Raw genomic sequence first — 57,671 nt, 5'->3', positions numbered from 1 at the left:
AGATAACGTTCGTAAAGGCGCAGCAACTAACGCGGTTCAAATCGCAGAAGTTCTGATCCGCGACTACTACTAAGTCGACCTCGCTAAGAACCTTTAAGCCTCGCACTATGCGAGGCTTTTTTGTTCGAACGGCGTAAAATTGTGTGAGATTAGTACGAATATGGTGAGAGCCACACATTTTTTACCCTCAATGCTATAGTTTTGCGTGCTTTATCCGATATATTTAACCGATCACCATTTCAAATTGTTACTAGCACCTAACTGAGCCTTCTATGCGTCAAAATTATAAGCGTTTGTTAGCAGCCCTTGTGCTGATGAGCGCGACTCAGACATCATCAGTGGTTCAAGCCGAAGGTATTCGTCTTGTAGGCCCCTCTGGTGAAGTGCAAGCATCTCCGAGCTACGCTGAGGAGATTGAACGAGCGTTACCTGCTCCACCTGAAAATGACCAACCGTCGCGTTTCTTCGGTCCGACTGGTCAAAACGAGACTCTCTGGTCGATTGCTTCTGAATTACGACCTTCTCGAAATGTTTCCGTACAACAAACGCTACTCGCCATTTATCGCATAAACCCTCAAGCGTTTGATAAGCAAAATATCCACGAGCTTATTCCAGGAAGTCGCCTACGTGTGCCTTCTCTAGAGCAAGTGCAAAGTGCGACAACGGCACAAGCGATTGCGATCATGAAAGCGCATGAAGCTCGTCTTACTCAGCCAAAACCAACGCCTGCTCAGCCAGCAAAACCGAAAGTTGAGCCGCCGAAGCCTGTGGTTGAAGCGCCAAAGCCAGAGCCTAAAGCTGAGTCAGTTAAGCCTGAAACGCCGAAACCCGAGCCAATTAAAGCGGTAGAACCAACCACTCCAGTACCCGCAGTGAGCACATCACCTGAGGGTGAAAAGCAAGTCAGTGCATTAAAAGACAAGCTGCAAGGTTCGCAAAGTGAGTTGGAATCTTTAGAAGAGAAGAACCATCGCCTGCGTTTGATGCTTTCTGAAGTACAGAGTGAAGTCGAAACGCTAAAAACCTCGCTCAACGATGAAGAACGCATTCGCTCAGAAGTAGAGAAACTGCTGGCAGAGGAACGCCAACGTGTCGCTGAACAACAACGCATGCAACCAAGCACCATGGACAAAATTTTGTCGAATGGTTGGCTTGTTGGTCTTGCGGCATTAATTCCGGGTGCTTTGATTGCGTTGCTAGTCGTTATGCTACTTGGTCGACGCTCTAAAGCGAAAGAGGAAGAAGCGGCTGCACAAGAACAGCAAAACCTTGATCCTCTTGCGGCGCCAATCGGTTTAGCGGCTGCTGACGAATTAGATGAAGAGCTAAGCCTAGATGATGACCTGTTCGGTGATGACGACGAAACAGAAAACCTATTCGAGCAAGAAGAACAACAGCCTGAAGAAGAGGATGTTTTCGGTAACCTCGATGACGATGACCTCGACTTCAATCTAGAAGGCGACGATGGCGAAGACCCATTCGCGGGTATTGGCGATGATGGCGAGCTGGATGTCGGCTTTGATGAGTTTGATTCTTCTAGCAATGGCATCAAAGTTAATGGCGAAGAAAAAGCGCTAGGTCTTGAAGAGATGGAGCGCGCGCTCGATGAAGTGACGCCAGAGCTTGAAGTGCTCGATGACGATGATGATGCAGGCTTCGATCTTTCTGACGAAGACAGCTCTGATGCAATGTCTGATGACGCCTTTGCTGAATTACTCGCGGCTGATGACCCCGCGGAAGAGTTACAAAGTAATGCGCTTGATCAAGCAATGCTCGATGATCTGTTTGCTGACCTTGATGGTGACGATCTCAACTTAGACGTTGAAGATGATAATCCAACGGTATCAGAAACAGCATTCTCTGCGGGTGAAGCGACAGATGACGACATCGACAAGTTGCTTGCACAGTATGAACAGCCAACGCCAAAAGACACTGATGATGATTTGTTTGATGAGCTAGAAACGTTATCTGGTTTATCTGAAAGCGATTCAAGTGAAGAAGAAGCATCTGCGTTACTTGATGAGTTGATCGGTGAAGACGATGGCGAACCGCTTAACGAACTTGATCCGCTTGAAGAGTTGGAAGACATCGCAGGTTTAAGTGAAGAGCCTACCATCGATGAAGACAGCACAGATTTACTTGATGAGCTCATTGGTTTTGATGATGAAGACTCCTCCGATGATGACTTTGACCCGCTTGATGAGCTAGAAAAGCTGTCGGGCTTCGATGGTGACGATTCTCTAGAAGACATTGATGAAAACAGTGTTGACCTGCTGGACGAACTGCTTAGCGACGAGAGCGTAGAAGAAGAGCAGGACGAAACAAGCAGTGAAATCGATCCATTTGATGAACTGATTCGTGAAGATGACGAGTTAGAGCAAGCAGAAAACAAGCTGAGTGACGACGATCTCCTTGCTTCGTTAGGCTTTGATGATCTAGAGCCAGAAGCTGAAGAGAGTGCTCAACAACCTCAGCCAATGACAGATGTTGAGCCTGCTGCCGATCTGGAAGAGGAAAAAGCAGCGCTTGGTCTCGATTCTGGTTTGGATATTGATGCTCTGCTGAGTGAGAACCAACCTGAAGTTGATAACCAAACTCAGGCAGAACTTCCAAGTGAGCCGATTGAACAAGAGCAACCAGAATCAATTGATGATTTTGATAGCCAAGATTTCTTAGGCGACCTTGAGGAGGTTTCCCCAGAGCATGATCCGTTAATGACGGAGCTTGATGAGCTATTCGAAAGTAACAACGAAGCGTTGCTACCAAGTGAGCAAGAGCCTTCAGACTTTGCAGCAGAACTTGATGCTTTAATTGGTGAAGAGCCAGTAGCAAGTGAGAATACGGAGCAGCAATCAGAAGCTCCGGCTGAACCATTGGTTGAAGATAACGAACTAGCAGAAAATACAGTTGAAGAGCATTCAGCTGAACTTCCTGAAGCGTTAGATCCTCAAGCAGAAAGCCTAACGGAAGCGTCTCAGCCACAAGAAGAAACGATGGCAGAACCGGAAACTGAACCGGCTCCAGCGTTCACGCCAACACCAAATACGGTTGAAAACGAATTTGGAATTCCTCAAGAGGAAGATTGGCTGGTTGATGAGATAGCACCTGAAAACAAAATTGAACAAGAACCCGTAGCAGCAAGCTCGATTGAATCGGCTATTGATGAAGAAGAGTTCAACTTCGATGAGTTAGAGCTTCCAGAGTTCAACGAAGAAGATGCATTGGCTTCAATGGCTGAAGAGCCTGCGCTAGCGGAATCTGAAATCGCTGAACCTCAAGCATCAGTTGCAGAAGCAGAAGAAGAGTTCAACTTCGATGAGTTAGAGCTTCCAGAGTTTAACGAAGAAGATGCATTAGCTTCGATGGCCGAAGAGCCTGCGTTAGCGGAATCTGAAATCGCTGAGTCTGAAACGCCAGTCGCGGAAGCAGAAGAAGAGTTCAACTTCGATGAGTTAGAACTTCCGGAGTTCAACGAAGAAGACGCATTGGCTTCAATGGCCGAAGAGCCTGCGCTAGCGGAATCTGAAATCGCTGAGTCTGAAGCACCAGTTGCGGAAGCGGAAGAAGAGTTCAACTTTGACGAGTTGGAGCTTCCGGAGTTCAACGAAGAAGACGCAATAGCTTCGATGGCCGAAGAGTCTGCGCTAGCGGAATCTGAAATCGCTGAGCCTGAAGCACCAGTTGCGGAAGCAGAAGAAGAGTTTAACTTCGATGAGTTAGAGCTTCCGGAGTTCAACGAAGAAGACGCATTAGCTTCAATGGCCGATGAGCCTGCGCTAGCGGAATCTGAAATCGCTGAGTCTGAAGCACCAGTTGCGCAAGCAGAAGAAGAGTTCAACTTCGATGAGTTAGAGCTTCCAGAGTTCAACGAAGAAGACGCATTGGCTTCGATGGCCGATGAGCCTGCGCTAGCGGAATCTGAAATCGCTGAGCCTGAAGCGCCAGTTGCGAAAGCAGAAGAAGAGTTCAACTTCGATGACTTTGAATTACCAGAGTTCAATGAAGAAGATGCTTTGGCATCAGTGACAGAAGAGGCAGCAAGTTCTGACTCTGACACTGTTGAACCTGAGGTTGTTAAAGAGCACTCAGAAGTCTCTCAAGCTGTACAACAAGCAGAGAATGACCATGACGCTCTGTTTGAAGTCTTCGCGCAACCAGACGCTTTCAGTGCCGATTTAGAGCCTGAGCCGAGCAATGACCTAGAGTCGGAATTAAATGACTTTGAAGAGTCTGCGATGGCGAACTTGTTGTCTGAAAATGCTGAATCTGAAGTATTTGATGGCAAGTTAGACAGCGACACCATTGCAAGTGCAGGTATGGACTTTGAAACCATGCTGGATGTTGGTGACGATTGGGATGGCTTTAAGCTGTCGCCAGAAAACACCTCATCAACGGCAGAGGTTCCAGAAGACCAGCGTGAAGTGTGGAGTTCATCAGAAGCACTTGCACAGCCTGAGATCGCACAAGAGAACTGGGGTGAGCAAGACGACCTAACCGATTTTGATCCGAAGAAAAATCAATTCATGACCATTGATGAGTTGATGGCTCAGGTAGACAAAGACGGTGGTGAGTTTGAAGAGCAAGAGCTCAAACTCGATGTGGGTTTGAATGAGTTCCCAGATGTGATTGGCGATATTGGTGATGTTGACGTAGATACCAATGCTGAAGCAGCTGGCAAGCTAGACCTAGCAAAGATCTACCTTGAAATGAACGACCCTCAAGGCGCGATTAAACTGTTAGAGGAAGCGATTGTCTACGGTGAGGACGATATTCGCCGAGAGGCTAAAACTCTCATCGACACGATTAACGGTCGATAAGTAAAAAGGGGTAGCAAACGCTGCCCTTTTTTGTATCTGGAAGGACTTACGTATATACTTCCCGCCCCATTTTAGAGTTCGAAGGTTAAAATGAGAATCGCATTAGGTATCGAATACAACGGTACAAACTACTTTGGTTGGCAACGCCAAAGAGACGTGAAAAGTGTCCAAGAAGAGCTAGAGAAAGCATTATCTGTGGTCGCGAACCATCCTGTCGAAGTACAGTGTGCAGGTCGTACCGATGCTGGCGTACATGGCACTGGTCAGGTCGTTCACTTTGACACCAACGTGAGTCGTAAAATGGTGGCTTGGACCATGGGCGCAAACGCGAACATGCCAAGTGATATCGCTGTCCGCTGGGCAGTGGAAGTGAACGATGATTTCCATGCTCGATTCTCAGCAACCGCACGTCGTTACCGCTACATCATCTTCAACCACGCATTGCGTCCTGGTATTTTAAATTCTGGCGTTAGCCACTATCACGGTGAGCTAGACGAGAAGAAAATGCATGAAGCAGGTCAGTACCTGTTAGGTGAGAACGACTTTAGTTCATTCCGCGCTGCGCATTGCCAGTCGTTGAGCCCATTCCGCAACTTGATGCACCTTAATGTGACCCGCCATGGTGATTACATCGTGATTGACATTAAAGCGAATGCTTTTGTCCACCATATGGTGCGTAACATTACTGGCAGTCTGATCAAGGTAGGTCGTGGCGAAGAAAAACCAGAATGGATCAAGTGGCTACTTGAAGCAAAAGACCGCAAATTAGCAGGTGCAACGGCGAAAGCTGAAGGTCTGTATTTAGTGGATGTGGACTACCCAGAAGAGTTTGGATTGCCACAAGTTCCGATCGGTCCGCTGTTTTTGCCAGATAATTTGAACTAAATTTGCGATTTTGTTTCAAAATATCGGTACTTTAGACTGGATACGTGCAGAAACTGTGCGTTATTAATGATATCAAAAATAGGTACAACCAGTTTTTTATCTACAGTCGCGGCAAGATATGTTTTAATCCATCCGCAATATTCCCGAATTTATATCTTTCGCAATGAAGCGGAAGAGTTGAGAGAAAAGGTCTTCCATGAGTTGGCTTGAAAAGATTTTAGAGAAAAGCAACCTAGTAAGTTCACGTAAAGCCTCTATTCCTGAAGGCGTGTGGACCAAATGTACTTCTTGTGAGCAGGTTCTGTACCATGCTGAGCTTGAGCGCAACCTAGAAGTTTGTCCTAAGTGTAATCACCACATGCGCATGAAAGCGCGTCGTCGTCTAGAAACTTTCCTAGATGAAGGTGAACGCGTAGAGCTTGGCACTGAGCTTGAGCCACAAGATAAACTGAAGTTTAAAGATTCTAAACGCTACAAAGAGCGTATCTCTGCAGCGCAAAAGAGCAGCGGCGAGAAAGATGCACTGATCGTAATGCAAGGTGAATTGCTGGGCATGCCACTAGTGGCGTGTGCGTTCGAATTCTCTTTCATGGGCGGTTCAATGGGTTCTGTTGTTGGTGCACGCTTTGTTAAAGCGGTAGAAGCAGCAATTGAAAACAACTGTGCGCTTGTTTGTTTCTCTGCAAGTGGCGGTGCGCGTATGCAAGAGGCACTGATGTCTCTAATGCAAATGGCGAAAACCAGTGCAGCACTTGAACGTCTTTCTGACAAAGGCCTACCATTCATCTCTGTACTGACTGACCCAACAATGGGTGGTGTATCAGCGAGTTTGGCAATGCTAGGTGACATTAACATTGGTGAACCTAAAGCACTTATCGGCTTTGCAGGTCGCCGTGTAATCGAACAGACAGTACGTGAAGATCTTCCTGAAGGCTTCCAACGTAGTGAGTTCCTTCTTGAGCACGGCGCGATTGACATGATCGTTGACCGTCGTGAAATGCGTCAGCGCGTGGGTGGTCTAGTGGCTAAGCTAACTAACCACAAGTCTCCTATGGTGGTTTCGGTTAACGAATCTCCAAATGAAGAACCATATTCTGTACCAGAAGCGGACGAAAAAGGGTAAAGTATCAGCTAACATAAAAACCAAAGAAATTAATGGTTAAAGTTAGATGACCCAAAACTCTATTCCTCAAGCCACATCCTCTCTAACGATGTGGCTTGATTATTTAACAAATCTCCACACTTCAGCTATCGACCTTGGCTTAGACCGTGTTCAAGCGGTAGCGCAAAAAGCCAACCTCACCAAACCTGCTCCTACTGTGATTACTGTTGCCGGCACCAATGGCAAGGGATCGACGTGTGCATTGATGGAAGCGATTCTGTTAGATGCAGGCTACTCAGTGGGTGTATACAGCTCTCCACACCTAATTCGTTACAACGAACGTGTGCGCATCAATGGCGTGGATGCAGAGGACAGCAAACACTGTGAAGCGTTTGATTACGTTGAGCAGCAACGCGGCGATATTAGTCTAAGCTTGTTTGAATTCGGTACGTTAGCCGCACTTCGTATTTTCCAAGTTGAGAAAGTCGATGTGGTTCTGCTAGAAGTTGGCCTCGGCGGGCGTTTAGATGCAACAAATGTTGTAGATCATGATGTCTCTGTTATTACCAGCTTGGCTATCGATCATGTGGATTGGCTTGGTGATGACATCAATGTAATTGGCTTTGAGAAAGCGGGCATCTACCGTGCTGGCAAACCTGCGATTTGTGGCCAACCAACGCCGCCAGCAACCGTTGCTGCGCACGCTGATGACATTCAAGCTGAGTTCTTCCAAGTTGGCATCCAGTTCGATTACCAATTGACTGAGAAAGGTTGGAAGTGGACCAGTGGCGCATTTGCATTAGAAGACCTACCAGTTCCATCGCTACCGCTACCTAATGCGGCAACAGCTTTAATGGCACTTGGCGCTTCAGAATTGCAAATCACTGACATTAATATCGTTAATGGCTTGAATAATGCTCGTCTAGCTGGCCGAATGCAGGTTCTGCAAACGGGTCCAGAAATCGTTCTTGATGTCGCGCACAACCCTCACTCAGCTGAATACTTAGTTGAGAAGGTGAAACGCCAATACGCGGATAAGAATATCCACGTAGTGGTCGCTATGCTGCACGATAAAGACATCAAGGCAACAATCGAAGCATTAACTCCAATTGCAACACAATGGTACCCAGCATCGCTAACTGGCCCACGCGCGGCGACAGCAGATGAACTGTGCCAATACTTACCTCAAGGTCAAGTTCAGTTCCAAACCCCAGTCGAAGCGTTTGAGAGTGCGCAGAAACACGCCGTTCAAGCCGATGTTATTTTGGTGGTTGGTTCCTTCCATACAGTGGGCGAAGTGTTGGAGCATTGGCAATCAAATAATGAGTAATCAAAGGTAATTTGATGGCAAGTAAATTCCAAAGTCGTTTAGTCGGCACCATCATTCTAGTCGCGGTGGGGGTCATCGTACTTCCAGACGTGCTAGATGGTAAGAAACTGCACTACAAAGAGGAGTTTGCCAGTATTCCTATCAAACCTGAACTTGATAGCGATGTGGAGAACTTCGAAATACTAGAGCCTGTAGAAGATGATGTCTCTTTGCCTGAATCTCCGGTTACGGCAACGGTAGATGAATCTGAAGAGCCTCAAGTTGCCGTTTCGGAGCCAGAACCAGAGCCAGTTACCCAACCAGAAGAAACGAAACAACCTGAACAGGTGGAAGTTGCGGTTCGTCCAGTTGAAGAAAAAAATCAATATGAAGATTCTGCTTGGATCATTCAGTTGATGGCACTGAAAAACCATGAGAATGCTGTTGCATTAGTAGAGGATTTACAGAAGCGTGGTTACCAAGCTCATGTAAAAAAAGAGACTGCTTTTACTCGAGTGATTGTTGGTCCTGATGTATCAAAAAGTAAACTTGAACGACAGGTCAAGGAATTACAAAAAATTACAGGCTCAAAAGGTCAATTGCTTAAATTTAAGCCATTAAATCCATAAGAAAACGTTTGCGTCAGCATTTTTTCTGTTAAAATGCGCGCCAACTTAAGATGAAGAAAACATGAATTGGTTAGATTTTGTCATTTTAGGTGTGATCGGATTTTCAGCTCTGATCAGTTTAGTTCGCGGTTTTGCTAAAGAAGCTTTGTCTTTGGTGATTTGGTTTGGAGCATTTTTTATCTCCAGCAACTACTACGCCAAATTGGCGGTGTACTTCACCAACATCGAAGATGAAATGTTTCGAAACGGAGCCGCAATTGCGGCGTTATTCGTCGCAACCTTAGTGGTTGGTGCAGTGGTGAATTACGTCATTGGTCAACTGGTACAAAAAACAGGGCTATCAGGTACCGATCGAATTCTCGGTATGGTATTTGGTGGCTTACGTGGAGTGCTGATTGTTTCTGCGGTGCTGTTTTTTATGGATGCGTTTACTGCATTCCCAAGCTCGGATTGGTGGAAAGAGTCACAGTTGGTCCCTGAGTTCAAACTTGTGATTGAGCCATTCTTCGAGCACTTACAAGCAACATCAAGTTTTCTGTCTGGCACTATCTAGTAGTGCCAGCTACTGTCGCAAATCGAGGATTAGGACATGTGTGGTATTGTTGGAATCGTGGGCACAACGCCTGTAAACCAGTCTATTTATGACGCGTTAACGGTGTTACAGCATCGTGGCCAAGATGCCGCTGGTATTTGTACCATAGAAAGCAATCGTTTCCGTCTACGTAAGGCGAACGGTTTAGTGAAGGATGTGTTCGAAGCAAGACACATGCAACGCTTACAAGGTGAGGTTGGTATCGGTCATGTTCGTTACCCAACCGCTGGCAGTTCAAGTGCCTCTGAAGCTCAACCTTTCTACGTAAACTCTCCTTTCGGTATTACACTTGCCCACAATGGTAACCTGACTAACGCTCATGAAGTTCGTCAGAAGCTGTTTGAAAAAGATCGCCGCCATATCAACACCACTTCAGACTCAGAAGTACTTCTAAACGTACTTGCACATGAGATCGATACGGTAAAAGGTAACGTAACGGCAGATGACGTTTTCCGCGCTGTAACAAATGTACACCGTACCATCCGTGGCGCTTATGCTGTCGCAGCGATGATCATCGGTCATGGCATGATTGCTTTCCGTGACCCACACGGTATTCGCCCTTTATGTTTAGGTAAGCGTGAAGTCGAAGGCAGAACAGAGTACATGGTGGCTTCAGAATCTGTAGCACTGGATGCGGTTGGTTTTGACTTTGTTCGTGATGTCGCACCAGGTGAAGCGATTTACGCAACGTTTGAAGGCGAGTTGTTTACCAAGCAATGTGGTGACAATCCAAAGCTGAACCCATGTATCTTTGAATTCGTCTACTTCGCTCGTCCTGACTCATTCATTGATAAGATCTCGGTTTACAGCGCTCGTGTTGAAATGGGTAAAAAGCTGGGTGACCGTATCCGCGAAGATTACGCAGATCTTGATATCGACGTGGTTATCCCAATTCCTGAAACATCGTGTGATATTGCGCTTCAAATTGCACAAGCGATTGATAAACCATACCGCCAAGGTTTCGTGAAAAACCGTTACGTCGGCCGTACCTTCATCATGCCGGGTCAACAGCAACGTAAGAAATCAGTTCGTCGTAAGCTAAATGCTATTCGTTCTGAGTTCAAAGATAAGAACGTATTGCTTGTCGATGATTCTATTGTTCGTGGTACCACTTCAGAGCAGATCATTGAGATGGCTCGTGATTCCGGTGCGAACAAAGTGTTTATGGTTTCAGCGGCTCCTGAAGTGCGCTTCCCGAACGTTTACGGTATCGATATGCCAAGCGCAACAGAGCTGATTGCACATGGCCGTGATAACGAAACCATCTGTAAGCAAATTGGTGCAGATGCACTGATTTATCAGCGTTTGGATGACTTAGTTGAAGCGGTTGGTCTTGGCAATCAAGACATCACGCAATTCGATACCTCTGTATTTAACGGTGAATACGTGACAGGTGATATCGATCAGCAATATCTAGATTTCCTTGATGGCTTGCGCAACGACGATGCGAAAACGCAACGCGAGATTCAGCAAGATTTAGCAAACCTAGAACTGCACAACGAAGGTGCTTAAATCGCGCTACTAAAGACATAAAAAAACCAGAGCTTCGGCTCTGGTTTTTTGTATCTGTGGCCAACATTAATGAATGTTGTAGGCGATCACGAAGTCGATGAATAGACGAACTTTCTCTGGTAAGTGATCTTTGTGGTTGTAAAGCATGTAGATGTCACGCGGGTTTGCGCTCCAATCTGGCAATATGCGCACGAGATCGCCACTTTCGATGTACTCTTTGATCATCACATCAGGCATCAATGTAATGCCAAGACCTTCCGAACAAGAGCTACGAACCACGTTCAGTGCGTTTGCTTGAAAACGACCACGCTCTACGTTCACCACAGACTCGCCCTTGCTGTTAATCAGCGTCCACTTGATAAGTGGTGAACCTTTTAGCAAAGAGTGGTTAGAAAGCTCTTCAGCGTGATTTGGCGCAGGGTTTGCACTCAAGTAATCAGGACTCGCGACCAGAATGTCTTTCACTTCACCGATTTTACGAGCAATCAGGCTGGAATCACGTTGTGGGCCAACACGGAAGATCACGTCCCACTCTGTAGGATCAAGTTGGTCGGCGTTGCTTTCCGTTGTCAGTTCGATGTTGATATCTGGGTACTGTTTCATGAACGAATTGAACATCGGCATCATCATGCGCTTCGTCAAGTTGTACGGCGCAGAGATCTTGATCTTGCCCGATGCACCACGGCAATCATCCGTAATTTCCTCTGCTGTCGAGGTTAGACGTTGCAGCAAAGGTGAGCATTCATGGTAAAAACGTTCTCCGGCTTCAGTCAGAGAAAGCTTACGCGCATGACGGTTCAGCAATCGAAGATTGACAGAGTCTTCAAGCGCTTGAATGCGTCGGGTGATGGTTGCCACCGGAATCATGGTTTTTCGCGAAGTTGCGGTATAGCTCCCATTTTCGACAACCAATCGAAATAGGTTTAGATCATCTAATTTCATATTTCCAGACACATTAAACTACCGTTTATGGCTAATTTATAATTAACTTTGTGATCAAAGTTTGCTTTAAGTCAACATGTTGCGTCATTTGAACACAGCAGGAGGCTCTTAGTAAATACTGATAAACAATGGAATATTTGTATAAACGTCAATTTCAGGCTACGGTTTATAACAAGGTGAAAGGGCCTGACGTCTTGCTGCACAACGTTTCGTAAGATGTGAATACAACAACAATAATAACTTAGAATTTGTTTTTTGACTGAGCTTTGTGAGGTGTAAAGGTATGTTTAAGACTCACAGTCAAACGGCAATGGTCTCGGCGCAGGAAGTGGTCAATCGCAAGCTCATCATGTTGGTGGACGATGACCCTATATTTCGTAGAGTAACTAGTGCCTATTTGGAAAGTCAGGGTTTCAAGGTAGTAGAAGCTGAAAATGGCCTAGAGGCGCTTCAACAACTGAGGGAGTGCCAGCCTGATCTTGTCTTATGTGACTTATCAATGCCCGTCTTAGACGGAATCGAATTTGTAGAAGAGGTAAGCCTAGAGTATCCATCTATGCCACTGATCGTGGTATCGGGCACCGACGAAATGTCTGATGTAGCGAAAGCGCTGCGTTTTGGCATTAAAGACTTCTTACCAAAACCAATTGGAAACTATGAACATTTGTCTCAAGCGATTGATAACACGCTTGAAGAAGCCGACTGCCATTATTCTGACCATAGGGATTTCTCCAGCCAGTGGTTTAGAGTTGATGACGGCGGAGAAATGCCTGATGAGCAAGAGCTCCATTGGCACTTAGAGTATTTACAGCAAAATCCGAATGCCGCACGTGATTTGCTCCATGCACTGCTCCCAGAGAAAGATGCATCGCAAGGCGACTGGAAATGCTCTTACCGATTATTGCAATCTACGGATGTTATGCCGTTGGTGTTTGATTATCGGTGGTTGATGAACGGCCAGTTTGCGTTTTACCTCGTCGATTCAGCATCACTGGAAGAGAGTGGGGTAGCGACAACCTTACTCGTGCGCGCTCTGTTTGATGACTACTTACGCAACCTGAAAAGCTTTAGTGCCGACCTGAAAGACATGGTGGAGATTATTGAGAAGGGCATTCAATGCTCGGATTGCGCTGGAGCAGTAAATGCCGTGTTTGGTGTTGCGGATTTAGCGTCATCGACGGTTTCAATTTTACCAGCGGGTCTTGATAGCCAATGGTCTGATGGTCATACGAATCAACATATAGCGGCGGGGAACCGCCTTGGTGATGGTAGTATGAAGAACTTCATCACTCGTGAGCTCCCGATTACGACGAGTGGTCAACTATCTATTGGCTGTTTAGGAACATCAAGCTTTAGCTTAAACATCGTTCGTTTGAACCGCTTAATGTAAACATAAATCAACTAAATGAAAGCAGCATATCGATGCTGCTTTTTTTGTTTTTTCATTCCGTTTCTCCCTTGTTGCTTCCCTTTATAACCTTACTTTTTGTTGGTGTTTAGCGTTTGATGTTTAAGGTATAGTCAGCGCTTAAAACAATAATGACCCATTTATGCAACGATATTTTAACGATGCATGGTTGGGAGAAGCAAAGTCAACAAGTGAGAAGAAGCATCATGGCAGACAAAGATTTTAAAGAGCCTTATAATATTTTTTACTTTCTAGGTTTCATTGCAGTCCTTTTGATCCCAACTCTACCTGCAACGCTAACCTGGCTTCGCGTAATGAACGGTTACGCAGGTTTTTAATCGAGCGATTGTTTACTGGAGTCCACCATTCGTATTAAGCGTTACTTTTTCAATATTGTTGGTGGACTCTGCATGATACTTGGCATCGCCGGTATCGTTCTTCCTTTATTACCCACCACTCCCTTTATCCTATTGGCAAGCGCATGTTTTATGCGTGGAAGCCCTGCGTTTCATCGTTGGTTACACGAACACAAAACGTTTGGTCCAATGCTGGATAATTGGCATAAGCACAGAGCCGTTACCCGTAAAGTAAAACAACGTGGTGCGATATTTATTGTGCTGAGCTTTACCGTATCCATTCTTGTCGCCCCGCTCATTTGGGTAAAAATTGCGCTTTTAGTGATGCTAATCGTTTTACTGAGTTGGTTTATGCGTCTACCTGTGACTGAGTTGGTTGCTGACCGAGAAGAAAATCACTAAGATTGTAGAGAATAGTGTGCCCGCTCTTCGAGTGGGCGTTTGTATTTTCAGCGCCTGTGACTTTTTAAGAAAATGAGCTCATAGGGATGAAAACCTATTGTTTGTTGCCCTCATATATACTGCGATAAGAACAGAGGGCGATGAGCCAATCTAAGTAAATCGGTATTATGACTACAGAAACAATTTCACTGATCAAATCTAGCATCAAAAGCATCCAAGACTACCCAAAGCCAGGCATTCTTTTCCGCGACGTGACTAGCCTTCTTGAAGACGCAAAAGCGTACCAAGCAACGATTAACCTTTTGGTTGAGCGTTACAAAGATATGGGCTTCACGAAAGTTGTCGGTACAGAAGCGCGTGGTTTCCTTTTTGGCGCACCTCTAGCACTAGAACTGGGTGTAGGTTTTGTTCCTGTGCGTAAGCCAGGCAAACTTCCTCGTCCAACAGTCGCTCAATCTTACGAGCTTGAGTACGGCGTTGATACGCTAGAAATTCATACTGATGCAATCGTAGAAGGCGATAAAGTATTGGTTGTTGATGATCTACTAGCAACTGGCGGCACAATTGAAGCAACAACAAAACTGATCCGCCAACTAGGTGGTGAATTAGAGCACGCTGCATTCGTTATCAACCTACCAGAAATCGGTGGTGATAAGCGCCTAGAAGGTCTAGGTCTGAACGTATACAGCATTTGCGAGTTTGAAGGACACTAATACATTCAATGAGTTATTTAGCTTTAGCGCGAAAATGGCGTCCTAATAAGTTTGATCAAGTAGTCGGGCAGACCCATGTCTTAACTGCTTTGGAGAACGCGTTAGCGCAAAATCGCTTACACCATGCGTACCTATTTAGCGGCACGCGAGGCGTTGGTAAAACGTCGATTGGCCGACTGTTTGCTAAGGGCCTGAACTGTGAAACAGGTATTACTGCTAACCCGTGTGGTGAGTGTGATACTTGTCGTGAGATTGATGAAGGTCGCTTCGTTGACCTACTGGAGATCGACGCAGCTTCTCGTACTAAAGTTGAAGACACTCGTGAACTGTTAGACAACGTTCAATACAAACCCGCTCGCGGACGTTTTAAAGTGTACCTCATCGATGAGGTACACATGCTTTCGCGTCACTCTTTCAATGCGCTGTTAAAAACGCTGGAAGAGCCGCCTGAGTATGTGAAGTTCTTGTTGGCTACGACGGATCCGCAAAAACTGCCGGTGACGATTCTGTCACGCTGTTTGCAGTTCCATCTTAAGCCAATCAGTGTTGATGATATTCATCAGCAACTTGACCATATTCTGGAAAAAGAACAAGTCTCTGCAGAAGCAAGAGCACTTGGCATGATCTCGCACGCTGCAGATGGCAGTATGCGTGATGCACTGAGCTTAACTGACCAAGCTATCGCCCTAGGCAACGGTACGATTCAAACCGATATCGTGAGCCACATGCTTGGAACGATTGATACAGACCAAGCGATTCACTTGCTAGAATCGATCAGCAGTAAGCAGCCGCAACAGGCGATGGACAAAATCCAACAACTTGCATCAAACGGTGTCGAGTGGGATGGATTGCTACAACAATTGGCGTCGCAGCTTCACCGTGTCGCGATGTACCAAGCTCTGCCATCAACCTTGGATCAGGCGCAACCTGATGCCGAAAAAATCGAATTATTGAGTAAAGCTCTCACACCACAAGATGTTCAGCTTTACTACCAAATTGCTTTAAAAGGTCGTGAAGATCTGACGTTGTCACCAAATGGTCGCGTCGGCATGGAAATGATCGTATTGCGCATGATGGCATTCCGTCCGTCAGCAAATAATAGCGCGAACGTGATTTCTACTTCATCACAGCCTCAAGTCGCGCCGACATCAAGCGTGAGCCCGTCATTGCAAGCGGCTCCGCAGTCATCTGCACAACGACCACCGCAGCAACAAGCTCCAGTGGCTCAGGCGCCTGCACAGCACGTGCAAAGCCGACCAACGCCGTCAGCGCAACATCAAGCGCCAGCTCAGTCGATGAGTCAGCCGGCGACACAATCCCCGGCTCCCATGAATGAAGCGCCGCAGTACCAACCTGAGTATCAGGGTGGCTACGATATGGCACCACAATACGATATGGCTCCGCCGATGAGTGAGAACCCTGCGCCAACGCAGCAAACTCCTCAACAAGCTCAGCCACAAGAAAGTGCTCCGGCACCTGCTCGTGGTAATTTGAGCGGCCTACGTCACCAATTACGTTCACAGCGTCAGGGGCAGCAACAAGCATCAACGCAAAGTGGTGGCCCAAAAAAGTCTAACGCGACATCTGCACAGAAAGAATCGGTTATTGACCGTCTAGCGCAATTGCATGGCAATTCCGCGCAGGTGTCGCCTAAGTCTGCTCCTCAAGCTGAAAAACAAGCTCCAGAGGATGAAGCGTATCGTTGGCGACCAACCAAACCGGTTGAAAAGAAAGCCAATACGCAATTGACACCTACGCAGCTCAAGCAAGCGCTAGAGCACGAAAAGACGCCAGAAATGGCGCAAAAATTGGTTGATGAATCGCTAGAGAAAAGCGAGTGGGCGAACCTGATTAGCAAGATGGATACGCCCAAGTTGGTAGAACAACTTGCATTAAACTCGCATTTCAACAAAGAAGGCTCGACAGTTTCGCTACAATTAAGAGGCAGTCAGGCACACTTGAACACCGACAGAGCGCAAAGTGAGCTGCACAGTGCACTGAACCATGTGCTGGGTGAAGAGTGTCACCTGAGTATTGATGTGAGCGAAAGTGGTGAGACGCCACTAGAGTTGAGAGATAGACTCTACCAAGAGAAATTACAGCAAGCGCTGAACAGTTTAGAAAACGATCCGCACGTACAATTCATCGAGCGCCGTTTCGCAGCAGAGCTTGATAAAGATAGTGTACGTCCTATCTAAAAAATGAACGGAATGGGGTTGAAAACACAAAGTGGCAGCCCCATTAACAGATGCAACACCTAATTAAACCAGAGAGATAAACATGTTTGGTAAAGGCGGTATGGGCAACCTAATGAAGCAAGCCCAGCAAATGCAAGATCGCATGCAAAAGCTTCAAGAAGAAATCGCGAATATGGAAGTAACTGGCGAGTCTGGTGCTGGTCTAGTTAAAGTTACAATCACTGGTAGTCACAGTGTGCGTCGTGTAGAAATCGATGAAAGTCTGATGGAAGACGACAAAGAAATGCTAGAAGATCTTATCGCTGCAGCATTCAACGATGCAGCACGTCGCGTTGAAGAAACTCAAAAAGAGAAAATGGCTTCAGTAACTGGCGGTATGCAACTACCACCAGGCATGAAAATGCCATTCTAATCTGCTGAATTCTAACTAAGCGGATTTTCAATGCGTACCAGTCATATGCTGGAACAATTGATGGAGGCCTTACGTTGTCTACCTGGGGTTGGTCCCAAGTCGGCGCAGCGTATGGCCTTTCATTTGTTACAGCGTGATAGAAAAGGCGGTCTGCAACTGGCAGATGCGCTGAGCCAAGCAATGACAGAAATTGGCCATTGCACCGAGTGTCGTACTTTCACTGAAGAAGAAGTTTGTCATATTTGTACTAACCCAAAACGCCAAGAAAATGGTCAGATTTGTGTGGTAGAAAGTCCGGCAGACATCGCAGCAGTAGAAGCAACGGGTCAATACTCGGGTCGATACTTTGTACTGATGGGACATTTATCACCGCTGGACGGAATTGGTCCAAGTGATATTGGTCTAGATGTATTGGATTACCGTCTGCGCCGCGGAGATATCTCTGAGGTGATTCTTGCTACCAACCCAACGGTAGAAGGTGAAGCGACGGCTCATTACATCGCAGAACTGTGTAAAGAACACCAAGTGGAAGCAAGCCGCATTGCACACGGTGTACCAGTGGGTGGCGAGCTTGAGCTCGTGGACGGGACTACCTTGTCACACTCCCTTCTGGGTCGACACAAGATTTAATAAAAAAGCCGCTGAGTTCAGCGGCTTTTTTTTGATCGTGAGGTTCGAGAATCGATTAATCGTTTGATTCTGTACCCAGAAGGTTCTTGTAGATAAGTGCACCTAGAATACCACCAACGATTGGTGCTACCCAGAATAGCCAAAGCTGAGAAACCGCCCAGTCGCCAACAAATACCGCAACACCAGTACTACGCGCTGGGTTAACCGATGTGTTTGTCACAGGAATGCTGATTAGGTGAATCAGTGTCAAACATAGACCGATAGCGATAGGTGCGAAGCCTTGCGGTGCACGTTTGTCTGTTGCACCCATGATCACGATTAGGAACATCATCGTCATGACAACTTCAGTCACTAAAGCTGCAACCATTGAATATTGGCCAGGAGAATGCGCGCCGTAACCGTTCGCGGCAAAGCCAGAACCAACCACGTCAAAGCCTGCTTGACCAGTTGCGATTACGTAAAGTACGCCACCCGCAATAACACCACCAATCACTTGCGCGATGATGTAAGGCACTACGTCTTTAGTCTCAAAACGACCACCGGCCCATAGACCGATAGTTACTGCTGGGTTTAGGTGACAACCTGAGATATGGCCAATAGCAAATGCCATTGTTAGTACGGTAAGACCAAACGCCAAAGAAACGCCCAACAGGCCAATGCCGACATCAGGGAAGCCAGCCGCTAACACTGCACTACCACAACCACCAAGCACTAACCAAAAAGTACCAAAAACCTCTGCCATGTATTTATTCATATTGTTTCCTATTGCGGATTTAGATTACCCGCTGAACATAGTAGAGAATTGTCAGAAAAGTGTGAGTTGAAGCACGGAAATTAACCAAAATGCCAGATATGAGCGTTTCTGTCTCATACATGAAACGAAATGAGTAAGGAGAGGGTAGGTGGATGAGTTGAAAGGAAAACCTCGGCTATCGTTATAGAGTTTGATAACCGAGGCGAGAGGAAGCGTTAGCTAAAAGCAATAAATGGTGAGATACACAACAAGATGCCTGTCGCGATGATTAGGTATAGTGAAGCACCTTTGTATTTGTGTAGAGAAGGCACTTGATACACCAAGTAAGCAGGAATCAAACAGCCAATCAAACCAAAGATAGGACTACAAACCGAAGTGAAGCTCAGAACCGGTAGGTTGAGCACGATAGCGCCCCACGCCATCAAAATCGCGAACAGAATGATGCCTTTCGTCACGAGCTCTTTGTTGATTTGCTCTTCAGGCATCACTTTTTTCAATGCCAACATCGCAAGACCTTGGCAAGAATCACGGAAGCCAAGGTAAACACCAAAGAATGCTGTCATTACAGAAAAGATGTTCAACATCAGGCTAAGCAGTTTAAGCGTCGTGCCGTCCATGCCTTGTGCTACCATCGCTAGCGCAGAGATGTTCTCGTTTGCTGCACGAACTGCTTGTTCATGAGACATCGCCAACGTGAAAGAAATCGCGTAGAAAAACACAGTCACAAACAAAATGCCAAAAGCGATATTCATGGCGCGCATCGCTTTAAAACGGGCAACTTCAATAGACTTCTCTTTTGAACGGTAAGAGATAACCATTGGGCTCAAGCTTTGGATAAACAAGATAGAAGTAAGGGTGAACGGCAGCAGTTCAATCGCATCTTTTAAGCCAGCACCAGCCGTTGGTACGGTACCGACATTAGCTAAATCCCATTTTTCTACCATCATGAAACCCAACAGGGCAACGGTACAGAGCTTAATTAGCACTAAGCCCGTACTGACTTTAAATAAGATCTTTTCGCCACGAGATGCGATTGCTACCAAAGCGCAAACCAATGCTAGACCATACAACGGGTTTTCCGACAACAGCCCCTCAGTGATACCAAAGCTGTGTAGGAAAGAGGCTGAGTCATTATTGATTGCCGTCGAATATACGAATACCCAAATCACCAACATGATGAAGTAGAGCACGCCTAATAAGGCGCCCCATTTATTGCCAAGGTAGCCTGAGATAACCCCCGCATAGTCTTGACACTTCGGAGAGGTGGAAAGCGTGTTAATAAATAGGCGTTGGAATAAGTACATCGCTGGATAACCAATTACCGCGGAGGCAAGAAATACCCATATGCCAAGTACGCCTACCTTTACAGGAAGAAAAACAATACCAGCACCAATTGCCATGCCGATACTCATGATTACCCAGCCCCAGTCAGTGCTATCAAACTTAGTCGCCGCTTTCCATTCTGTGGTTGTCATTCCGGCTTTAACGTGAGGTGGTTCTTTAGTTATTGGAAGAGTTTGTGTAGGTACAGTAACGCTCATTGTCGTTTTCTCTTTGTTAGTATGAATTTTTCTCAAATCTATTTGAGAAAAAGATTAACAACAATTTTTTTGTGGAAAATTCAGATAAATTTGAGATCTCGGCAAAATTACTCAATAAAACCTGAATTTAGATCGATTTGTGTGATCTGTGGTGGTTGTTTTGCTCACATATAGTTGAAAGAATAGCTTTGAAACGAAAGCGAAAGCTGAGTTTTACGACTAAAACTAAAAACTATGTGAGGATTAACATGAAAGAATTGATCGCTTCAGAGCACGCTCCTGCCGCAATTGGCCCGTATTCACACGGTACCACTTACGGGGATTTGATTTTTACTTCTGGCCAACTCCCAGTTGATAGCGCGACAGGTAAAGTAGTAGAGGGAGGGATTACTGCTCAAAGTCATCAATCTCTAACGAACTTAAAACATGTGCTTGAAGCTGGTAACGGCAGTTTAGATACGGTTCTAAAAACGACGTGTTACTTGGCAAACATCAGCGACTTTGCTGAATTCAACAAAGTGTATGCAGAGTTTTTCCAAAAAGATTGCCCAGCACGAAGCTGCTTTGCGGTGAAAGATCTTCCGCTAGGTGTTTTGATTGAAGTTGAAGCGATTGCTAGTAAAAAGTAATACGGAGAAGAAGCATGAATCAGCAATGGAACCAATATATCCAAATCATTAAGCAAGTTGTAAAACCTGCCCTCGGATGTACAGAACCCATTGCTGCTGCATATGCGGCAGCAGTTGCAAAGCGTGAGCTTGGATGCCAAACCCCGGACATGATTGAAGTACGTGTCTCAGATAACTTATTTAAAAACTCAATGGGGGTTTACGTTCCCGGCACTGGGAAAATTGGCCTTAAGATCGCGGCGTCAGTTGGCGCATTAGCGGGAGACCCAAACGCAGAACTGGAAGTACTCGCTAAAATTAATCAAGACGATGTGACTGCTGCCCAGCAACTTATTGATGAAGAGCGAGTCAGTGTTGCTCGCATTGATACACAAGAATTTATCTTTTGCAGTGTGACCATGAGCGCTGGAGAAGACACCGTCTCGGTGACCATCAGTGGTGGGCACACTAACATTATCCAGATCACTCGCAATGGAGCGGTGACGTTCGATGCCCCTTTACAACAACGAGTCGCGACAGGATCGGTATGTGAAGGGGTTGATATCTCCATTAAGCAGATTTACGACTTTGCCCTTCAAGCGCCATTTGATGACATCAAGTTCATTCTGCAAGCGGCGGAACTCAACTCTTCCTTAGCGCAAGAGGGTATCGACCGAGGTTACGGCTTAGAAATTGGCCGCACATTAAAAGGCAATATCGAACAGGGTTTGCTTGGCAATGATCTGATGAGCAGAATCCAAATGATGACGTCTGCTGCATCCGACGCTCGAATGGGTGGTGCGACCCTTCCAGCTATGAGTAACTTTGGCAGTGGTAACCAAGGCATTGCGGCTACCGTGCCTGTGGTTATCGCAGCGGAAGCTTTCCAAAGTGATGAAGAGCACATAGCGCGAGCTCTGATCATGAGTCACTTAGGCGCGATATACATCAAGTCTTACTACCCACCTCTGTCAGCTTTCTGTGGTAACACGGTAACCAGTGCGGCCGCATCTATGGCATTGGTGTACCTTGCGGGTGGCACGTTTGAGCAATCATGCTATGCGATTCAAAACGTTATCAGTGATAGTTCGGGCATGGTGTGCGATGGCGCAAAATCCTCATGTGCGATGAAAGTCTGCACTTCTTCAACTACGGCGGTGCGCTCATATTTGATGGCGATGGGTAACCACAGTGTGAAGAATCAAGGTATAGTAGGCGATGAAGTCGAACAAACTATAAGAAACGTAGGCTCTATGGTTAGACTTGGTATGCCGTATACTGACAAATCTATTATCGATATCATGTCGGCCTAGCCTCAAAGTTTTTGCTAAGGGAAGTAAATTGCAGCTTAAGAAACTCACCAAAAGTGATTTAGATATTTTGAATTCGATGAAGAACGTCGTCGATGGCATTGCTCGTATGTACGGTGAACATACTGAAGTCGTTCTTCACAGTCTTGATGCAGAAGCACCAGAAATCATCAAAATTGCCAATGGCCATGTTACTGAACGTGGAGAAGGCGCTCCAATTACCAACTTAGCAAGAATGAAGCTACTTGAGGGCAAGGACGTGTCAGACTCGTATCTGACTAAAACCGCGAGCGGAAAGACCTTGCACTCGATCACCACCATCGTTCGTAACCCAAAAAACAAGCCTATCGGTCTACTTTGTATCAACGTGGATATGGATGTGCCAATGCAGGACTTTTTGCGCTCAATCTTGCCGCAGCAGCAGAACCCTTGTTGCACAGGAGCGAGCTCGCCAGAAACGTTTGCACGCAACATCGACGAAACCATCATTAGTACGATCGAAACCGTTCAGTCAGAAGTATGGACGAATGAGGCAATCACACCTTCCAAACGCAACCGAGAGTTGGTAACACGCTTACAAGGTTTGGGGATTTTTAAATACAAGGATGCGGTATTGATGGTGGCAAACCACCTAGGTATCTCGCGCGATACGATTTACCTTTACCTAAGGGAATTGGGTAACGATTAAGTGAGCTGTTCTAGCTCGGTAATGTTGCTCAAAGCTTCCTGATTAGTTTTGCCACATACGATCGGACACGGTTTGAAATCGTGGCAAACTTTTGGGCGTTCTGGTTTTCCGAACAGTTTGCACAGATTATCGTCATTCAGTTGAATGCAACGTTCACCTGCTGGTTTGCCGTTTGGCATGCCCGGAATAGGGGAAGAGATACTCGGTGCAATACAGCACGCCCCACAACCTAATCGACAATCCATCTAAAAGCCCTCGCAAAAATGAAGGGGGCATTATGGACATTTCTCGCCAGATTGGAAGAGGCGTGCGTGAATTCACACCAACAAACTTAACCCTTTTTACTCATCATTAAGTAAATCGGCGACTTCAAAATTCTGATCCCGTTTAGCCTGTTGTATATAACGGTTGCACTCTTGCATGCTTAAACCCCACGTTCCAGCCTCGGTACGAGCGGTCATTTCCGTTAGAAACGTTGCTTGACCTTCTTGAACATTAGAGGCGATATCCTTGCCGTATTGCTGACAAAGTTCTGCATCGGTACTCGCCGCAGCTCCGAACGAAACAAGAGAGATAATGGTGATCATTGCGAGTTTCATAATATTGATTCCTTTATTCACACTATGAGCTAAAACCATAGGATAGGAATCACTATTAGTAAAAATATCAATGTTGAGCGACCTTGCTGATGAAACAGGACAAACTTTGATAATAGTTCGTATTACGGGGCGGGATTCGGCAAAACTTGAACTTTTGTTGTCAGAGGGGTATAAAACGCACCCAATTCATTCCCATTCGAGAAATAAGTAGTAAGCGTATGAGCACTCCATTTTGGCAAAGTAAATCGTTAGAGAACATGACAGAAGAAGAATGGGAATCTCTCTGTGATGGGTGTGGCAAATGTTGTCTGCACAAGCTAATGGATGAAGATACGGACGAAATCTACTACACCAACGTGGCGTGTAGTTGGCTGAACAGCAAAACATGTTCGTGCAAAGACTACCCGAACCGTTTCACTTCAGGTGAAGAGTGCACCAAGCTAACGCGTGAAGATATTGATGATTTTACGTGGTTGCCACACACTTGTGCGTACCGCTTGTTGGCAGAAAACCAACCACTGCCAGAGTGGCACCCATTAATCACTGGTTCTAAGTCTGCCATGCACGCAGCAGGGGAAAGTGTACGAAACAAAGTGGTGTATGAAATCGATGTGGTGGACTGGGAAGACCACATTTTGAATCACCCAAACCGCCCATAGTCGAATGTAAACAAGCCTTTCATTATGAAAGGCTTGTTTGTTATTGGATGAAGTAAAAAGTGCTCAACCTTTTAAGAAACGGTTGTAGACAAACAATATAACGAAAGCACCTAAAGTCGCAGTGACGATACTGCCGATGTTTACGCCGTCTGCACCGCCAAGGCCCACAAAGCTTCCTAAGAAACCACCAACGAAAGCGCCTACAATACCGAGCACCATAGTGGCAATCCAACCGCCTCCGTCGTTACCAGGCATCAACCACTTAGCCAGTGCTCCTGCAATCAAACCTAGAATAATCCAAGATAGAAAGCCCATAATTTCTCCTTACTCATTATCGTGTTAGCTATCTGCTATCCGTTTGGAACTGTTACGATTCAATCATAGTTCATCCCGCTAAAACTGCTCTTTTGTTAACTTGTCACGAGTTAACGCATGATGGGTTAGCTGATGACCATAGCGATGTAACCTAATATCAACACTAATACAGAGGTCAGCGCATAAGGTACTGGGTAGCCAATTGCAGGCATGTCACTGTGGCTGGCATCTTGAGCCCCTTTCATTGCGGGCGTGCTATTGCGACCACCAGCGCAGGCTCCGGCTAAAATCGCAGGATTCATCTTGCGGAAATACAAGCCGTATAACCAAGCTAACAGAGGCGGCACGAGTGCAGCTGTCACACCCAAGAGTGCAATCTTAATCACGATGATACCTTGGAATGACGCTAATATTTTCGGTCCTACGGTTGCCGCCAATACCGCGACAAATAGGTTTAGACCGATGTCTTGTAAAAAGCTTCTCGCGCCTTCACTCATCGGGCCGCCAAAGCTTGGGTTACGGGTTCGCAAAAAGGAAAAGACGATTCCCGTTAGCATGCAGCCAGCTGACGTCCCTAACGCAAATGGAATGCCAGCAACCGTGACACTCAAATGGCCAAAGACATAGCCAATAAGAAGGGAGAGGGCAAGGTAGAAGGTTTCAGTGACCGTGCTCTCAACAATCGGAACGCTATTGAGTTTGGACGCGGTTTGCTCGACACACCATTGGGAGCCTGCAATACGTACAACATCGCCCACTTCGACCTTAGTTTGCGGCAACAAAGGCTGCTGGTGGCCTTGTCGAAATATTGCTTTGAAATAAACGCCAAAGCCCACTTCAGCATGCAATTGTGCGACCGTTTTCCCTGCGTGTTCGGATTTGCCTACGTGGATATCAGCCACTTCGATATCGACGTTTCTTGCTCTTGGTTCGTCGACTTCGTTACCGATGTCTGCCTCGCCTTCGGCAATCAGCACATGATATTCCCCTCGAATGCCAATCACATCATTTAACTCAAGTGTTGGATTGTCAGAAGCATCAATGACTTGGTCTCCTCGAACCACTTTCAGTACTGCAGCATCAGGGAACTTCTGATACAACTCTTGAACTGAACGTCCGACGAGCTCTTGGTGCGAAACTTTGTAGGCCCTCACATCAATTGGAAGTACACCAACGTCAGAGAAGCCAAAAGTACTTGGCAATTTTTCGTTGTCGTCTCCAGTGGAGTATTCCGCTTCGGCGTCTTTGCCCGCTTTAACTGGGTCGATACCAAATAGGGAAGGAAGGTACTTAATAAATAGGATGATTAAGACGGTTGAGAAAACATAACTGATTGCGTATCCGGCGGCGATGTTGGCACTGACATGATCAATACTCATGCCTTCAGGAGGAGTAAAGGCTCCCGAGCTTATTGCAGATTGTGCAACGCCCATTACGGCGGTCACAGTATAGCTTCCGGAAATGATGCCAGCCGCATAGCCCGGTTCTAGCCCCATTAATTTTGCGCCGATCACCACAATCGCGAAGTTGCTAAAGACCACAATGAGTCCGATAACCACAAAGTCGATACCGCCCCGTGCTAACCCAGAGAAGAATTGCGGTCCGACTTTCATTCCGATGGCGTACATGAACATCATCAAAAAGATGTCTGACACCAAGCCCGGTTCTTCAATTTTTAGCCCGTAAACAGAAAAGGAGGTTAGCGCTAGAGCAACACCAACGACTAAGGTTCCGGCGGTTGTACCTAAGCTAACGCCTTTAAAGGTTAATCGGCCAAGTGGATAACCAATGGCGAGAGATAAAAAGAGAAAAACGAATGGGTTTTCTGACAAGTAACTAAAGAGAAAAGACATAGTGTCACCTGTTACCTAGTGAGTGGCAGAGCGAGGTACAACCCATATTCCTCGCTCTTGCGTGTAAGGTGAGAGCGTTAACCGTGATTGAAGTTGCTCGATTCGTCTGCATCACTGCCGTTAACAATCGGATGTTTGGCAAAGAAGTCGACGCAGTGTTGCAAATCGGCAATCAAAAGATCGGCCATGTCGCGGCTAAATCCGTGGCGAACCAAAATGCGCATGATCACCAGATCTTCGCGTTCTGCTGGCATGGCGTAAGCGGCGATCTGCCAACCTCTTGATCGAATGCGATCTGAGAGATCATAGAGGTTGAAGCCCGGATTCGCGTCTTCTTTGAGTGACCAACTCAGTGCAGGTATCCCGCCGTGCCCGTCGTAGATAATCTTGAACATGCCCATCTTCTCGACCTCTTCTGCTAGATATCGAGCGGTGTCGTAACAAGCTTGGTGGATCTTTCGGTATCCCTCTTTACCGAGACGAAGGAAGTTGTAGTACTGAGCAACGATTTGACCACCAGGACGGGAGAAGTTGAGGGCAAAAGTTGGCATGTTCCCGCCGAGATAGTTAACATTGAAGATCAGATCTTCATGCAACGCATCCGCATCTCGCCAAACCACCCACCCAACGCCTAGCGGCGATAGACCAAATTTATGCCCAGAAGCGTTGATTGATTTGACTCTTGGCAGTCGGAAATCCCACTCTAAGTCTGGATCACAGAAAGGAGCGAGGAACGCACCACTTGCGCCATCGACATGGATTGGGATGTCTAACCCGGTTTCCGCTTGGAGTCGATCTAAAGCCTCATGCACGGCTTTTACAGGTTCATACTGACATGTAAAAGTCACCCCAAGCGTTGGAACGACACCAATGGTGTTCTCATCACAACGTTTAATCACTTCTTCTGGCGTCATGATAAGGCGGTCACCTTGCATCGGAATTTCACGCAGTTCGATATCCCAATAACGAGCGAACTTGTGCCAGCACACCTGAACGGGGCCACAAATGAGGTTAGGGCGGTCAGTCGGCTTGCCTTGCTTCTTCATTTTTTCACGCCAAGCCCATTTCAGAGCCATACCGCCGAGCATGGCTGCCTCACTGGAACCCGTCGTTGAACACCCCATTGGGTTTTCAGCGTCTGGCGCATGCCAAAGGTCTGCCAGCATGTGAACACAACGAGATTCGATTTCAGCCGTTTGGGGGTACTCATCTTTGTCGATCATGTTTTTGTCGATGCATTCATCCATCAACTTGTGTACTTCTTCTTCTACCCAAGTTTGGCAAAATGTAGCGAGGTTCTGGCGAGAGTTGCCGTCGAGCATCAGCTCATCGTGTACCACTTGGTAAGCATGTTCCGGCGAGTGTTCTTCATCTGGAATACGATACTTGGGCATAACAACGGAAAGATCTTTCGATGAGTACACATCATCGAGAATAGAGCCACGGACGGTCGATTTTTTATGAAGAGGCATGTGAAATCCCTTATCTTATTGAAACAATTGCGCTTGTTATCAGTAGTGATTGGTGTTCATAAGACAGTTTTGACTGCCAATTAAACGTAGCAGAGATTTTTACAGCCGTTGGTTTTGTGACTCGTTGTTTGGGCTGTCGCACAGACTTTGTGCTGAGTTAAGCGAAGAATACAGAAGAAGTGGCAGCTACTATTCCATATTTAGATTAAGAAAATTTGGATCCGCTGTAGGAACTTTGACGCATAATTTACTAAATGCTGCTCGGTTTGCGGATTCGTGTTGTAAACTTAGAGCATCTAATTTCAAGGATTTACATTCCGGCGCTTGGTCACCCCGATCAAGATTGTCTCTTACGAGGTAAAAATGACGTTACTATCCCCCCTAAAAGTGCGTTTTACACCATTTGTGGTGTTATTTATGGCGTTTGCTTTGACCATGAGTTCCTTTGTGGTTCGAGCAACAGAAAGCACAGAAACGGTCGTAGAAGTACCAAAGGTTTCTGCCGCTGAAAAAGCGATTGATAACATCAACCAAGACATCATCGATTTGTCTGAAAGCTTGAAACAAGCCAGTGGCGATGAGCGTGATGCCTTGCAACTGCAACTGTTCCAAAAAAATGAAGAGCTGCGCAGCCGCCTCGCGACAGCAATCAGCAATAAATCGATTCCTCATGAGAAGCTGATTGAGCTTGTTCAAACTCAAGAGAAGTATTCTGAAGGCGCGGTCGTTTACCTAGATGACAAAGTCAAAACGCTTAATGAAGAAATCAATACTGCAAAAGACGAAGACAAACTGTCTTTAGTCAACAGCTATCGTGAATTGCAGCAGTATTTGGACGTAAGCTACGAATCAAGCTGGCAGAACCTTAACTGGCTGAAAACACTCGGTGTGCAAGATGAAGATGCGGAAGCGACATTCAAAGACAACGTTGATAAGCGCATGCGCTTGCTGTCTGCGTCGATTGAGTACTTGAATCAGCAAAGCGAAATCATCGGCTCACAAATTTCCTCTAGTCCAGAGTCAGAAAAAGCGTCTCTGCAGCTAAGCCAACTGATTCTGAAGCAACGACTAAATATCGCGACAGAGAGCCTACGCAACCTGATCACCATTGGCGATAAAGTTGGCCTAGAAACATCTGAATACAAGCGTCAGATCTTTGAGGTGACGGGTAGCATCACGCATGATTTGCTGAACACCAAAGTGATTCTGTCTATCCTGAGCCATTGGTCGAACTCAATGGTGGATTGGTTTGCTGAAAACGCACCACAGCACATCTTCCAGTTGTTTGTGTTTGCTCTGATCCTGCTGATTGCCCGCGCACTGGCGAAGCTAACGCGTAAAGTGGTTAGCAAGACGGTGGCATCGAAGAACTTGAAGCTGTCACACTTGATGCAAGACTTCTTTATCTCGATGTCAGGCAAAGCCGTGTGGATCATCGGTATCATGGTTGGTCTATCTCAAATCGGCCTTAACCTTGCTCCAATCCTGACCGGTTTCGGTATTGCTGGTGTGATCATCGGTTTCGCATTACAAGATACGCTATCAAACTTCGCTGCGGGTATGATGCTACTGATCTACCGTCCGTTCGATGTCGGTGACTTTGTTTATGCAGGTGGTGTAGACGGTAAGGTAAGCCATATGAGCTTGGTGAACACCACAATCCGTACTTTCGATAACCAAATCATCATCGTGCCAAACAGCAAGATTTGGGGAGACGTGATTAAGAACGTGACACATGAGCGCATTCGCCGTGTCGATATGGTTTTTGGTATTGGTTACTCAGATGACGTGCTAAAAGCAGAAGAAGTATTGGCAGATATCGTGACGTCTCACCCTTCAGTACTTCGTTCTCCAGAGCCAATGATCAAGCTTCATACACTGAACACTTCTTCAGTTGACTTCATTGTTCGTCCTTGGGTTAAAACGGATGACTACTGGGATGTTTACTGGGATGTGACCCGAGAAGTGAAATTGCGCTTCGACCGTGAAGGCATTTCGATTCCATTCCCACAACAAGATGTGCACTTGCACATGGTGGAAAAGAAAGAAGCATAAATTTCTTTTACTTGAATCCAAAATCAACAAAAAGGCGCTCAATTAGAGCGCCTTTTTTTATCGGTTTAGCAGTAAAGATTACAGCTCATCCAAGAACGTGATTTTTGGCTCACTAGCAAGTAAACCATCAATCTCACTCAGCAGAGTCTGGAAATGTGCTGTTTTGCAATGTTCGTCAAACGCGGCTTGGTCTGCAAATTGCTCTTGGAACAAGAACTGGCTTGGGTCATTTTTGTCTTGGAACAAGTGATAACGCACACAGCCAGTCTCATTTCGAGTCGGCTCTAGCATCGCTTCTAATGCTTGTTTTAGTTGAGATACGCAGTCAGGTTTTGCGTGAAATGCAGCAGTTAAATGAATCATAGTTGTGTTTGCTTCTTTGTTGTTATTAAAGGGGATAGTGGCCGTTCCTGTTAGGACAGAACTTACTATCAGAGATAGCGACCTTGACGCTGCAAGAACTCAATTTTGTAGCCGTCTGGGTCGGTAATGAAGAAGAATGTTGCTAAGTGCTTTTCCTGATGGTCAAAGACTTTGATGTCACTGGTTTCAATATCCAATGAGTTAAGGCGTCGGTGTGTCGCCGCTATATCCTCCACACTTACAGCAAGGTGGCCGTAACCTGTGCCATGTGTGTAAGGTTCACTTTGGTCGTGATTGTGCGTCAGTTCCAGCTCAAACCCTGTTTCTGGGTTTGCTAAGTAGGTAAGAGAAAAGCCGTCGAATACGTATTGGTCTTTGATTTCTAGCTCAAGTGCGTCGTGATAAAACTTTAGAGAACGCTCCAGATCGCTTACGCGGATCATGGTATGAATCATTTTTGTCATGAGTACTCCTTAATTGTGCGCTTAGACTAGTCAGTTTTTACGCGCAATAGGTAGTACTCAGGTACGACAATGAACGTTGGGGGAGGTGTAGGTGTTTTGTTTAATGCAGCTCGTTCAAGGCTTGTGCCATGGTCTCTTGAGGCTGGCGTGCATACGTTAAACAAGCGCAACGCAACAAGGAGGCAAAGTTGTTTACTTCACCATTATGCTCCAACGCTTCTTGGTAAACCGTACTGATGAACTTCGGCACCGTCATCTCTTGTGCAGAAGCGATCTCTTCTAAGATCAGCCAGAAGCTGGACTCTAGTTTCACGCTCGTAGCATGGCCATCGATACGGATAGAGCGGGTGATAAATTGGTAGTTTTCCTGAGGTTGCTTAGCAAATATTTCGCACATGGTATTGATCGTATTTATAAATAACCCGCAGATATTGGAACGTTGAGTGCGGGGCGTCAACCGTTTCTATGTAAAAAAACGCCCTCTAGTGAGGGCGTGAAGGTTTCACCAAAAGATGAAAGTAAGTGCAAATTTTGGATTATTTGATTTGTTGAATCAGGTATTCACCCAGTTGTGAGTGATGCATGATTTTCGAAACCGGAAGAATAGTACCCGCTGGCCCCCATGCAAAAACGTTTACCGGAGTATGCGTGTGTGTACCTGTTCCCCAGACTGTGTTTTGTTTGGTTGCTTGCTCACGAGCTAACAAGTTGCCACGGTCGTTGTATGGGAAGAAGGCGTCAAAGTCATTGACCGCTGGGACATTCTCTTCACTCAAATACTTGTGGCTTGCGAGGCGGTAAGGGTTAGGTTTGCTTGCTAATACGCGCGCAGCTTGCTCTGGTGTGATGGAGAAGTCGCTGCTCGCGTTGACAATTTCAGCCAACTTTTCTGGCGTCTGTGCTGCTTCATCGAGTTTCTGGAATTCACTGATCATGCCGTAGTAGCTTTGCTTTTGATTGTAGAGGCCATCGAGAATATTAAACTGGCCAAAGTTGAAATTGGGTGCGTAATCGCGGTTCGCAAATGCTTCACCACTGCGCTTTTCTGGTTTTGGTAAATCTGCTGATGAGTAACTGAATCCAAAAGAGCCAGTTTCATGATCGGCAGTGACGATAACAAGAGTGTCTTCGCGACCTTTTGCCCATTCATAAACTGTATTTACCGCTTCATCAAACTTGATCAATTCATGCAGCATGGTCCCGGCGTCATTACTGTGACCTGCCCAGTCAATTTGACCGCCTTCCACCATCAAGAAGAAGCCATCTTTATCCTTTGAAAGGACATCGAGCGCTTTCTCTGTCATTTCTTTTAATGATGGTTGGGTACGTTTCGGATCGTTTTTGCTGTGGCTGTACGCAATACCATCATTCATGCCGGAATAAGCGAAGAGTCCCAGTACTTTTTCGCCCTTTGCTTGTTCAAGCATGTTGCGGTTAAACGCTAGGCTGTAACCTTGCTGCTGCGCTTCCGTCAGAAGGTTTCGCTCATCTTTACGTTTTGATTTTAGGTAGACGTCGCCTTGAGTCAGTTGCTCAAGTTGCTTGTAAGTGTCGCCTTTATCGTTGGTCGATTTAGGAATCCAATGACGAAGGCCGCCAGAAAGCATCACATCCACGCCGGTCTCTAGCATGTCTACAGCGATGCTGTTTTCCAACGAGCGGTGAGGTTGGTGAGAGGCAAAAGCGGCAGGTGTCGCGTGCGTCATGCGGGTATCTGAAACCAAGCCAGTTGCTTTCCCTTTTGCTTTCGCTTTTTCCAAAATCGTTTCAACGTGGTTGCCTTGGCTATCGATTCCAATCACTTCAGAAGCGGTCGGAATTCCGGTCGCAAGCATGGTTGCTGAACAAGCAGAATCCACAACGATGGCATCTTCTGGGTTTGTCAAAGAGGAGCCGATTACTCCTTCTTGTGCCAGTTTGTATAGTGCGGTGGTTTCGCCTTTGTAGATAGAGTTTGGTGCATGATTGGCGTAGGTCTCTAACAAGCCAACTTGTTGAGGGCCCATGCCATCGCCAATCATCAAGATGACGTTTTTGATTTCTGCAGAGAGCGCATTGAAAGAAAGTGTGGATGCCGCTACTGCGGTTACGATTGGGGTCACTAAGTGCTTCATTGTATATTCCTTATTTATAAAAGCGCTCGAATTAAAACAAGGATTTATTGCAGAAATGCTACCGTCATAAAAGGTTCATGTGGAAGTCACTTATACTCACTAAGTCTAGGGGCTGTTGCTCTTTCGTGGTTGAATTTTGTTCGGATGGGACGTCCAGTTATTCTTAACGCCTGCCTTGTATAAACGGCCCTCCAAACCGCTGCAAAAATCAGCTCGAAAGGTTTACACACTTTAAAATAAGAAAAGCCCACAGAAGTGGGCTTTGAGTTAAGTTTAGGAGTCGAAAGTCATGAGCTAAAGCTACACCGCGTAAGCAGGGCTTTGGGTCACGATGAGCAAACTCGATTGAAGAGGGCATGGAAGCCTTTTCAAAGCCAAGTTTGGCCAGTTTTGCTCTCACCATGTTGTCTGAATAGAGTGGCAACTCCTCTTGCCCTTCTAAAGACAAATGATGAACAGCAAACAGAACTCGCCTTACGCAGCAGCATAATCGAGATAATTCTGTGAAATTTGGGATTCGTCGGGCGCGAACTTATCGGCCGTACTTAATGGGAAAATGGAGAAATTGAGTTGAAGAAGGGCGAGCTTGAAAAGCCTTTTTCATAGTCCATCGTCCAATAATGAATCGTCGACCATTATGGACTGGAGCAAAAAACGCGTTCAAATGAGGATGGTTATCGTAACGAAAGAAACTCTTGTTTAACGCGGGTGAGGTTAAACAAGAGCCAGAATAATGCCGCCAACGGTCAGTGCAGCTGAAAGATATTGGCCTGCCGAGTAGGAGCCGTCTTCCTCTTCTTCGATAGTATCTGGATGGTCCATACCGAGAGCGCCATGAGCAAAAGATTCAACCTTATCGCCAACGGTTTTGTTTTCCGCTTCGACTTTTTTACTCTCATGGTCGATTTGCTGTAGAGCGGCAAGCAGCGCTTTTCCTTCAGAAGAAAGCGTCACTTTGTTTTGTTCAACCTTTAGTGGCGCTGCGTCGGTAGTTTGATCTGCCTTTTTTGCTTGCTCAACTTTGTTTTGTTGGGCGGCGTATGTATTAACTGAATTGCTTCCTACTGGATTCATCTGTTACCCCTTCGAACAACGACACTCCTTCATGAGTGCAGGTATACCCAAGTGACTTCAAGATGCAGGATTCAGAGCGTTGTCATTGATTCGAGGTCAAGGAAAACAACGCAGCGTAATAGCTCGCTCTTTCCAAGTTGTTTGACGCAGAAATTGGGTCAATGACGCGCTCCCGAAGGGCGAGTTGACTTGGCTTGTATACTTTGTTGTCGATTCTTGATTTGGCCCCACCAAACCTTTAAATCGCCGCCGCGTCTACAAACCAAGTCATTCTCGCTGAACCTAGCATCTCGAGGTTACTTGGGTATAAAAACCAGTTATATCTATATCGACGGCAAACGTTATTTCTTGAATCAATCAGAACGAAAATAGGTCTGTTTTTGCCGCTTCCTGTCACTATTCGGAAACTAAAGCAAAAAGCAGACCTATTTATCTAAAGGCGTAGTCGGATTTTTCTGATTACTTACATTGAAGATCGCTATTGCGCTTAGCAAGGTGCTTGTACGCGGCCATGCGGTTTGCGTCTTGTACGTAACGTACCGGTGGCGCAAGGACTTCAAGTTGGTAATCCGAACCGTCTGAGGTGATATCAGCAGTAGGGGTAATGACGACAACGTTTAAGTCTGGGTTGCGATTCAAGATAGAAGCCGCTGTCCCTAAACCGCCTTCAGTATGGAATTTACCCGCGACGTGAACGACTTGAGTACCCGGGTGCTTATCTAGGTATTTGACGATGGATTCTGCCATGGTCTCATCCCATGTTACCTGAGCTGCGTATTGCTTTTCAGTCTGCTCCGGCTTGCCGTGGTGCATGGATGCCATGAACTTTTCTTTGTATGGGCTGTTTGCTGTGTTGACTTCGTCCGCAACAAAACTGCGCTCATCGCTGCCGAGCTTATTTAAGTAATCGATGCCTTGGCGACCAATGCAACGCACAATATTTTTCGGTGCATTTGCGGCAATCACGGGAATATCAGCTTGCTTGGCAAACTCAACCAGTGGGCGGTAATCGCTTTCGTAGTTTGGCCAAGCATTACTTTGCTTCATAAAGTATTGCTCACCAATTTCGCCGTTTAGGTATGAATCTAAGATTGCTTGCTTGTCGCGTGTGACCTGCTCCATTGAAAGCGCAAGAGGGCGACTAGCAGAAGACAACTGCTTTAGCATGTCGGTTTGAAAACGGTGGATACCAGCGTGTGTGTGCCATTCACCAATCAAAATTACGTCGGCTTGTTGTAGGGCTGGAGTTAGCTGGTTGACTGAGATGGCTTCACCGGAAGGGGCGTGAAGCTGGTAGTCGTAGAAACTGGTTACGTCGTCAGTTGCGGCGTTGGGAGCGGTCGGTGCATTTGAAGCACAACCAGTAAGCAAGCCTGCAAAAATCAGACTTAGTGTAGAAAAGCGCATTAAAAAGCCTCCAAAAATGTCCGAATGATATTAATGGAGGCTGATCAATGAATCAATGGTAATGAGAATAATTAGCGTTACATTTTATACTTCGTTCTCAGATTGATTCGATTTCTTACGGTAAACGCGCAACATAAAGTCAGCCTCACATTGGAAAAGTGTAGATGACTTTAGCTCTTCGCGAAGCTCGTCGCTGGCTTTCCATGCGAATGGTGTCATTTGCAGTAGGTCGAATGCGACGCCGTCTTTTAAGTCCATGGTGTAGTTGAGCTTTTGTTGATGCTCAAGTTCGAACCCTTCAATGTTCTCTGGTTCTTCGTTGTGCAAGCGTATCTCTTGGTAGATACGTTCACGGAACTGGTACAAGTGACGGCCTGCTGGCGTGACTGTGATAACGACACCGTTGTCTTTAATCACACGTTGTAGCTCTTCTGCTTTACACGGAGCGTAGATACGTAAAATTGCATCTAGAGATTGCTCTGCAAACGGCAAGCGATGGCTTGATGCCACGCTGAAATCGCAATTTGGGTAGCGCTTAGACGCGAAGCGAATGGCGACTTTAGAAATATCCAGACCATACACCGTCGCTTCTTCATTTTGTGAATGCAGAGACTGCTGAACTTGGTCTGTGTAGTAGCCTTCGCCGCAACCAATATCCAACAATTGATGGCTTGTGCCTTCGGTGTATTTGGCACATAGGCTTGCGACTTCTTGGCGCATCGGATCGTAATGATTCCCTTCTAAAAAGCGACGACGTGCTTGCATCATCTCTTTGTTATCACCTGGATCTTTTGAGCGTTTGTGGTGCGCTGGCATCAAGTTGACGTAGCCTTCTTTTGCTAAATCAAACTGATGGTTGTTTTCACACTTAAACGTCTTTGCTGTTAGCTCAAGAGGTTGGTGACATAGAGGGCATTGATAGTTCATGACGATCTCTGGACAGGAAGTAGGGCGGCAAATTCTATCAAAAAGGGATGCGGCAAGCGAAACAAAAAAGAGCCGAATTATCGGCTCTTTCATCGGTTTTATTGGAGGGTTAGTGGAAGAAATCCACTTGCTGTTTCAAGTTTTGCGCTTGCTGCTGTAGCTCGGTTGCGCTTTGCGATGTTTTAGCGCTGGTATCGCGGCTTTCGCGGTTCAATTCGCTAATAGAATGAGCATTGGCGGCAATCTCTTGAGAAACTTGTGCTTGTTCTTCTGAGGTTGCAGCAATAGCATCGGCTTGAGACGCAATCGACTGAACTTGTCCTGCAATGGCTTCTAGCGCGGTGCCTGCTTCTTGTGCTTTATCCAATACCTTATTCGCGTTTTGCTGGCTTTCCGTCATCATGCTTACGGCATTGCTGGTGGAGCCTTTTAGTTTCTCGATGATCTCTACGACATCTTTCACGGAGGTCTGAGTACGATGAGCAAGGGTTCGCACTTCGTCAGCCACTACGGCAAAGCCACGGCCTTGTTCACCTGCACGTGCCGCCTCAATAGCTGCGTTAAGCGCAAGTAGGTTGGTTTGCTCTGCGATCTCATCAATCATTTTCGTCACGGTTTGGATGCTTTCGCTGTCACGGTTCACTTGCTCGATGGCTGCCGCAGATTGATCCAGTTGATCATTTAACTGCGCAACATCAATACAAACGCCTTCAACGACTTCTAGACCAGATTGGCTGTCAGTGTTTGCAGAGCGAACATTTTCGGCAATTTGCTCGACTTGTTGAGCGACAGATTGAGCAGATGAAGCCATCTCTTCAATTGCAGTTACCACTTGCTCTACCTGCTCTTGCTGAAGATCCGATTGCATCAGGTTACGGTTTGCATCATCCACAACGCTGGTCGAGTTACTTTCAACTTGGTCGCTAGTCGAGCGAATTTGACCAACCAACTCGTTCAACTGTCCCGCCATATTGGCAACGCCGTTGTTCAAGTTAATGATTTCGTTTTTCGATGCTTTACCTGACGCAGGAATATCAATACTCACTTCGCCTTTTGCCAAACGGTTCATGTAGCCATTCAAAACGGTGAGTGGATTTAGCGTTCGGTTGAGTACAAGCGTAAGCACCACAAAAGTTGCCGCTGCCACAATGAGAGAAATCGTCGCAATCAGTTGAAGCAAAGCTTGGCTGCCTTTGGTGACTTCATTGATGAAAGTGCCACCCAAGAGTTTCCAGTTCCAACCCGGTACTTGAGTGTAAACCAGGTACTTTTCACCCACGGTACCTTGGTACTCAAATGGGTAGCGAATTAAGCCACTTTCTTGTTCGAAAAGTTGGTAGAAAGGCTTGTTGCCGTTGTAGTCAGACACTTCTTGAATCGGTGGATCGCTCTCTTCGTGTTTTGGGTGAAGAAGGTAATGACCTTGGTTGTCTTTTTCGTTATCCAGAATGATGGTGTAACCAGTGTCACCCCATTTTACGCTTTGTAGCGAGCTGAATAGATCTTGGGTCGCGCGCTCAACAGGTAGACCAATGAATGAGATACCGTTGACCTTACCATTCGCGTCTTTTAAAGGTGCGTAGTAGGTGATGTAGCGCTCACCATAAAGTTTGATTTGCGCATAGTAAGGTTGGCCGTTTTTAAGCTTTTGGTAACCCGGGTGGTTAAGCCCCAATGTAGTGCCAAGTGCTCTTTTACCTTGAGGATCTTTTAGTGAAGTAGCGACGCGAATGAAGTCGTTGCCCATTGGAGCAAACAGGGTCGCAACAGCGCCAGTGTCACGAGTGAAGCTGTCAACTAACTTAGTGTCACCAATCAAGCTTTCGCTGTATTGGGTGATATTTGGTACTTGGTGACCTTGAAAGTCGACGTTGTAACTCTCGACATAGACACCCGCCAAATAACCATTACGGAAGGTTGATTCCAAAACTTCTGCCGTGTGCAGATAAGCATTGAACTGGCCTGCAATGGTTTTTGCCATCGATTCCACTTTAGATTGATGTTCTTTCAGCGTGTTTTCTAAAAGTACGTTTGAAGCGTTTTGATAAACAAGCGCAGCAATGCTTGAAAATGCAATAAGCAGACACAGTGTGATGACCAGTTTGAGCTGGAAACCGACACTTTGATTCCGATATTTGTCTAGCATGTAGTGTCTTTCCTGATTATTGATAGATGTTATAAATGTTGTATCGGCATGCTAGCGATTTATATGACGAGTTTTTTTGATATTTATTAAGTTAATTGTCAAAAAATAAGAGCAACCAATAGCTTAGATAATAAATGACCGCTGACTGGGTGATTTTATTGCAGAAATGGAATGACCAAACAAGGTTGAGTAAGTTGAGCCACCAATGAATTGGATGCTAGTGGGCGAAAGTTTCATTTGTTTGGTTGAAGCGATAGTAAGGAGCAGCGACTAAAAGAAAGCTCATACCTTCGGCTTTGGTCACGTTTATCCTTGTTTTTTATAGGTATTGTTGGGGCTTTCCAAGCGTTTAATAGAAGCTGATATGACAAAGAAAATCATCCTAGACACAGATCCTGGCATCGATGATGCAATGGCCATTCTTTTTGCTGAAGCCCATCCTGATATCGACCTTATGGCCATTACAACCGTTTATGGTAATGCAACGATAGATAACGCGACGCAAAACGCCCTTTACCTAAAACAGAAGTTTGGTATGAAAGCGTTGGTTGCGAAAGGTGCGGATAAGCCTTTAATAAAAGCGCCGGTTGGAGCAACAGTTGTCGTACATGGGGAAGCTGGCTTTGGTGATGTGAAAGCGCCGAACGCACTGGATGTAAGTGCCATTGATACGCCTGCCTATCAGTTCATCATCGACAGCGTTAGAGCAGAACCGGGAGAAATCACCTTGGTGGCCGTGGGCCCTTTAACTAACCTTGCGCTCGCTTTGGAAGCAGACCCAGAAATCGTTAACTTGGTTAAGGAAGTGGTTGTAATGGGCGGCGCTTTTGGTGAGAACGATCATCGAGGCAATGTTACGCCATTTGCGGAAGCAAACATTCATGACGACCCTCATGCCGCCGATAAGGTATTCACGGCTTCGTGGCCAGTCGTCATCATCGGTTTGGATGTTACGGAAGAGAGCTTCTTTACGGGGCAATACCTAGACCAACTGCGAGAGGATGCGGGAGAAGTAGGGCAGTTCATTTGGGATGTGAGCCGCTACTATTTGAAGTTTTACTCCGAGAAGGTTGGAATGGATGGTTGCCATGTCCATGATCCTTCTGCGATTGCGTATGTCATTGATCCTGAGTTGTTTACTCTGCGCAGTGGTGCCGTTCGAGTGGTGATTGATGGACCTGCCGAAGGGATGACAATTCAGAAAACGGATCAACGTAAATACATGCACGATGAGTGGAGTACTTTCTCCGCGCAAAACGTTGGGGTCGGTGTGAAAAGCGATACACTGCTTTCACTTTATCGAGAATCGATTATTCGTTATTCAAAGCGATAACGGAGTGGGGTTATCTGTAATAGTCGATGACTTGCACAGATATTCTCTCGTTGTGTGATTTTACGGGAAGAGTAAAAACATTCGACGTCGGATATTGATTTTGATTGTCGTAGGTCAGCCCTTCAATCTTCTTGAACGGTTTATTTTCGGCATAGAACATCTCAATGCTTATTGCCGTTTTCTGGTTCGCGGAAACTTGGAAGCGGCAGATTCCGGTGGGGCAATAGACTTGATATCGTGTTGGAGACAATTGCTTGTATTCGGCGACGTTCTTTTCGGCTTGTAACGAGACCTCAGTGTTGGCACAGCCAAACAATAAGCCCATAAGAAGCGATATTGAATAAATGCGGTATTTCATCGTTACACCATTATCTCGACTCGTTTTGGTTGGCCTTAGTATGGCATGAGTGATTCTTGTGTTGTGCTTTGGAAATGTAAAAAAGGCCGGGTGAACCGGCCTTTAAACTGGATTATTGCGCTGAAATCACAGTGATAAGTTCATGTGTCTCACCTGGCTTTAACGTCTTGCCTTGCTCGATACTTGGCGCATGCACTGTCGATTCAACACACATCATGGTTTCATAGCCGTTGTCTGCCATGTCACCCATGCTTTGTGCGCCTTGTGCCCAAGGGTTCCACAACACTGCTGAGTTATGGCCTTGGTTTTCAACGCTCAACGTGCGATCTAACACTGGGTCTTTCACCAAGATTTGCGCTTCTGGCTGAGTGTAAACACGGTCGATGGTATCAGTTAGTTGAAGGACATCACCGCCTTGGCAGATTTCACCTTCTTTTAAGCTGTCAATGTACTCAGGTCCCATACCTGTTGTTTGTGCTTGTTTGATATCACCAACGTTTAGATATGTGTGTAGTGCACCTGAGAATGTCCACTCTGCATCATCAATGTTGGTGACTTTCAATGTCACCTTTAGCTCGTCGCTGATTTCAACAACAAGACGAGCATCAAACATATGTGGCCAGATGTCGTGAGTTTCTTCGGTTGGGAAGAGAGCAAGTTCAACGATCACGCCGTTGTCGTTCTCACGATGTTCAACCAATTCCCATTCTGCTGTGCGCGCAAAACCATGAGCTGGCGCTGCGATGCGGCCAAACCAAGGCCAACAAACAGGAATACCACCACGAAGTGCCGCTTTGCCATCAAAGATTGCTTTTTCGCTCATCCAGATTAGGTCTTCTTGGCCTGCTGGTGTGAACGACACGACATGACCACCGTGTAGTGCGATACCTGCCGTTGCTTTCTCATGAATAACGCGAACGACTTTAACCTGATCAACTTCGACGATAGTGACGTTATCAGATAGCACTGTTAGAGCTGGGAGAGTTTTTAAATCCATGTGTTGCTTCCTATCGCTGGGAGGGAGAGCTTTTTTGACACGCTTCGCACATTGAGTGCAACGTCGAGTCTTCATTCTCTCAAATTCCAGATACAAAAAAGGCGACTCTAGAGCCGCCTTTTATTCAAATCTTATGTTTCAAACACAAGCTTCGCTAATTGCTTTTCAGCTAAGTAATAATTACTTAGAGATGTGAGCGATTAGGTCTAGAACTTTGTTTGAGTAACCGATTTCGTTGTCGTACCAAGATACAACTTTAACGAAGTTATCAGTTAGAGCGATACCAGCTTTAGCATCGAATACTGAAGTTTGAACTTCACCGATGAAGTCTTGAGAAACAACTTGGTCTTCAGTGTAGCCTAGAACGCCTTTTAGTTCGCCTTCAGAAGCTTCTTTCATTGCTGCACAGATAGCTTCGTAAGATGCGCCTTCTTTTAGGTTAACTGTTAGGTCAACTACAGAAACGTTAGCTGTTGGTACGCGGAAAGCCATACCAGTTAGTTTGCCGTTTAGTTCAGGAAGAACAACGCCTACAGCTTTAGCAGCACCAGTTGATGATGGGATGATGTTTTGAGAAGCACCACGACCACCGCGCCAGTCTTTAGCAGAAGGACCGTCTACAGTTTTTTGAGTTGCTGTAGTAGCGTGAACTGTAGTCATAAGACCAGATTCGATACCGAACTTGTCGTTAAGAACTTTAGCGATAGGCGCTAGACAGTTAGTAGTACAAGAAGCGTTAGAAACGATGTCTTGACCAGCGTAAGTAGCGTGGTTAACGCCCATTACGAACATTGGAGTAGCGTCTTTTGAAGGACCAGTTAGAACAACTTTCTTCGCACCAGCAGTGATGTGCTTACGTGCAGTCTCGTCAGTTAGGAAAAGACCAGTTGCTTCAGCTACTACGTCAACGTCGATAGCATCCCATTTTAGGTCTTCTGGGTTGCGCTCTGCAGTTACACGTACAGTTTTACCGTTAACGATTAGGTTACCGCCTTCAACTTCAACAGTACCGTTGAAACGGCCGTGAGTTGAGTCGTACTTAAGCATGTATGCCATGTAATCTACGTCGATAAGGTCGTTAATACCTACAACTTCGATGTCGTTGCGCTCTTGCGCTGCACGGAATACGAAACGACCGATACGGCCAAAACCGTTAATACCTACTTTGATAGTCATTATAGTTGCTCCACAACTTAATTTCTGATTAAAGATAACTGGTAGTAAAATTACAAAATCCAGTAAACATCTGCAACAGATAATCGGACTTAACTTGTTTAAAGTCAAAAAAAAGCGACGCTTTTTTTAACAATTCTTCGCAAATGCTCGTTTTTTAAACTTTTAACTGGTTATTCTACATTCCAGTTGGCGTAATATAACTTTCGAGATAAGAACTCGTATCAAATTAATTACACATGGTGTCCTGGTGAGAAAGTATGTGCTACAACTGTTACGAGAAGCAAGTTTTTTGCTAAAAAAGTCATTGCCAAAAATAAGAAATAAGGAACAGAAATTGGTAGAACAAAGCGGAAGAAAAGTAACGAAGTCCGATGAACAGTGGCGCGAGCAGCTCTCTGAGGAAGAGTTTCGCGTCTGTCGCGAGCAAGGCACAGAGCCTCCGTTCTCCGGTAAACTGCTTCATAATAAAGAGACAGGTGTGTATGCCTGTACCTGTTGCAACACCCCTCTATTTATCTCCGATAACAAGTATGACTCTGGCTGTGGTTGGCCGAGTTTCGATGCCCCGATTAACGACTTTGCGGTGCGTTATCTTAAGGATTTGAGTCACGGAATGGTCCGAACTGAGATTCGATGTGCCACTTGTGACAGCCATTTAGGTCACGTTTTTGAAGATGGACCGCAAACAACGGGTGAGCGTTTTTGTGTCAACTCGGTGTCGTTAATTTTCAACAAATCCGATCAATAACGCCAGTTTTGATTGAAAGAATGTTTCATCCTTTCAATTAATAAAATACTGAACCGTTACTGTAGAAATAAAAAACTCCCGACATGAACGGGAGTTTTTTATTTTATAAATCGCTAGGAATCATCCTTGGTGAATAATTCCCTTTATCTATTGCCTTAGATATAGATTTAGCCAAATCATCTAATTGCTCATATTTCTCTGGATCGGCAAAGTTAAACATGCGCTGCAATTGTTGCTCCTCAGCAAGCGGGACATCGTAGCGCTTTGCAACCATGGCCCATAAGTAAGCCTGCTCTTTCTTACCTAGACCTTGGTTAATGCTGGCCAATGACTTCAAAATTTCTGGTTTTAAGTTGTCTTCGTTCGACATTGATAGCGAATTATGAAGTAATGTTAATGTCTTTTGCGGATCGCGGTTGGTATAGAAGGTAGCGAGTGCGTACTGCATTTCTGCGGTATTGAGCTCTGGTTTGCCTTCCATTTGTAAAAACTGACGACGTGCTTGGTCGTCACCGGTTTGAGACCACAAGAAGTAAAGTGTTGCTGGGTCATTAGAGCCTTTTAAGTTATTGACGATACGATCCAGCTCATCAATGCTGTGCACCAAGGCATCAAATCTTTTACGTTTTAGCGCGCTTTGATCAATCGGAGTGATCTGTGACGCGAGTTCTAAACATTTGCGATACTCAGCAACTAACCCGTATTCGATGACTTGATTGGCTTCTGATGGATCTTTGAGTAGCTCAAAGCGATGCCAGACCAAATTGGTGCGAGGTATGCGACATTGACCATCGTCCATATTTAAGTTTTCACAACGAAGCTGTGGATTCTTTTGGCACAATTCTTCAGTGGTGACGTTGCCTTCGAAGCAACCTGTTAATGTCAGGCTGGCAAGGCCTGCGAGTAACCAGTATGTTCGTTTCATGGTTTTGCTTGTGATCCGTTACACCAATTCATTTTCGAGCTCTTGACTCTGCTTTCTATACCGTTATGTTCTGTAAATAGAATGTAATAAGAAGGTACATTATGGACGCAGAACAATTATTAAATGCGATAACTCCAGAAGTCTATGAGCGATTGGTTTACGCAGTAGAGACAGGAAGATGGCCTGAGGGTACACCACTTTCCCAAGAGCAGCGAGACTCATGTATGCAAGCTGTGATGTTGTATCAATCAAAACATAACACCGAGGCGCAGCACATGACTGTAGCCGCTGGTGGTGAAATCAGCTTTAAATCTAAACAAGAATTGAAGAAACAATTCAGTGGAGAAGAGCAAGACATCGTTCGAGTGAACCCAAACTTGAACTAAACAGGACGCCTCTTTCGAAGCAAAAAGCCCAATTTTGTAAATTGGGCTTTTTCGTATTCGGATGTTGAAGAGAACCGTTTACAGGCTCATTTCGCCACGCAACACTTCTTGCATCTTTTGCTTAATTTCTTCGTAAGACAAATCTTGGCTTAGAAGGTAGTGAAGTTTTGCTAGTGCCGCTTCTGGTGTCATATCAAAACCGCTGATTACGCCAGAATCAGCCAGAGCACAGCCTGTCGCGTAACCACCCATGTTAACTTTGCCAGCCAAACACTGAGTTAGGTTCACGACGATAACGCCACGCTCAGATGCTTCTTTTAAATGACCAAGTAATTCTGGATTTTGAGGGGCATTACCCACACCAAACGTCAGTAGAATCATTGCGTTAACTGGCTGACGAAGTGTATTACGAATAACTTCGTGCGAAATGCCCGGATACATGGTGATCACACCGATAGGTTGAGGTGTGATGTTATGTACTTTGAAATCACCTTCTGGTTGCTCACCAACAGCAATGTTGTTGCTGATTTGGATGTTGATACCCGCTTCCAATAGTGGTGGAAGGTTTGGTGAAGTAAAGGCATTAAAACCATCTGCATGAGACTTAGTGCTGCGGTTACCGCGCATCAACTGATTGTTGAAGAACAACGTCACTTCGTTGATAGGGTAGTTTGCTGCAATATGCAGTGCATTCAGTAGGTTTGCTTGGCCGTCTGAGCGCAGTTCTGCTAGAGGAATTTGTGAGCCTGTTACGATTACTGGCTTACCTAGGTTTTCCAACATGAAAGACAAAGCAGAAGCTGTGTATGCCATGGTGTCAGTACCATGCAGAATCACAAAGCCATCGTATTTCTCGTAGTTATCACGGATGTCATCTGCGATTTGCTGCCAGTCTGCCGGTGTCATATCAGATGAGTCGATCAGAGGCTCGTACTCATGAATGGTGTATTCCGGCATTTCTGGGCGGTGGAACTCGGGCATACTGGCTAGTTGTTTTTCCATAAAGCCAGCCACAGGCACGTAGCCGTGATCCGATTTTTGCATACCGATGGTGCCACCGGTGTAAGCGATGTAGATGTGTTTTCTAGTCATCGTTCTACTTTATTTCATGTAGGGGGAACAGTGGCGGGGATTATAGCGAAATGACATCTAATAAAAAGGGGCATCTCGCACAGAGATGCCCCTTTTTGGCTAAGCTGGGAAAGCTATTGCACTTCGCAGTTTAAACAGAAGGCGTACTGACCTTTTGGATCGTTGAAGCTTTGCATCATGCTAGCGTCTTGTTCAAACTGTTGCGCGACTGGCTGAAGGCTCTTTGGAAGAAAGCTTGTTGCATCGATGCCTAAAGAGACTTTCACCTGATTCATGAATTCTTGAATGAATTGCTCAGTCGGTGAGAGAGGCTCTTCAACCCAGTAGATTTCGTAGTTTTCAACTTCAGCAAGTTTTGCAGCAAGTTTCACGGCATCATCGAAGTCACCCATTTGGTCGACTAAACCGAACGACAGTGCATCTTGGCCTGTCCAAACCCGACCTTGTGCCACTTTATCGACTTCGTCTAATGACATATCTCGGTTTGAACCAACCAGAGAAATAAAGCGTTTGTAGCCGTGCTCAATACCCAATTGGAACGCCTCAGAAGCGCCAGTAGAGAGGCCCGTCGTGATGCCGTCACCAGAGAATGGAGATGTGCCAACACCGTCAGTGCTGATGCCAAGTTTGTTGAAACCTTTCTCGAAAGTCGTGATTACGCTGAAGATACCAATTGAACCTGTCAGAGTCGTTGGTTGAGCAACGATCTTATCTGCACTCATAGAGATCCAGTAACCACCAGATGCTGCAAGACTCGACATTGAAACCACGACAGGTTTACCTGCTTCTTTCAGTGCTTCTACTTCATTGCGAATGACTTCAGAGGCAAACGCGCTACCACCAGGGCTATCAACACGAAGTACAACCGCTTTCACTTTGTCGTCATTGCGCGCTTGACGAAGTAGGCTTGCTACCGTGTCGCCGCCCACAGTGCCGCGTGGTTGTTGCCCATCCATGATTGTGCCGCTTGCGACGACTACTGCAATGTCGTTCTCTGACGGTGCGAGATTAGGACGCATGGTCGCTAGGTAGTCGTAGTAACCAATCGCGTTGTAGCTGTCTTTACCATCGCTACCAAACTCTTTCGCAAATAGCTTACGTACGTCTTGGCGAGTAGCCAGTTCGTCGACTAGGCCCATTTTTACTGCCAGTTGTGCTAGGTCACCATCTACCGATTTCATCTCTGCAAGCAATTCATCCATAGTCGGATTGAGTACTTTGGCGTCGATTTTGCGGTTGGTTGCGACGTCATCAACGAACGCACTCCAAAGTTGAGTGATCCAGCGCGTTGCTGACTCTTTTGCTGCATCCGACATGTCGTCACGAATGAATGGCTCAATTGCTGATTTGTAAGTACCCACTCGGAATACGTGAGTCGATACGTCTAACTTCTCTAACAAGGTTTTGTAGTACATAGAGTAAGAGCTGTAGCCCTTAATCAATACGCCGCCGTCTGGTGCTAGGAAGACTTTATCTGCGTAACTTGCAAGGTAGTACTGGCTTTGGTTGTAGAAATCACCGACCGCGTATACTGGCTTGCCGGAGGTTTTGAACTCATTCAGTGCTTTTGCGATGTAACGAAGTTTCGTCAGGTTAGTTTCTGGCATATCGCGAAGAGCTAATACCAACCCCGACACTTTCGGGTCATCTTTCGCATAACGAATAGTATCTACGATGTCGAACAGTACGTTCTCTTTCGGGATTTCGTTACCCAGAATTGAGCCAGCTACCGAATCCATAGGATTGACATAACGTCGCTGTTCTACGATAGGACCAGATAGGTTCATCACAAGTGCCGATTCTTTATCGACGGTAGGCTGACCTTCACCAGTGTATGTAAAGGCAAAGTAGAAGACGGCAATCATCACTAAGAAGATCAGATTCATCAGCGCGAGTCTGACAAAGGTGATGGCTTTCCATATCCCCTTGAATATCAGACCAATAAATTTGAAGAGTTTTTTCATCTTGTCTCCATAACGAGATAGTCATTCCCTAATCTTACAAAGTATGGGTTCTTATCTCTAAGATCTCAAAAGATAACAATTTTTTTAGCTTATCACGGCAATTCAACAATTGGCATACTTTAACGTGAGATTGACTTGTGTTGCAAAAATGTAAACGCTTGTTTGATTTTTTGGTTTTTGCGGCGTACTGTGGTCAGACCACAACAATAAAAATGGATGTTTAGTGATGTCTGCCATGTACCCAAATTTGTTAAAGCCATTGGACTTAGGTTTTACACAGCTACGAAACCGCGTCCTGATGGGATCAATGCACACTGGTCTAGAAGAGCACAAAGAAGGACTACAAAAGCTTGCGGCGTTTTATGAAGAACGTGCCAAAGGCGGTGTAGGTCTAATCGTGACGGGCGGTTTCTCTCCAAACCTACGTGGCCGATTACATCCTTTGAGTGCAGAATTCAGTAAGCCAAAACATGCCAAAGCACATAAGGTTGTGACTGAAGCGGTGCACAAACACGGCGGCAAAATAGCCCTACAAATTCTACATGCAGGACGCTACGCGATGCACCCATTCGCGCAGAGTGCGTCTGGTATGAAAGCGCCTATCGCTAAATTTGCACCAAGCGAGATGAGCGAGCGTCAAATCAAAAAGACCATCGAAGCGTTCGCTAATAGTGCCGAGCTGGCTCAGCTAGCGGGCTATGATGGTGTCGAGCTGATGGGCTCTGAAGGTTATTTGATTAACCAATTCTTATGTAAACGTACCAACATGCGTTACGACGACTGGGGTGGCAGTTATAAAAAACGTATGCGCTTCCCGGTTGAAATCGTTAAAGCGGTGCGTAAAGCGGTCGGTGAAAAATTCATTATCATCTTCCGTCTTTCCATGCTCGATCTGGTCGAGCAGGGCAGTACGTTTGAAGATGTGATTGAACTGGCAAAAGCGCTGGAAGAGTCTGGTGTTACCATTATCAACACTGGTATCGGCTGGCACGAAGCGCGCATTCCAACTATTGCAACTCAGGTTCCTCGTGGCGCATTCACTTGGGTGACAGAAAAAGTCAAACCTCACGTCTCAGTGCCAATCATTACTTGTAACCGTATCAATACCCCAGATGAAGCCGAGCGAATTCTTTCTTCAGGCCATGCCGATATGGTTTCGATGGCGCGCCCATTCCTTGCTGACCCTTACTTTGTTGCCAAAGCAGAGCAGGAAAAATCTCAACTAATCAACACGTGTATTGGCTGTAACCAAGCTTGTTTGGACAATGTGTTCAAAGGCAAAAGAGCGAGTTGTTTAGTTAATCCGCTAGCGTGTTACGAGACGGAAATTGTTGTTGAAGAAGCATTCAAGAAGAAGAACATTGCGGTAGTAGGTGCCGGTCCTGCTGGTTTGGCTTGTGCGACGACGTTGGCAGAACGTGGGCACAAAGTGGATCTGTTTGAGAAAAACGATCGCATTGGCGGCCAGTTCCGTTTAGCGATGCAGATCCCGGGCAAAGAAGAGTTCCGCGAAACCATCCGTTACTTTGCGAACCGCATTGAAGAGACGGGTGTGAATCTTCACCTAGAGACAGAAGCCAATTACGACTTGCTTACCGAATACGATGAAGTCGTCATGGCATCGGGTGTTGAACCTCGCAAGGTGAAAATTGATGGTATTGATAACCCAGAGAAAGTGATCGACTACCAAACACTGATTCGAGATAAAACGCCTGTTGGTGAGAAAGTTGCGATTGTTGGGGCTGGTGGTATTGGTGTTGATGTGGCGACCATGATAACCGAACCAGTAGGTCAAACATTAGATGATTGGCTGCATGAGTGGGGCATTGATAAAGAGATGTCTCAACCGGGCGGTTTGTATCCTTACCCTGATGCAGTTAGCGATAAAGAAGTATGGGTGCTTCAACGTCGTAAAGGGCGAGTTGGTAAAGGGCCGGGCAAAACCACAGGTTGGATTCATAAACGTACGCTAGAGAAACGTGGTGTTCACCTTTACGGTGGGGTGTCGTACGACAAGATTGACGATAGGGGCTTACACATTCATGTAAATGGCAAAGAAGAGCTGCTAGAGGCGGATAAAGTGGTGATTTGTGCAGGGCAAGAATCGGTTCGTCCGTTTGAGGACAAGTGGCATGAGCTGGGAGAGAAGCTACACATTATTGGTGGCGCAGATCATGCCGGTGAACTTGATGCGGTGAGAGCAATCCGCCAAGGCGTCAAACTTGCTGTGAAACTCTAAAACGTAACCTCAAAATAGTTTTTTCATTCGTTCTTAACCTTTTATCGCTGCGCCAAGTGCGCAGCTTTTTTTGTTCTAAATCCCTATAAAACAGGTTGTTATTCGAAAGTTTGGATTATGCTAAAGTGAGCTGCGTAAAAATAATAATTCAATCAAATAAGGACTTGCTCATGGAAGCTCTCGATCTTTTGCTCAACCGTCGTTCTATTGCCAAGTTGTCTGAGCCTGCGCCAGAAGGTAAAGCGTTGGAGAACATTATTCGTGCAGGTCTGCGCGCGCCTGATCATGCGGGTTTAACCCCTTGGCGTTTTGTGATTGCTCAAGGCGATGGCTTGAAGAAACTGTCGGATATTCTTGTTAAAGCTGCTGAAGCGGAAAACAGTGAAGAAGCGGTCGTTGAAAAAGTAAAAAATGCCCCGTTTCGTGCGCCAATGGTCATCACGGTGATTGCGAAGGTGACAGAACATGAGAAAGTCCCTGCATTCGAACAATACTTGTCAGCAGGCTGTGCGGCACAAGCGATGCAAATGGCAGCGGTAGCACAAGGGTTCCAAGGTTTCTGGCGCTCGGGTAAGTGGATGTTCCACCCAGAAGTGCATCAAGCTTTTGGCCTTGAAGGCGAAGATCAAATCGTAGGATTCTTATATCTTGGCACACCAGGTTGCACCCCAATGAAAGTGCCAGAGCGTGACCTGTCTCAGTTTGTTGAGTTTCAGTAAGCTAGAAAGTGAGGCTATAACTGTTCATCTGTACAGTTTTCCTTGATTTGTTAGGGCTACATTAGATAATGTGGCCCTAATTATTATGATTTCCAAAACCTTATGTCTCGTCTGTTTATTGCTGAAAAACCAAGTCTAGGTCGCGCGATTGCGGCTGCACTACCAAACCCTCAAAAGAAAGATCAAGGCTTTATCCGTTGTGGTAATGGTGATGTCGTGACTTGGTGTATTGGTCACTTGTTAGAGCAAGTTGAGCCCGATGCCTACGATGAACGCTATAAAAAATGGAATATAGCTGACTTGCCGATTATTCCTCAGCAATGGCAGTTAAGACCGAGAAAAAGTGCCAGTAAACAGCTCACGGTAATACGTAAACTCCTTAAAGATGCTACAGAAGTTATCCATGCAGGCGACCCGGATCGAGAGGGGCAATTGTTGGTGGATGAGGTGTTGGACTACTGCAAGCTCTCCAAAACCAAGAAAGAAGCGACACAACGACTTCTCATTTCAGACTTGAACTTACCCGCGGTTAAGCGTGCATTAAGCTCGATGCGTAGTAATCGCGATTTCATTCCTCTTTCTGTTTCAGCTTTGGCGCGTTCTCGCGCTGATTGGCTTTACGGAATGAACATGTCTCGCGCTTATACTTTGCTGGGCCAAAAAGCAGGCTACCAAGGCGTATTATCGGTCGGGCGAGTTCAAACCCCTGTACTTGGTTTGGTGGTGCGCCGCGACGAAGAAATCGAAAACTTTGTACCCAAAGACTATTTCACTCTGCATGCATTGATCCCTTATCAAGATCAAAATGGTTCGTTTGATATTCGCGCTCGTTGGAAACCAAGCGAGGCATGTAAGCCTTGGCAAGATGAGGAAGGTCGTGTTCTTAACCGAAAGCTCGTCGAGAACGTAGCAAATCGCATTGCTAACCAGCCTGCGAAAGTCACGGAATCCGAGCAAAAGCAAACTAAGCAGTCTGCGCCACTTCCTTATTCATTATCAGCCTTGCAGATTGATGCTGCTAAACGCTATGGCATGAGTGCCCAACAGGTTTTGGATACTTGTCAGGCGTTGTATGAGAAGCACAAACTGATCACGTACCCACGTTCTGATTGTCGTTACTTACCGATGGAGCATTATTCGCAAGCGGGTTCTGTCACTTCCGCTATTGCTAACAATGCCAAAGAGCTACAAAGCGCGGTGCAAGGTGCAGACTTATCGATTAAGTCTAAAGCGTGGAACGACAAAAAAGTGGATGCTCACCATGCAATCATTCCAACGCCAAAACAAGCGAATGTGAATGCATTATCAGGTAATGAGATGAAGGTGTATCAGCTCATTGCACGTCAATATTTAATGCAATTCTATCCAGCTGCAGTTTACGCGGAAGCGAAGCTCGTCTTTGATATTGCTGGTGGTACGTTTATCGCTAAAGGTCGCCAACTTGTTTCTCCGGGCTGGAAAGCGTTGATGGGGAAAACGGACAAAGAAGACGATGGTATCGATGCTGTGCCGCCACTTGCAGAGGGCACCGTGCTGACTTGCCGTGAGGGTGAAATCAAAGATCGTAAAACAGAGCCGCCAAAGCATTTTACTGAGGCAACACTGCTTCAAGCCATGACGGGCATCGCTCGTTATGTGGCAGATAAGGAACTAAAGAAGATATTACGCGAAACCGATGGCCTGGGCACTGAAGCGACGAGGGCTGGAATTCTTGATACCTTGTTCAAACGCCAATTGTTGACTCGTCAGGGGAAATCGATTTTGAGCTCACCAGCAGGACGTGGCTTGATCCACGCTTTGCCAATGGACTCGACGTACCCGGATATGACTGCGCATTGGGAACACCAATTACAAGGAATGGCAGAAAGAAACCAAGCATATCAACCTTTCATGCAAGCGTTAGAACAACGTATAGACGGGCTGATGGGGGAGGTAAAGTCAGGTCCGATTCCGGAATCTCTGCGTCATCTTCCTAAAGTAGAGCGACCAGCATTCAAGCGTAAGAAGCGCAGTTACAACAAAGCTGGCGCATCAAAAACAACGACCACCAAACGTAAACCCTCTAAATAACTCATGTTTACTTCCAATCAAGCGGCACCATCCAGTGCCGCTTTCTTATATTAAGGTCATGGCTAGTCGAACAAGTTATCGTTCTTGTCGATTGCGCCTCTGACGTCATCTTGAGTTAGCACTCGTTTACCTAAATCCTGTTTTACTTGTCGTCCTAAGTCGATCAGCGTATCGCGATTCGCTTGAGTTTGACGTTTACCTGCACTTCTTAAGCAGTAATTGAGCTCATGATCTTCACTGAAATTCACCAGATCTTTATCTGCTGCCATGGTTACTCTCCTTAGTGGGGTTAATACCTCACTAAGTCTGGATAGGAAACGGTGAAATTCAAGTTAAGTAATGAGATTGGAGAAGTGGAGAATGGGCGACGAAAATACGAACCTTTCGTCGCCTAACGTTAACTTATTGATAGTTGACTATTACCAAGGAAGTTCGGTGCCATCATAGTTAATAAACTGCCCCGAGTTTTCTTGCGTGCTTTGCTCAATCACCTTTGCTAAACCATCAGCTGACGTTTGGGGGTCAATAAGCGCATTTGGCCCACCCATTTCAGTACGTACCCAGCCCGGATGAAGTGCCAAAACAGTGAATCCCTCATCGGTTAGGTCATTACTCAAACTTTTTACAACAGAGTTGAGCGCTGCTTTGGACGAGCGATAGATGTAACCACCACCAGAGGTGTTTTCCGTCATGCTGCCGACTTTAGAGGAGATACACGCAATTTTTTTCGCTTTGCCTTGTTGTAGCAGCGGATAAAAGCTTTCCACTAACTTCAATGGAGCGATGGTATTTATCTCGAAAACTTGTCGCCACTCTTTGATGTCGGTGTCACCAAAACCATAGCCTTTAGGCCCGTAGTAACCAGCATTGTTGATCAGCAAATCGATTGCTGGAAGTTCGCTTGCTAGATGGGCGACTCGTTGGTAATCCGTGACGTCCAATTCATGTAGCACCAAGGTGTTATAACGCGATGCTAATGCGTGTAGTTCTTTACTGTCTGTTAGGTTACGGCTTGTCGCGTGAACTTGAGCGCCTTGTTGCAAATAGAGCTCGGTTAAACTCAAGCCGATACCGCGATTCGCACCAGTAATAAAGACTGTCTGACTCATGAGTACACCTATCTGTCTGATTCAATAAGGTTAAGTGGAAACAGAACCATTGTGTTAGCTAAGGGCGATAAAATCAACTAACCACCATGCACCTAATATCATCGACATGAACAGAGATATCGCGCAGAAAGAACCAAAGAAAGCGCCGAGTATCGTATATAAGGTTTTATTCATAATAGGTAGAAATTTAATTGATATTGAAAATCATTATCAATTAAATTTCTTTTTAATCAACTCTGGGAGTTGGTACTATTTCACAACGTTTTATGAAAAGAATGTCTCATGCTGCCACTGATTTACCACCCTGTTTACTCGCAACTCGATCTACCAAATGGTCACCGTTATCCGATCATGAAATATCGCTACCTTTATCAAGCAGTGATGGAGAAGCTCGCGAGTGAAGATTGGGGAGGACAAATTGAAGTCTTCCAACCAAGCCTTCTAAGTACGGATGATATTAAACGCGTGCATGATGGGGAGTATGTCGACTTGTTGGTGACGGGCACTATGCCTGCAGCCAAAATGCGTCGAATTGGGTTTCCTTGGAGTGAGGCGTTGATAACGCGGACACTGACATCCACCGCCGGAACGGTACTGACCGCAGAAAAGGCATTAGAACATGGCGTCGCGATTCACCTAAGCGGTGGCTATCATCATGCGCACAAAAATTTTGGCAGTGGTTTTTGTCTGTTCAACGATTTGGCGATTGCTGCTAAGCACATGCTTGATCATGAACACGTCGATAAAGTGATGATCATCGATAGTGATGTCCACCATGGCGATGGCACAGCGACGATTTGTGAAAGTGAACCCGACATTGTCACCTTGTCTTTCCACTGCGATAAAAACTTCCCGGCGAGAAAGCCAGACTCTGACCTTGATGTCCCTTTGAGTCGCGATACCAATGATGAAACGTATTTAATGGCGTTTAAAGAGGTCGTCGAGATGGCGATTAACTTGCATCGTCCAGACATGGTGATTTACGACGCTGGTGTGGATATTCATGTCGACGACGAACTGGGGTACTTCAACGTGTCGACGGAGGGTATATTTGAGCGAGACCGTTTCTTAATGCAGTTGATGAAAGAAAGAGGTATTCCTGTTGCGGCTGTCGTTGGTGGTGGTTATCGAAGTGAACACGCGGATTTGGTGCCTATTCATATGCAGCTGTTGAATGCTGCCGAATTCGTTTTTAAAGACTGAATCTAGAATGTTGAAAATCGAGGTAATGGACTCAGTTCTCGAATGAACATTTAGGGCTGGGAATCCTTTCCCAATTTTATTTTCCTAGCCTTTGACGTTGTCTAAAACAACAAATGGATGGATTTAGCTAATGCAGAAAGAAGATGCTCCTGCCTTATGCCGAGGCGAATATTAGGGGGCTTCGCGGTATTTAGATAGTTATAAACACCTTACAATTCGCCTGATAAAAAATGTAATCAGCAACTAACCTTTTGATTGGTAAGGTGACGTCTCAAGTTTTTGAGTTTTTTAGTGATAATGAGCTATTGTCGATTAAATTCACTGAGTGGGTGGTTTCTATCACTTTAGATGCTTTCATTTGCGCGGAAATGACCATTAAATTATTTTTTCGGTGAATTTGAATTCATAATTAATATGTATTTTATAAATAATTGATGTTTAGTTTGCTTATGGCAGTCAAGTTTATCAATTTATGAATGAGATAGGATAACGCCTTTAAATTCATAAAATTAAATAAACTATTCGGACTGTATATGAACCATCAACGCATTTCCAATACCATCTCTTTTAAAGGGCGAGGGGGGGAGTTTTTTGGCATCTGGATTGTCAATGTTCTACTTTCTATCGTTACGCTTGGAATTTACTCTGCTTGGGCCAAAGTAAGAACAAAGCGCTACTTCTACGGTAACACGTACATCGACGGTGATAACTTTGAGTATCATGCCGAGCCAATGCAAATCTTAAAGGGGCGTTTAGTCGCGCTGGCGATTGTATTGGTATGGGGTATCGCAAACTCATTCGTTCCCCAACTGGCGCTTGTGCTCTTACTTCTGTTTTATGTCGCCCTGCCATGGTTGTTATGGAGCAACGCACGATTTGATTCTGCAATGACGAGTTACCGCAATGTTCACTTCTCTTTTAATTCGTCACTAAAAGATGCATACGTCACCATACTTGGCCGAGGCTTTGGTGCTGCGCTGGCAGTCATGGTTTTCATTGGTATCTGTGTGGCGGTTGCAAGCGTTTCACAAGCTGCGTCGGTTATTTTAGGGCTTTGCTCAGTCGTCGTTATGGCTGCACTTTATGGTTGGGTTGTGGTTGGCGTTCAACGCTACTTTGTTAATGGCTACCGTTATGGTGATTGGCAGTTTAGTGGCGAACTTGAAACCAGTTTCTTTGTAAAAACCTATCTGAAAGCCGTGGCAATCGGCCTTAGCACAGCTGTCGCGATTGCGATTGTAGCGGTCATTGTGATGGTTGGGAGTTCAGGGCTAATGGAAGCAGCAACGGGCGACTTGGCTTCACTGAATGAATCTAGCCCTGTCATTACAATGGTTGTCATGTACCTTGGTATGATTGGCTTAACCATCGGCTTGACGGCATACACAGCAACAAGAACTCGTAACTACTTGTTCTCCCAAATGAAGCTAGAAAAAGAAGGGCAAGAAGAAAACAACTTTACGTTTAAGTCTACCTATACAGTTGATGGCTACATGTGGCTGATTATCTCAAACTTCCTATTACAAGTTGTGACTTTGAGTATTGCTAGACCATGGGTAATGGTTCGTACTTCTCGCTATGTTGCTGATAAGACGGTCGTCATCGGAGACATGAGCCAACTGAAAGCTGCAGACCAAGATTCAAAAGTGAAATCAGCGATTTCTGATGAAGTTGCACAAGCCTTCGATCTCGGTGTTGGAATCGGTTAATGCAGTTTGAAGGAATCGCGTTTCCACCCAAAAGCTCTGAGCGACATCAAGCCAAATTGGATGTCGCTCAAGCTAACTCGCTGAGTTTGGTTGTTGCTGACAATATTTTTAGCTGTGATCAGCAACATGCGGACATTACTGCTCCAGTAGGCAATTTACCCGTCAGATTTAAGCTGCCCAATGGTTGGGTTTTCGTTACCGAGCGTACTGAAGAAGTGTCTCGGTGGTTGGAGGCAAATAAAAGGTCGAGCTTTGTTGATAAAATTGAATCGAACTGGCTTGCTTGGGTCGTGTCTGCGATGGCATGTATTGCCGTTGTGCTCGGGGGATATTATTACGCGTTACCTTGGGTGAGCGACAAAGTCGCATACGCGATTCCTGACAGTGTTTCAGTTGTACTTGGCGAAAAGGTGCTTCAAAGCTTGGATTCCCGTTGGGAACCGAGCGAGCTGAGTAAAGCCGAACAAGAAGCCATTCGAAGCAGGGTAGAGCAGCACTTAGCGCAGTTAGAGGCGTTGCCTTATCAAGTAGAGATTGTTTTCCGATCCTCTGAGCTAGGAGCGAATGCGTTTGCCTTACCTGGTGGAAAGGTTGTGCTGCTCGATGAATTAGTGGCGTTGTCTAAAAACCAGCAACAACTGGACAGTATTATTCTTCACGAGCTTGGTCACATTCATCATCGCCATATGCTAAAGAGGTTGGTGTATTCGAGTGTCCTTTCTGTTGGTGTCGCCCTGTTAACAGGTGAAAGCTCTGGCATCGTGGACAATCTTGCCGGTGCAAGTGTGTTTGTGTTGTCCAGTGGTTACTCCAGAGAAGCCGAAATACAAGCCGATGCATTCGCAAGAGAGGCGATGCTCAAGGTTTATGGCGACACAAAGCCGATGGCTGAAATGTTTGAGTTGTTCCGTAACCAAGGTTATGACGAGTTGCCTGAGTGGTTGAGTACTCATCCAGACCTCGAGAAAAGGATTGAGGCAGCGAAAGGAAACTAACTCTGTCATTCAAACACTTAATGATGAAAGCTCACTAAATATTAGTGGGCTTTTTTCTTGCGTAATGGAAAGTGCCTAGAGGATTTGACGGACTTTTTCTGAACTTGGCTGAGTGTGGGGACGCCTAGTTCGGGGTTGCGCTCAATTAGGGATTTAGAAATCCCGAAATTTTCTAAGCGCTAAAACGACGAAAGCCCGTTGATTTCTCAACGAGCTTTCTAAATGTGGCGTGAGTGCTGGGCTTGCATTCAAGGAGGGATTTGTCTAAATCCCTCTTTAAGCCTTCAGATACGAAAAAGCCCACTAATTACTTAGCGGGCTTTTTCTAAATGTGGCGGAGAGATAGGGATTTGAACCCTAGATACGCTATTAACGTATGCCGGTTTTCAAGA

53 protein-coding genes (1 of these 53 only partly in view) are annotated in these 57,671 nt (G+C 45.8%); 29 read left to right on the top strand and 24 right to left on the bottom strand.

The window, feature by feature from the left end:
• The 8 genes from VCHENC03_RS05340 to purF form a co-directional block, all read left to right on the top strand.
• Positions 1-73, top strand: the end of a protein-coding gene (locus VCHENC03_RS05340; protein WP_005433088.1) for an aspartate-semialdehyde dehydrogenase. It extends 941 nt beyond the left edge of the window; 73 of the gene's 1,014 nt are visible here — the last part of the coding sequence; its start codon lies off the left edge, out of view; its stop codon occupies positions 71-73.
• A gap of 199 nt (positions 74-272) precedes the next feature.
• Positions 273-4,817, top strand: coding sequence for a FimV/HubP family polar landmark protein (locus VCHENC03_RS05345; RefSeq protein WP_009707342.1), 4,545 nt, complete (start codon positions 273-275; stop codon positions 4,815-4,817).
• 90 nt (positions 4,818-4,907) lie between these two features.
• Positions 4,908-5,702, top strand: coding sequence for a tRNA pseudouridine(38-40) synthase TruA (truA, locus tag VCHENC03_RS05350; protein WP_005439796.1), 795 nt, complete (start codon positions 4,908-4,910; stop codon positions 5,700-5,702).
• A 196-nt stretch (positions 5,703-5,898) separates the two neighbouring features.
• Complete coding sequence (accD, locus tag VCHENC03_RS05355) at positions 5,899-6,825, top strand: acetyl-CoA carboxylase, carboxyltransferase subunit beta (protein ID WP_005439795.1); 927 nt, start codon at positions 5,899-5,901, stop codon at positions 6,823-6,825.
• Between the two features lie 46 nt (positions 6,826-6,871).
• Positions 6,872-8,134, top strand: coding sequence for a bifunctional tetrahydrofolate synthase/dihydrofolate synthase (gene folC, locus VCHENC03_RS05360; protein ID WP_009707341.1), 1,263 nt, complete (start codon positions 6,872-6,874; stop codon positions 8,132-8,134).
• Between the two features lie 14 nt (positions 8,135-8,148).
• Positions 8,149-8,742, top strand: a complete 594-nt coding sequence (locus tag VCHENC03_RS05365; protein ID WP_009707340.1) for an SPOR domain-containing protein — start codon at positions 8,149-8,151, stop codon at positions 8,740-8,742.
• 61 nt (positions 8,743-8,803) lie between these two features.
• The gene (locus tag VCHENC03_RS05370; protein WP_009707339.1) at positions 8,804-9,295 is read left to right on the top strand and encodes a CvpA family protein; all 492 of its coding nucleotides are present in this window, start codon (positions 8,804-8,806) and stop codon (positions 9,293-9,295) included.
• A 36-nt stretch (positions 9,296-9,331) separates the two neighbouring features.
• Positions 9,332-10,846, top strand: coding sequence for an amidophosphoribosyltransferase (purF, locus tag VCHENC03_RS05375; RefSeq protein WP_009707338.1), 1,515 nt, complete (start codon positions 9,332-9,334; stop codon positions 10,844-10,846).
• 66 nt (positions 10,847-10,912) lie between these two features.
• On the opposite strand, the gene VCHENC03_RS05380 is transcribed toward purF, so the two are convergent.
• On the bottom strand, positions 10,913-11,788 hold the full coding sequence (locus VCHENC03_RS05380; RefSeq protein WP_005439791.1) for a LysR family transcriptional regulator: 876 nt from the start codon (positions 11,786-11,788) through the stop codon (positions 10,913-10,915).
• A 283-nt stretch (positions 11,789-12,071) separates the two neighbouring features.
• Between VCHENC03_RS05380 and VCHENC03_RS05385 the strand changes: the two genes are divergently transcribed.
• The 7 genes from VCHENC03_RS05385 (at position 12,072) to recR (ending at position 17,907) form a co-directional block, all read left to right on the top strand.
• The gene (locus VCHENC03_RS05385) at positions 12,072-13,178 is read left to right on the top strand and encodes a response regulator (RefSeq protein ID WP_009707337.1); all 1,107 of its coding nucleotides are present in this window, start codon (positions 12,072-12,074) and stop codon (positions 13,176-13,178) included.
• 224 nt (positions 13,179-13,402) lie between these two features.
• A complete protein-coding gene (locus VCHENC03_RS28140; RefSeq protein ID WP_005380608.1) occupies positions 13,403-13,534 on the top strand; it encodes a hypothetical protein in 132 nt (43 codons plus the stop codon).
• A gap of 15 nt (positions 13,535-13,549) precedes the next feature.
• Positions 13,550-13,954, top strand: coding sequence for a YbaN family protein (locus tag VCHENC03_RS0126175; RefSeq protein ID WP_157621218.1), 405 nt, complete (start codon positions 13,550-13,552; stop codon positions 13,952-13,954).
• A 167-nt stretch (positions 13,955-14,121) separates the two neighbouring features.
• Positions 14,122-14,667, top strand: coding sequence for an adenine phosphoribosyltransferase (gene apt, locus VCHENC03_RS05390; RefSeq protein ID WP_005452085.1), 546 nt, complete (start codon positions 14,122-14,124; stop codon positions 14,665-14,667).
• Between the two features lie 8 nt (positions 14,668-14,675).
• Positions 14,676-16,865, top strand: a complete 2,190-nt coding sequence (gene dnaX, locus VCHENC03_RS05395; protein ID WP_032802984.1) for a DNA polymerase III subunit gamma/tau — start codon at positions 14,676-14,678, stop codon at positions 16,863-16,865.
• Positions 16,866-16,947: 82 nt separating this feature from the next.
• Entirely contained in the window at positions 16,948-17,277 is a 330-nt protein-coding gene (locus VCHENC03_RS05400; protein ID WP_005432961.1) for a YbaB/EbfC family nucleoid-associated protein, read from the top strand.
• 30 nt (positions 17,278-17,307) lie between these two features.
• Positions 17,308-17,907 (top strand): recombination mediator RecR, encoded by a 600-nt coding sequence (gene recR / locus VCHENC03_RS05405; RefSeq protein WP_005432989.1) that lies wholly within the window; start codon positions 17,308-17,310, stop codon positions 17,905-17,907.
• A gap of 55 nt (positions 17,908-17,962) precedes the next feature.
• On the opposite strand, the gene aqpZ is transcribed toward recR, so the two are convergent.
• Both aqpZ and VCHENC03_RS05415 read right to left on the bottom strand, forming a co-directional pair.
• The gene (gene aqpZ / locus VCHENC03_RS05410; RefSeq protein ID WP_009707332.1) at positions 17,963-18,661 is read right to left on the bottom strand and encodes an aquaporin Z; all 699 of its coding nucleotides are present in this window, start codon (positions 18,659-18,661) and stop codon (positions 17,963-17,965) included.
• A gap of 215 nt (positions 18,662-18,876) precedes the next feature.
• Positions 18,877-20,136, bottom strand: coding sequence for an amino acid permease (locus tag VCHENC03_RS05415; protein WP_009707331.1), 1,260 nt, complete (start codon positions 20,134-20,136; stop codon positions 18,877-18,879).
• Positions 20,137-20,450: 314 nt separating this feature from the next.
• Here VCHENC03_RS05415 and VCHENC03_RS05420 point away from each other — a divergent pair, with 314 nt between their 5' ends.
• The 3 genes from VCHENC03_RS05420 to VCHENC03_RS05430 are packed head-to-tail and all read left to right on the top strand — an operon-like array spanning position 20,451 to position 22,808.
• Entirely contained in the window at positions 20,451-20,831 is a 381-nt protein-coding gene (locus VCHENC03_RS05420) for a RidA family protein (RefSeq protein ID WP_005432926.1), read from the top strand.
• Between the two features lie 14 nt (positions 20,832-20,845).
• Complete coding sequence (locus VCHENC03_RS05425) at positions 20,846-22,123, top strand: L-cysteine desulfidase family protein (protein WP_009707330.1); 1,278 nt, start codon at positions 20,846-20,848, stop codon at positions 22,121-22,123.
• Positions 22,124-22,151: 28 nt separating this feature from the next.
• Complete coding sequence (locus VCHENC03_RS05430; RefSeq protein WP_009707329.1) at positions 22,152-22,808, top strand: helix-turn-helix transcriptional regulator; 657 nt, start codon at positions 22,152-22,154, stop codon at positions 22,806-22,808.
• On the opposite strand, the gene VCHENC03_RS0126170 is transcribed toward VCHENC03_RS05430, so the two are convergent.
• Both VCHENC03_RS0126170 and VCHENC03_RS05435 read right to left on the bottom strand, forming a co-directional pair.
• Positions 22,805-23,053: a YkgJ family cysteine cluster protein gene (locus tag VCHENC03_RS0126170; RefSeq protein ID WP_009707328.1), complete on the bottom strand. Its 249-nt coding sequence runs from the start codon at positions 23,051-23,053 to the stop codon at positions 22,805-22,807. The two genes, VCHENC03_RS05430 and VCHENC03_RS0126170, sit on opposite strands and share 4 nt — an antisense overlap.
• A gap of 96 nt (positions 23,054-23,149) precedes the next feature.
• A complete protein-coding gene (locus VCHENC03_RS05435) occupies positions 23,150-23,407 on the bottom strand; it encodes a hypothetical protein (protein ID WP_009707326.1) in 258 nt (85 codons plus the stop codon).
• A 218-nt stretch (positions 23,408-23,625) separates the two neighbouring features.
• Here VCHENC03_RS05435 and VCHENC03_RS05440 point away from each other — a divergent pair, with 218 nt between their 5' ends.
• Complete coding sequence (locus VCHENC03_RS05440; protein WP_009707325.1) at positions 23,626-24,066, top strand: YcgN family cysteine cluster protein; 441 nt, start codon at positions 23,626-23,628, stop codon at positions 24,064-24,066.
• Positions 24,067-24,129: 63 nt separating this feature from the next.
• Here the strand turns inward: VCHENC03_RS05440 and VCHENC03_RS05445 are convergent, their stop codons facing one another.
• The 3 genes from VCHENC03_RS05445 to VCHENC03_RS05455 all read right to left on the bottom strand — a co-directional run bounded on the left by VCHENC03_RS05445 (position 24,130) and on the right by VCHENC03_RS05455 (position 27,706).
• Positions 24,130-24,381 (bottom strand): GlsB/YeaQ/YmgE family stress response membrane protein, encoded by a 252-nt coding sequence (locus VCHENC03_RS05445; RefSeq protein WP_005439775.1) that lies wholly within the window; start codon positions 24,379-24,381, stop codon positions 24,130-24,132.
• Between the two features lie 125 nt (positions 24,382-24,506).
• Positions 24,507-26,234, bottom strand: coding sequence for an aspartate:alanine exchanger family transporter (locus tag VCHENC03_RS05450; protein WP_009707324.1), 1,728 nt, complete (start codon positions 26,232-26,234; stop codon positions 24,507-24,509).
• 77 nt (positions 26,235-26,311) lie between these two features.
• Positions 26,312-27,706 (bottom strand): glutamate decarboxylase, encoded by a 1,395-nt coding sequence (locus tag VCHENC03_RS05455; RefSeq protein WP_009707323.1) that lies wholly within the window; start codon positions 27,704-27,706, stop codon positions 26,312-26,314.
• Between the two features lie 363 nt (positions 27,707-28,069).
• Here VCHENC03_RS05455 and VCHENC03_RS05460 point away from each other — a divergent pair, with 363 nt between their 5' ends.
• Positions 28,070-29,761, top strand: coding sequence for a mechanosensitive ion channel domain-containing protein (locus VCHENC03_RS05460; protein ID WP_005439768.1), 1,692 nt, complete (start codon positions 28,070-28,072; stop codon positions 29,759-29,761).
• A gap of 78 nt (positions 29,762-29,839) precedes the next feature.
• On the opposite strand, the gene VCHENC03_RS05465 is transcribed toward VCHENC03_RS05460, so the two are convergent.
• The 8 genes from VCHENC03_RS05465 to VCHENC03_RS05500 all read right to left on the bottom strand — a co-directional run bounded on the left by VCHENC03_RS05465 (position 29,840) and on the right by VCHENC03_RS05500 (position 38,256).
• Positions 29,840-30,124, bottom strand: coding sequence for a putative quinol monooxygenase (locus VCHENC03_RS05465; RefSeq protein WP_009707322.1), 285 nt, complete (start codon positions 30,122-30,124; stop codon positions 29,840-29,842).
• Between the two features lie 68 nt (positions 30,125-30,192).
• Positions 30,193-30,588 (bottom strand): VOC family protein, encoded by a 396-nt coding sequence (locus VCHENC03_RS05470; protein ID WP_009707321.1) that lies wholly within the window; start codon positions 30,586-30,588, stop codon positions 30,193-30,195.
• A gap of 100 nt (positions 30,589-30,688) precedes the next feature.
• Positions 30,689-30,985, bottom strand: a complete 297-nt coding sequence (locus VCHENC03_RS05475; RefSeq protein ID WP_005439764.1) for a ribbon-helix-helix domain-containing protein — start codon at positions 30,983-30,985, stop codon at positions 30,689-30,691.
• A 139-nt stretch (positions 30,986-31,124) separates the two neighbouring features.
• Positions 31,125-32,702, bottom strand: coding sequence for an alkaline phosphatase (locus VCHENC03_RS05480; protein WP_009707320.1), 1,578 nt, complete (start codon positions 32,700-32,702; stop codon positions 31,125-31,127).
• Between the two features lie 714 nt (positions 32,703-33,416).
• Entirely contained in the window at positions 33,417-33,776 is a 360-nt protein-coding gene (locus VCHENC03_RS05485; protein WP_005439760.1) for a hypothetical protein, read from the bottom strand.
• Positions 33,777-34,235: 459 nt separating this feature from the next.
• The gene (locus VCHENC03_RS05490) at positions 34,236-35,183 is read right to left on the bottom strand and encodes a ChaN family lipoprotein (RefSeq protein ID WP_009707319.1); all 948 of its coding nucleotides are present in this window, start codon (positions 35,181-35,183) and stop codon (positions 34,236-34,238) included.
• An 84-nt stretch (positions 35,184-35,267) separates the two neighbouring features.
• On the bottom strand, positions 35,268-36,110 hold the full coding sequence (rlmA, locus tag VCHENC03_RS05495) for a 23S rRNA (guanine(745)-N(1))-methyltransferase (RefSeq protein WP_009707318.1): 843 nt from the start codon (positions 36,108-36,110) through the stop codon (positions 35,268-35,270).
• Between the two features lie 109 nt (positions 36,111-36,219).
• On the bottom strand, positions 36,220-38,256 hold the full coding sequence (locus tag VCHENC03_RS05500) for a methyl-accepting chemotaxis protein (RefSeq protein WP_009707317.1): 2,037 nt from the start codon (positions 38,254-38,256) through the stop codon (positions 36,220-36,222).
• A gap of 364 nt (positions 38,257-38,620) precedes the next feature.
• Here VCHENC03_RS05500 and VCHENC03_RS05505 point away from each other — a divergent pair, with 364 nt between their 5' ends.
• A complete protein-coding gene (locus VCHENC03_RS05505; RefSeq protein WP_009707316.1) occupies positions 38,621-39,589 on the top strand; it encodes a nucleoside hydrolase in 969 nt (322 codons plus the stop codon).
• Between the two features lie 10 nt (positions 39,590-39,599).
• Here VCHENC03_RS05505 and VCHENC03_RS0126165 read toward each other — a convergent pair whose 3' ends face one another.
• The 3 genes from VCHENC03_RS0126165 to gap all read right to left on the bottom strand — a co-directional run bounded on the left by VCHENC03_RS0126165 (position 39,600) and on the right by gap (position 42,120).
• Positions 39,600-39,947, bottom strand: a complete 348-nt coding sequence (locus tag VCHENC03_RS0126165) for a hypothetical protein (protein WP_032802981.1) — start codon at positions 39,945-39,947, stop codon at positions 39,600-39,602.
• A 112-nt stretch (positions 39,948-40,059) separates the two neighbouring features.
• Entirely contained in the window at positions 40,060-40,944 is an 885-nt protein-coding gene (locus tag VCHENC03_RS05510; RefSeq protein WP_009707315.1) for a D-hexose-6-phosphate mutarotase, read from the bottom strand.
• Between the two features lie 180 nt (positions 40,945-41,124).
• Positions 41,125-42,120, bottom strand: coding sequence for a type I glyceraldehyde-3-phosphate dehydrogenase (gap, locus tag VCHENC03_RS05515; protein ID WP_009707314.1), 996 nt, complete (start codon positions 42,118-42,120; stop codon positions 41,125-41,127).
• 334 nt (positions 42,121-42,454) lie between these two features.
• On the opposite strand from gap, the gene msrB reads away from it, so the two are divergent.
• Positions 42,455-42,868 (top strand): peptide-methionine (R)-S-oxide reductase MsrB, encoded by a 414-nt coding sequence (msrB, locus tag VCHENC03_RS05520; RefSeq protein WP_009707313.1) that lies wholly within the window; start codon positions 42,455-42,457, stop codon positions 42,866-42,868.
• A 103-nt stretch (positions 42,869-42,971) separates the two neighbouring features.
• Here msrB and VCHENC03_RS05525 read toward each other — a convergent pair whose 3' ends face one another.
• A complete protein-coding gene (locus tag VCHENC03_RS05525; protein WP_009707312.1) occupies positions 42,972-43,793 on the bottom strand; it encodes a DUF2989 domain-containing protein in 822 nt (273 codons plus the stop codon).
• Positions 43,794-43,894: 101 nt separating this feature from the next.
• Here VCHENC03_RS05525 and VCHENC03_RS05530 point away from each other — a divergent pair, with 101 nt between their 5' ends.
• Complete coding sequence (locus VCHENC03_RS05530; protein ID WP_009707311.1) at positions 43,895-44,179, top strand: YeaC family protein; 285 nt, start codon at positions 43,895-43,897, stop codon at positions 44,177-44,179.
• A 78-nt stretch (positions 44,180-44,257) separates the two neighbouring features.
• Here the strand turns inward: VCHENC03_RS05530 and ansA are convergent, their stop codons facing one another.
• On the bottom strand, positions 44,258-45,271 hold the full coding sequence (ansA, locus tag VCHENC03_RS05535) for an asparaginase (protein WP_009707310.1): 1,014 nt from the start codon (positions 45,269-45,271) through the stop codon (positions 44,258-44,260).
• Positions 45,272-45,384: 113 nt separating this feature from the next.
• On the bottom strand, positions 45,385-47,235 hold the full coding sequence (gene sppA, locus VCHENC03_RS05540; protein ID WP_009707309.1) for a signal peptide peptidase SppA: 1,851 nt from the start codon (positions 47,233-47,235) through the stop codon (positions 45,385-45,387).
• 226 nt (positions 47,236-47,461) lie between these two features.
• On the opposite strand from sppA, the gene VCHENC03_RS05545 reads away from it, so the two are divergent.
• The 3 genes from VCHENC03_RS05545 (at position 47,462) to VCHENC03_RS05555 (ending at position 52,263) form a co-directional block, all read left to right on the top strand.
• Entirely contained in the window at positions 47,462-49,474 is a 2,013-nt protein-coding gene (locus VCHENC03_RS05545; RefSeq protein WP_009707308.1) for an NADPH-dependent 2,4-dienoyl-CoA reductase, read from the top strand.
• A 170-nt stretch (positions 49,475-49,644) separates the two neighbouring features.
• On the top strand, positions 49,645-50,193 hold the full coding sequence (locus tag VCHENC03_RS05550; RefSeq protein ID WP_009707307.1) for an NAD(P)H nitroreductase: 549 nt from the start codon (positions 49,645-49,647) through the stop codon (positions 50,191-50,193).
• Positions 50,194-50,295: 102 nt separating this feature from the next.
• Positions 50,296-52,263 carry a DNA topoisomerase III gene (locus tag VCHENC03_RS05555; protein ID WP_009707306.1) on the top strand — a complete coding sequence of 656 codons (1,968 nt, stop codon included), beginning with the start codon at positions 50,296-50,298 and terminating at the stop codon, positions 52,261-52,263.
• A gap of 62 nt (positions 52,264-52,325) precedes the next feature.
• Here VCHENC03_RS05555 and VCHENC03_RS05560 read toward each other — a convergent pair whose 3' ends face one another.
• Both VCHENC03_RS05560 and VCHENC03_RS05565 read right to left on the bottom strand, forming a co-directional pair.
• Complete coding sequence (locus tag VCHENC03_RS05560) at positions 52,326-52,532, bottom strand: hypothetical protein (protein ID WP_009707305.1); 207 nt, start codon at positions 52,530-52,532, stop codon at positions 52,326-52,328.
• A 150-nt stretch (positions 52,533-52,682) separates the two neighbouring features.
• On the bottom strand, positions 52,683-53,372 hold the full coding sequence (locus tag VCHENC03_RS05565; protein ID WP_009707304.1) for an SDR family oxidoreductase: 690 nt from the start codon (positions 53,370-53,372) through the stop codon (positions 52,683-52,685).
• Positions 53,373-53,654: 282 nt separating this feature from the next.
• On the opposite strand from VCHENC03_RS05565, the gene VCHENC03_RS05570 reads away from it, so the two are divergent.
• The 3 genes from VCHENC03_RS05570 (at position 53,655) to VCHENC03_RS05580 (ending at position 57,279) form a co-directional block, all read left to right on the top strand.
• Positions 53,655-54,575, top strand: coding sequence for a histone deacetylase family protein (locus VCHENC03_RS05570; protein WP_009707302.1), 921 nt, complete (start codon positions 53,655-53,657; stop codon positions 54,573-54,575).
• 533 nt (positions 54,576-55,108) lie between these two features.
• Positions 55,109-56,284 carry a YjgN family protein gene (locus VCHENC03_RS05575; RefSeq protein WP_009707301.1) on the top strand — a complete coding sequence of 392 codons (1,176 nt, stop codon included), beginning with the start codon at positions 55,109-55,111 and terminating at the stop codon, positions 56,282-56,284.
• The gene (locus VCHENC03_RS05580) at positions 56,284-57,279 is read left to right on the top strand and encodes a M48 family metallopeptidase (protein WP_009707300.1); all 996 of its coding nucleotides are present in this window, start codon (positions 56,284-56,286) and stop codon (positions 57,277-57,279) included. Before VCHENC03_RS05575 ends, VCHENC03_RS05580 begins: the two co-directional genes overlap by 1 nt.
• Positions 57,280-57,671: the final 392 nt, after the last annotated feature.

This window comes from Vibrio sp. HENC-03 (assembly GCF_000305755.2).
Taxonomy (GTDB): domain Bacteria; phylum Pseudomonadota; class Gammaproteobacteria; order Enterobacterales; family Vibrionaceae; genus Vibrio; species Vibrio owensii.
The sequence above is the reverse complement of the archived record's forward strand: the minus strand, read 5'-3'. Positions and strand labels throughout refer to the sequence as shown.

Bases quoted from the DNA above. Each gene is read 5' to 3' on its own strand.
- VCHENC03_RS05345 (WP_009707342.1), top strand. From the start codon at position 273: ATGCGTCAAAATTATAAGCGTTTGTTAGCAGCCCTTGTGCTGATGAGC.
- truA (WP_005439796.1), top strand. From the start codon at position 4,908: ATGAGAATCGCATTAGGTATCGAATACAACGGTACAAACTACTTTGGT.
- accD (WP_005439795.1), top strand. From the start codon at position 5,899: ATGAGTTGGCTTGAAAAGATTTTAGAGAAAAGCAACCTAGTAAGTTCA.
- folC (WP_009707341.1), top strand. From the start codon at position 6,872: ATGACCCAAAACTCTATTCCTCAAGCCACATCCTCTCTAACGATGTGG.
- VCHENC03_RS05365 (WP_009707340.1), top strand. From the start codon at position 8,149: ATGGCAAGTAAATTCCAAAGTCGTTTAGTCGGCACCATCATTCTAGTC.
- VCHENC03_RS05370 (WP_009707339.1), top strand. From the start codon at position 8,804: ATGAATTGGTTAGATTTTGTCATTTTAGGTGTGATCGGATTTTCAGCT.
- purF (WP_009707338.1), top strand. From the start codon at position 9,332: ATGTGTGGTATTGTTGGAATCGTGGGCACAACGCCTGTAAACCAGTCT.
- VCHENC03_RS05380 (WP_005439791.1), bottom strand. From the start codon at position 11,788: ATGAAATTAGATGATCTAAACCTATTTCGATTGGTTGTCGAAAATGGG.
- VCHENC03_RS05385 (WP_009707337.1), top strand. From the start codon at position 12,072: ATGTTTAAGACTCACAGTCAAACGGCAATGGTCTCGGCGCAGGAAGTG.
- VCHENC03_RS28140 (WP_005380608.1), top strand. From the start codon at position 13,403: ATGGCAGACAAAGATTTTAAAGAGCCTTATAATATTTTTTACTTTCTA.
- apt (WP_005452085.1), top strand. From the start codon at position 14,122: ATGACTACAGAAACAATTTCACTGATCAAATCTAGCATCAAAAGCATC.
- dnaX (WP_032802984.1), top strand. From the start codon at position 14,676: ATGAGTTATTTAGCTTTAGCGCGAAAATGGCGTCCTAATAAGTTTGAT.
- VCHENC03_RS05400 (WP_005432961.1), top strand. From the start codon at position 16,948: ATGTTTGGTAAAGGCGGTATGGGCAACCTAATGAAGCAAGCCCAGCAA.
- recR (WP_005432989.1), top strand. From the start codon at position 17,308: ATGCGTACCAGTCATATGCTGGAACAATTGATGGAGGCCTTACGTTGT.
- aqpZ (WP_009707332.1), bottom strand. From the start codon at position 18,661: ATGAATAAATACATGGCAGAGGTTTTTGGTACTTTTTGGTTAGTGCTT.
- VCHENC03_RS05415 (WP_009707331.1), bottom strand. From the start codon at position 20,136: ATGACAACCACAGAATGGAAAGCGGCGACTAAGTTTGATAGCACTGAC.
- VCHENC03_RS05420 (WP_005432926.1), top strand. From the start codon at position 20,451: ATGAAAGAATTGATCGCTTCAGAGCACGCTCCTGCCGCAATTGGCCCG.
- VCHENC03_RS05425 (WP_009707330.1), top strand. From the start codon at position 20,846: ATGAATCAGCAATGGAACCAATATATCCAAATCATTAAGCAAGTTGTA.
- VCHENC03_RS0126170 (WP_009707328.1), bottom strand. From the start codon at position 23,053: ATGGATTGTCGATTAGGTTGTGGGGCGTGCTGTATTGCACCGAGTATC.
- VCHENC03_RS05435 (WP_009707326.1), bottom strand. From the start codon at position 23,407: ATGAAACTCGCAATGATCACCATTATCTCTCTTGTTTCGTTCGGAGCT.
- VCHENC03_RS05440 (WP_009707325.1), top strand. From the start codon at position 23,626: ATGAGCACTCCATTTTGGCAAAGTAAATCGTTAGAGAACATGACAGAA.
- VCHENC03_RS05445 (WP_005439775.1), bottom strand. From the start codon at position 24,381: ATGGGCTTTCTATCTTGGATTATTCTAGGTTTGATTGCAGGAGCACTG.
- VCHENC03_RS05450 (WP_009707324.1), bottom strand. From the start codon at position 26,234: ATGTCTTTTCTCTTTAGTTACTTGTCAGAAAACCCATTCGTTTTTCTC.
- VCHENC03_RS05455 (WP_009707323.1), bottom strand. From the start codon at position 27,706: ATGCCTCTTCATAAAAAATCGACCGTCCGTGGCTCTATTCTCGATGAT.
- VCHENC03_RS05460 (WP_005439768.1), top strand. From the start codon at position 28,070: ATGACGTTACTATCCCCCCTAAAAGTGCGTTTTACACCATTTGTGGTG.
- VCHENC03_RS05465 (WP_009707322.1), bottom strand. From the start codon at position 30,124: ATGATTCATTTAACTGCTGCATTTCACGCAAAACCTGACTGCGTATCT.
- VCHENC03_RS05470 (WP_009707321.1), bottom strand. From the start codon at position 30,588: ATGACAAAAATGATTCATACCATGATCCGCGTAAGCGATCTGGAGCGT.
- VCHENC03_RS05475 (WP_005439764.1), bottom strand. From the start codon at position 30,985: ATGTGCGAAATATTTGCTAAGCAACCTCAGGAAAACTACCAATTTATC.
- VCHENC03_RS05480 (WP_009707320.1), bottom strand. From the start codon at position 32,702: ATGAAGCACTTAGTGACCCCAATCGTAACCGCAGTAGCGGCATCCACA.
- VCHENC03_RS05485 (WP_005439760.1), bottom strand. From the start codon at position 33,776: ATGAATCCAGTAGGAAGCAATTCAGTTAATACATACGCCGCCCAACAA.
- VCHENC03_RS05490 (WP_009707319.1), bottom strand. From the start codon at position 35,183: ATGCGCTTTTCTACACTAAGTCTGATTTTTGCAGGCTTGCTTACTGGT.
- rlmA (WP_009707318.1), bottom strand. From the start codon at position 36,110: ATGAACTATCAATGCCCTCTATGTCACCAACCTCTTGAGCTAACAGCA.
- VCHENC03_RS05500 (WP_009707317.1), bottom strand. From the start codon at position 38,256: ATGCTAGACAAATATCGGAATCAAAGTGTCGGTTTCCAGCTCAAACTG.
- VCHENC03_RS05505 (WP_009707316.1), top strand. From the start codon at position 38,621: ATGACAAAGAAAATCATCCTAGACACAGATCCTGGCATCGATGATGCA.
- VCHENC03_RS0126165 (WP_032802981.1), bottom strand. From the start codon at position 39,947: ATGAAATACCGCATTTATTCAATATCGCTTCTTATGGGCTTATTGTTT.
- VCHENC03_RS05510 (WP_009707315.1), bottom strand. From the start codon at position 40,944: ATGGATTTAAAAACTCTCCCAGCTCTAACAGTGCTATCTGATAACGTC.
- gap (WP_009707314.1), bottom strand. From the start codon at position 42,120: ATGACTATCAAAGTAGGTATTAACGGTTTTGGCCGTATCGGTCGTTTC.
- VCHENC03_RS05525 (WP_009707312.1), bottom strand. From the start codon at position 43,793: ATGAAACGAACATACTGGTTACTCGCAGGCCTTGCCAGCCTGACATTA.
- VCHENC03_RS05530 (WP_009707311.1), top strand. From the start codon at position 43,895: ATGGACGCAGAACAATTATTAAATGCGATAACTCCAGAAGTCTATGAG.
- ansA (WP_009707310.1), bottom strand. From the start codon at position 45,271: ATGACTAGAAAACACATCTACATCGCTTACACCGGTGGCACCATCGGT.
- sppA (WP_009707309.1), bottom strand. From the start codon at position 47,235: ATGAAAAAACTCTTCAAATTTATTGGTCTGATATTCAAGGGGATATGG.
- VCHENC03_RS05545 (WP_009707308.1), top strand. From the start codon at position 47,462: ATGTCTGCCATGTACCCAAATTTGTTAAAGCCATTGGACTTAGGTTTT.
- VCHENC03_RS05550 (WP_009707307.1), top strand. From the start codon at position 49,645: ATGGAAGCTCTCGATCTTTTGCTCAACCGTCGTTCTATTGCCAAGTTG.
- VCHENC03_RS05555 (WP_009707306.1), top strand. From the start codon at position 50,296: ATGTCTCGTCTGTTTATTGCTGAAAAACCAAGTCTAGGTCGCGCGATT.
- VCHENC03_RS05560 (WP_009707305.1), bottom strand. From the start codon at position 52,532: ATGGCAGCAGATAAAGATCTGGTGAATTTCAGTGAAGATCATGAGCTC.
- VCHENC03_RS05565 (WP_009707304.1), bottom strand. From the start codon at position 53,372: ATGAGTCAGACAGTCTTTATTACTGGTGCGAATCGCGGTATCGGCTTG.
- VCHENC03_RS05570 (WP_009707302.1), top strand. From the start codon at position 53,655: ATGCTGCCACTGATTTACCACCCTGTTTACTCGCAACTCGATCTACCA.
- VCHENC03_RS05575 (WP_009707301.1), top strand. From the start codon at position 55,109: ATGAACCATCAACGCATTTCCAATACCATCTCTTTTAAAGGGCGAGGG.
- VCHENC03_RS05580 (WP_009707300.1), top strand. From the start codon at position 56,284: ATGCAGTTTGAAGGAATCGCGTTTCCACCCAAAAGCTCTGAGCGACAT.